The following is a 57,671-nucleotide window of genomic DNA, read 5'->3' on the forward strand; positions in this document are numbered from 1 at the left end:
GGTGGATTGTCGCCGGTTGCAACACCGTATTTATCCACTGTCAGCGCGCTCAAATCAGGAAAAGCCGAGCGCGCCAGCTTGATATTCTCGCTTGTAGTCACAGACTGACAGCCGGAGCCTTGCGCCAGAATGATCAAGCCTGTTTTCTCTGTTGTCAGCGGCTTTTCCAGATACCAGTTGATCACACTGCCATCAGCCCGCTTAAGCATGTTTTGCTCCTCTGCAGATGCAGAAAATGACACAACAGAAAGCAGCAGGCCTATTACGGCTGCAGTGGAATACCGGAACATTCATTTATCCTTTATTGGCGGATGTAATTATTGCCACCCGCCAAATCATTTCATTATTATCAGCGTCACGTTTGAGGGTCATCTATGGCTTATCTGTGAGCGGTAAGCACAAATGCCCGCGCAATGTATCCGTCTGATAGTCTGAACGGAACAAGCCGCGCTTTTGCAGAACCGGCACCACCTGTTCAACGAAATCCTCAATCGAAGACGGCAAGGACGGCGGCATCAGATTGAAACCGTCTGCCCCCTCATTACGCCACCATAATTCCATCTGATCCGCAATTGCCTCAGGTGTGCCCACAATTGTGCAATGTCCGCCACCTGCTGCCAAACGTCCGAGCAGCTGCCGTAATGTCGGCTGTTCCGTTTCAATAATCCGAAGAATGGTCGCATAGCGCCCCTTCGGCCCTGTGAAATCTTCAAGTGGCGGCAAGGTTGGCACTGGCGCATCAAGCTCCCAGCCGGAACAATCCTGCCCGATAAACATGCCAAGTTGGCGAAGGGAATCCGCTGTCGGCAGCAATTCGTCGAGTTCCCGCTGCTTGGCTTTCGCTTCTGCTTGTGTGGAAGCCACATAGGTGACCAGACCCGGCATCACCGGTATGCCAGCACTCCGTCCCGCCAGTTTTGCACGGCGCTGAATATCGCGATAGTAATCTTGTGCAGCGGGCAGATCATAAGCCACCGCATAAATTGCCTCGGCTTTTTCTGCGGCCAAGGCTCTGCCCTGATCGGATGCGCCTGCCTGAAACAATACCGGTTGCCCCTGCGGCGGGCGCGGGATCGTCAATGGCCCTTGTGTGGTAAAATGCTCACCTTTGTGGTGGATCGCTCGCAAGCCGTCTTTGCGGGCATAATCACTGGAACGGTCACAGGTAATCGTATCCGCATCCCATGAATCCCACAATTTCTGTACCGCTTCGATAAATTCTGCCGCGCGGCCGTACCGCCACTCATGTGGTGGCATGCTCTCATAGCCATGATTGCGTGCTTCACTATCAAACATTGAGGTCACAACATTCCAGCCGATGCGCCCCTTCGACAAATGATCGAGTGAAGCCAGTGTCCGCGCCGCATGAAACGGCGTTGTGAATGTGCTGGATACCGTGCTGATCAGCCCGATTTTCTCGGTTACGCCTGCCAGTGCGGCCAGCAAGGTCAGCGGGTCGAAATAACTGCGCGGGCCATCCGCAATATTATCAATCGCATGCCAGTCGGCGAAGAAAATCGCATCAAATTTGCCGCGCTCGGCAATCTGCGCCAGATTTGTGTAATAGCTGATATCACTGAGCTGCTCGACTGCCGATTGCGGATGCCGCCATGCTGCTCGGTGATGCCCGCAACCGAAGATAAACAGATTAAGGTGCATTTCCCGCATCAGTTTTTCACCAATCCGCCGTCAACAACCAGATTTTGACCGGTTACAGAACGCGCCCATGGTGAAGCGAAAAACAGCGCGGTATCTGCGAATTCCGCAGGTGTCGTCACACGGCGCAACGGTGTGGCAGAGGCGATATAATCGAACACAGCTTCCGGCGTTGCAGCAGAGGCATCGGTGGTACGCAGCAGTCCGCCGGAGAGCATATTCACTGTAATGTTCTTTTCACCCAGATCCTGCGCCAAAGTACGGGTCAGCGACAGCAGCGCCGCTTTAGCCGCAGTATAGTCATGGTACGGAACCACCGGATTTTGAAACAGATTGGTGCCGATATTGATGATACGGCCAAAACCGGCTTGTTCCATACCGGCAAGTGCAGCCTGCGTGGTGTTGAGTGCGCCGCGCACAATGCCTTCCATCTGCTGATTGATCTGCTCCCAGCTAATAACGTCCGCATGGGCACGGGCATCGCCGTTAAAGCTGAATGCCGGCAAAGCATTATTGACCACAGTTGTGACCGGCGTACCAAAATGCTGTTGCGCCTCGGCAAAAAGTGCCTGCACAGCCTGCGCATCCGTCACATCGGCCTGCACAGCCAGTGCCTTTTCCGGTGCCAGTGCTGCCAGTTCTGCGGCAGCATCTGCACTTGTGTGATAATTGATTACAACACGTGCACCTTCGCCCAGAAAGGCTTTCACAAGGTCGCGTCCAAGGCCACGCGCACCACCGGTAACGAGGACAAGCTGCTTATGAAGCGGAAGAAGGACTGGTTCAGACATGATAATTCCCTTGCCTTAAGAAATGGCCGGCCAAGGGAATAAGGGCTTGCACCGCAGTGAATACGGCTGGGCACACAGACATCCCTTCGCCAGTATGAGCTGGATCAGGTTCAACGGGTTTAAAATCTCAGCCCTGTTAAACAGGACACCCCGTGTCATTCTTCCAAGCTCTAGCAAGTTTATTTGCAAGGGACAAGCCTTGGCGGTTGTCCTGCCCGCCCAAGCTGGTCTAAGAAACCCTATGTCTGAAAATCATAAAGAACCTTCATCCGACCGTTTCTGGCTGAGTATCTTCGTAACAACGCTCTATGCGGTGGTGCTATACATTCTCATCTGGCTGATACGAGAGGGTAGCGGGATGGCCTTTATCACCGGCCTGATCCTAATGCCGATGGCAATCACCAGCCTGCTGATTATTCAGATAGACCCGCGTGGCACTGGCAGCATCCGCAAGCATATGAAAACCGCCATGCTTTGCATGCTCGGCTTTATCCTCATCTCAATGATTATCTTTGGTGAGGCTGGTATTTGTGTGGCCATGGCTGCCCCCTTTTTCTTTGCAGGCACGGCGCTTGGTGTTTATACTACCATGCGGTTTTTACGTCAGTATCATTCCAAACGCAGTGTCACTTTCGTGATTGCACTGCCTTTCCTTGCGCTGCCACTGGAAAATCAGATTGAGTATCAGGATCACTTCAGTTCCGTCACCACAGTGATTGAAATTAACGCGCCTGCCCATGTGATCTGGAACAATACACTGGCAATTCCTGATATTCGCCCTGACGAATTAGGCATGACTTTCAGCCACAGTATTGTCGGCGTGCCGAAACCCGAAGATGCCCGTATCACCGGTTCCGGTGTTGGTGCCGTGCGCCATCTGAAATGGGGCAAAGGTGTCAATTTTGAAGAAGTCATCACCGGCTGGCAGGAAAACCGTTATCTGCGCTGGGATTTCCGTTTCAGCGACACATCAATTCCCAAAGCGGTGGAAGCGCATATCAGCGTTAACAGCGACTATCTGGGACTGGATTATGGTGAATATTCGCTGGAACCGATTGATGAAAACCGCGCGCGGCTGACGCTTAAAACGCAATATCGCATCGCAACGCCGATTAATATTTATTGCGACTGGTGGGGTCAGATTTTCCTCAATGATTTCCATTCCATCGTGCTGAATGTCATTAAAGAGCGTTCTGAAAAAGCTACTCAAGTGTGAGAGTTGTGGCAGGGCTTAACCCTGCCACAATTATTTTAAATCATCGCTTCAATCAGGAACGGGCCTTTGCGCTTGCTTGCTGCGGCAAACAAATCAGCAAATTGTTCTGCTGTTGTCGCACGGGCACCTTCAACACCGACACCTTTGGCAAGGCTCACCCAGTCAATCGTCGGTTCGACCAGATCGAACATGCGCTGTGCATTGCGTCCCGGAGCACCGGCACCGACATTCTGCAGTTCACCATGCAGGATTGCATAGCGCTGATTAGCGAAGATGATGGTGATAATATTCAGGTTCTCACGGGCATGAGTCCACAGCGCCTGCATCGTATACATGCCGCTGCCATCAGCCTGCAAAGCCACCACCTGACGATCAGGACAGGCCACAGCCGCACCGGTTGCCAGCGGCAAACCAATACCGATTGCACCACCTGTCAGCTGCAGAAAATCATGCGGTGCTGACTGATGTGTCAGACCGAACATTTCACGACCCGACGTAATGGATTCATCAACAATAATCGCATTTTCCGGCAGCAGCGATGCAACAATGGCGCTGATTTTGTCATCATCCAGCACACCGGTCGGCATGACTTTCTCACCACGCTGATTGAGCAGTGGTGTGACAGATGCCGGAATATTCATTTCATCGGCCAGTGCCTGCAAAGCATAAAGCTGGTCATCTGCTTCACCGGCATAATCAACAACTGCACAACCCTCCGGCAGGAAAGTGCTCGGTTTGCCCGGATAGGCGAAGAAAGCGACCGGAATTTTTGCTCCAAGCAGCACAACCTGTTCAATATCCGCCAGATCAGCCAGTGCATCATCCACACGATAAAGCACACGATTAACAGCAACACGACCTGCACCGCGCTCAATACGGCCATTGGATTGCTGCGCCAACAAACGCGCACCGGATGTTTGTGCAATACGGCTGGCGATTTCCATCGCACTGGCACGCAATGCAAAATTGCCGAGCAGAATGAGCGTGCGTTTACCGTTGCGCAGCGCTTTAGCTGCTTCGCGCACTGCATCAGCATCAACCTTGCGACGTTGCGGGCGGGTCAGAGGCTGCACAATCTGCTGTGGCGCTTCTGTCCATGCGGTGTTGGCTGGCAGGATCAGCGTTGCCACCTGCCCCGGTGCATTGCACGCTGCGGCAAAAGCTTCAGCCGTATCTGCTGAAATGTCATCGGCGGATTTAGACGTCTTCACCCAGCCGGAAACCGGACGTGCCAGCGATTCAATATCACTGGTCAGCGGCGCATCATATTTCAGATGATATGTTGCATGATCGCCGACAATATTGACGATCGGTGTTTTTGCTCGCTTAGCATTGTGTAAATTCGCAACGCCGTTACCAAGGCCGGAGCCCAGATGCAGCAAAGTTGCTGCCGGCTTATCCGCCATACGGCCATAGCCGTCGGCTGCACCTGTTACCACGCCTTCAAACAGACCCAATACGCAGCGCATTTGCGGTTTGCGATCAAGCGCTGCCACAAAATGCATTTCTGATGTGCCCGGATTGGCAAAACAGACATCGATCCCATGCGCCAGCAGGGTGTCGCAAAGGCTATCAGCACCGTTCATTTCTCACTCCCATTATGCTTCGTCCACAATGTCAGAACAGCACATTTCCTCCGCGCACCGTTCATGTGAACATGTAACAGCTATATCCGGCTTTAAGGTGGCACCGCAAGCTTTGCGAAAAAACTATTCCTGCTGAACAACAAAGTTTGAGTATAATTTTATGCACACAGAGAATGACAAAGCATACTGAATAAAATCAATTGATTAGCAATGAATATGCCGGATTTCAAAAAATCAAAAAACAGTCATTCGATTTTTTAGTTGCACAGACAGCCAAGTTCATAAAAGATCACGCCTGAATTGCGATCAGCATTTTCATGTAATGTAATGAATCTAATACTTTAGAGGCATTACATTTTTTCACGAGGACGAGCAATCTTCGCAATGATTGTTGATAACTGCTTTGAGATTATCAGTGCAGAAACAGAACCGGTGCAGATAGCTTAACCAGCTGATTTTGCGGGAGAACCGGCCTGAAATGAATATGGAGGATTCTATGGGATATTTGGGTAAAAAGACACTTTTGTCGGCGTTTGCAGCCGTCACAATGACATTTGCTGCGGCAGAAGCCAAAGCACAGGATTTTATCAATATTCTGACCGGCGGCACGAGCGGTGTTTATTATCCGATGGGTGTAGCGCTTGAGAAAATTTATTCCGGCATTCCGAATGCCCGCCCGTCTGTACAGGCAACCAAAGCTTCGATTGAAAATATCAATCTGATCAATAGCGGGCGCGGTGAACTTGGCTTTACACTGGGTGACTCCCTGCGTGACGCATGGGAAGGCAATGAAGAGGCCGGTTTCAAAAAGAAACTGGAAAATATCAGCACCCTCGCTGCAATCTATCCGAATTATGTGCAGATCGTTGCTTCCAAAGAGTCCGGCATCAAAACACTGGCTGACCTGAAGGGCAAACGTCTCTCTGTTGGCGCGCCAAAATCCGGCACCGAGCTGAATGCGAAAACCATTCTTCATGCCGCCGGTCTGTCCTATGACGATCTGGGCAAGGTGGAATATCTGCCATTCGCAGAATCCGTTGAACTGATGAAAAACCGCCAACTGGATGCCACTTTGCAATCCTCCGGTCTTGGCGTCGCATCGCTGCGCGATCTGGCTAATGCGGTTGAAATCAATGTGGTAGAAGTCCCTGCCGATATTATCGAGAAGATCGGTGCGCCATATCTTGTCAACACAATTCCGGCCAATACCTATAGCGGTCAGGACAAAGACGTAACTACCGCATCGGTGATCAATTACCTGATCGTGCGCCCGGACATGGATGAAGAACTGGTCTATCAGATGACTAAAGGCCTGTTCGAAAATCTCGACCAGCTGGCTGCGGCACATTCCGCTGCAAAAATGATCAAGCTTGATAAAAACACCATTGTTTCCCCGACCCCGATCCATCCGGGTGCAATGCGTTACTACAAAGAAAAAGGCATTTAATAACAACGCCTTAATTGCGGGGACACCCGTCTGAAGCAAATTATGAGCGCCGCATTATCTGTTGCTAAAACGGGTAGTGCGGCTGCCTTCTGCGCTTATTGATATCATTTTACGCGGTTTTAAATTCATGTCTTCATCAGAAACCAATGCGGTTGAATCAGCCGAGCACATTCCGGGTTGGGGCGTCAGCTCCGGTGCCCGTGTGCTGTTTGCTATTGCCGTCGCTTTTTCCGTATTCCAGCTCTGGACAGCGGCCTATTCGCCGCTGCCAAGTCAGGTCGTACGCTCCGTTCATGTCGGCTTTTTGCTGCTGTTATTATTCGGACTTTATGCCAATGCGGCACCACAGGGTTCTTTTAAAAAACTGTTGATGTGGTCAACAGCCATATTGGCCTTTGCTGTAAGCTTCTATCACTGGGTATTCTATAATGATCTGATCATCCGCGCCGGTGAACCGGAGATGCAGGATATCGTTATCGGCATATTGGCAGTTGGTCTGGTATTCTGGGCAGGGCAGCGCATGATGGGCTGGACGCTGCCGTTAATCTGCGCGATTTTCTTATTATACGGGCTGTTCGGCCAATATCTGCCTTCACCGCTCAATCATCGCGGTTATGATTTCGAACAGGTTGTCGAAGTCCTGTTTTTGGGAACAGAAGGTATTTACGGCACGCCGATTTACGTCTCATCCAGCTATATTTTTCTGTTCATCCTGTTCGGTGCGTTTCTTGAACGCGCAGGCATGATCCAGTTGTTCAATGATGTCGCCATGGGCACAGTCGGCTCATCGCGCGGCGGCCCTGCTAAAGTCTCGGTGATCTCCTCCGCTCTGATGGGCACCATCAACGGTTCCGGTGTGGCCAATGTGGTCACTACCGGTGCCTTCACCATCCCACTGATGAAACGCTCCGGCTTCAAACCGGCCTTTGCTGGTGGCGTGGAAGCGGTTGCCTCAATGGGCGGACAGATTATGCCACCGGTGATGGGCGCTGTTGCCTTCATCATGGCGGAAACGCTCGGCCTGCCATATCTGGAAATCGTGAAAGCAGCGATTGTTCCGGCAATCCTCTACTTCGTCACCGTATTTATCATGGTGCATCTGGAGGCCGGTCGTCTTGGCCTGAAAGGCCTGTCAAAAGCTGAGTTGCCAAGTGCGCTCGGCGCCTTGCGTAAGCACTGGTATCTGATCCTGCCGCTTGTGGCACTCGTCTGGCTGCTGTTCTCCGGCTATACGCCACTGTTCGCCGGAACCGTGGGCATGGGGCTGACCGCGCTGATCATTCTCGGTGTTCCGGTCTCTGCCAATATGCCGATGGCCGTACGCGTGTTGTTTTGGGTCGCGCTGGGTCTGATGTCCGCTGCAGCTTTCGGCACCAGCTTCAATATTTTAGGCCTTGAAATCCGCGGCATTACTCTGATCCTGCTGCTGATTACGGCACTGGTTCTGGTCAATTTCGTGCTGCGTGGCGGTCGTGAGACCCTGCGTCTCTGCCTTGAAAGCCTTGCGGAAGGTGCCAAGAATGCGCTGCCCGTTGGCGTGGCTTGTGCGCTTGTTGGCGTCATCATCGGCGTGCTGGCGCTTACCGGTGCCGGATCAAGCTTTGCGCGTGTGATTGTTAGCGTGGGTGAAAATTCGCTGTTCCTGTCGCTCGTGCTGACAATGATTACCTGTCTGATCCTCGGCATGGGTATCCCGACAATCCCGAACTATATTATCACCTCGTCGATCGCAGGTCCTGCATTGCTGATGCTGGATGTGCCCCTGCTGGTGTCGCATATGTTCGTGTTCTATTTCGGAATTATGGCCGACCTGACACCACCTGTAGCTCTGGCTGCATTTGCTGCTGCCCCGATTGCCAAAGAGTCCGGTATGAAAATCGGCATGCAGGCCGTGCGTATTGCCGTAGCCGGTTTTGCGGTGCCGTTCATGGCGGTTTATGCACCGGTCATCATGTTGCAGGATGGCGGCCCGTTGGCGGAAAGCATGGGCTTCTGGCCTGCTGTCGCCTACATGATCGGCAAGGCTCTGCTCAGCATTGTCATGTGGGGTGCCGCAGCAATCGGCTTCCTGCGCGGACATCTCAAGATCTGGGAACGTATCTGGGCATTTGCAGCAGCCGCAATGATGCTGGCAACTTATCCGCTGAGTGATGAGATCGGCTTTGCAGCCTGTATAGCGTTCCTGCTGTGGCACTGGTGGAATACCAGAGAACCGCAACTGAAAGCCGCCTGATGGCATTGTGTGCGCTATCCACAGCCGGTGTGCTGCGGATAGCAACCACCTCTTTCATGCTGCAATGGACGCATAGCGTCGAGAAAATACCGTGGCAGGAAGACTGGCAGATTACACCGGCAGGTTTTGTGCTGACCGAGGCCCGCATACAGGGTTCCGGTGCTGGTATGGAACCGCCGGAAGATGCAATTTTGCGGGATGGCTGGTATCATTATGTGCCGAAAATTCCGCCGCGCGAAGAGATTGTGCTGGCGGCATCCGGCAAGACTGTCAGCGGCTGGAAACTCTGCGCCAATGATACATGCCATGAACTTGGCATAACCGCTGAACAGCCGATCAAAATCAGTCAGTGCAAATAAAAAACGCCCGATATCATGTCTGATATCGGGCGTTTTTTAAATTATGCGCGATCAGTTCAGACCGAGTTTACCACGCAGTGTGGAAAGATCTTCCGCCAGTGTATTCACAGCAATGGAAAGCACTTTGCGGTCAGCTTCAGTCAGCTTGTCATAGCTCTGATAGCCATCGCCTTCCTTGTATTTATCAAGGGTCTGCGAAACAGTATTGAAGTTCTCATCCACTTTCTTGGTGAATTCCGCTTCCTTTGCTTCGATCAGCGGGCGTACCAGATCAAAAATCTTGCGGGAACCGTCAAAGTTACCTTTGAAATCCCAAAGGTCTGTGTGGCTGTAACGATCTTCTTCACCGGAGATTTTGGTCGCTGCCACTTCTTCCATCAGCACCGCTGCGCCGCCAACAACTTTTTCCGGCGGGAAAGTCAGATCAGCAATACGCTTGTTCAACTCGCTCACATCGGCCATCAGCTTGTCAGCAACCGGTGTCAGCTCTTCTGTCGAGTTCTTTTCCCACAGACCGTATTCAATACGGTGGAAACCGGTGAAACCCGGATCCTGCTCGGCCTTTTCCCAGTCGTCAGCGCGGCTGTCGATTGCAACGTCCAGATCGCTGAACAGCTCCGCAATCGGCTCAATGGCTTCATAGCTCAGGCGGGTGGAACCAAAAAGCGACTTCGCTTTTTCTACGTCACCGGCTTTAACAGCATCGGTAAAGACCTTGGTGTCTTCTTCCAGCTTCTGTGCTTTTTCACTGACATAGATTTTATATTCTGCCAGCGGTTCAACGAGGTCATAGGTGGTATCTTGCGCAAAAGCCTGAAAAGACAGGCAAGAGGCAAGCACCGAGGCGGCAAGTAAAGATCCAAACTTCATTACAGACGTCCTTCTGATACGCTTCATGTTTTTAGTATTGCAACCGTTTTTGCAAACGGCTGTGGGTTAAACTTTGTTATCCGGATGCTTGCGGATTGCCTCTACCAGAGTGCTGCCGAGATAATCTTTTTCGCTCACGGCACCCGGCAAAATATAGAAATATCCGCCACCGACCGGCTTGATGTATTCTTCCAGCGGTTCACCATCAAGCTTGCGCTGCACAGCGATAAAGCCCTGTTCCAGATCGGCCTGATAGCAGATGAAAAGCAGCCCCTGATCAAGCTGGCCGGACTTGGTGACGCCATTCGAATAATTGAACGGACGGCGCAGAATGAGATTCTTCTGCGTGGCATGGCTACGGTCATTGGCCAGACGGATATGGGCATCCATCGGCGTGACCTTGCCCTTTGGATCTTTGCTGTAATCTGGAACCTGACTTTCTTTGGTGCCGTCGAGCGGCGCACCGGAATTTTTTTTACGGCCGAAAATCAGTTCCTGCTCCTGCAGTGGTGTGCGATCCCAGCGCTCAACAAAATTACGGATGATGCGTACTGCCTGATAGGAACCATTCACCGCCCATTCCGGTTCCTGATGCGCCTCTCCCACCCAGACCAGCTGGTTCATCAGGTTCTTGTCACCGGCATCAGGATTGGCAGAACCATCACGGAATCCTAAGAAGTTCCGCGCACTTTCCACCTCACCATCCGGTGACGGCGGGATCACCGGTACATTGCCTTCCTGTTTCCAGCGCAGGAACATCAGGTCAGACATGGTTTTGAGAATATCGCGCAAGGCGTGAATATTGGTGTCTGGCGTATTAGCACAAAATTGCAGCGACAGATCACCGTGGCACAGATCAGCGACCAGTGCATCATTCGGAAACTTGGTCATACGTTGCAACAGTTTCGGCTTATGCGGCTGCAACCACGGATGATGCTCGAACAGGCTGTCACCAAGCCCTACTGTCATCGTCAGATTATCCGGCCGGATTTCAGGGCCGATAATACCGGAATCCGCAGGCGGCAGTTTCGGGTCAAGTTCCGGCGGTGTGCCGCCCTGCGTAAGAAAGGCGATACGCAGCGTGAGCGTGCGGAACAGGCGCTCCAGATCATCTGGCGTTTTCACCAGCACATCAAACGATGCGATCAGACCATGTGCCGGACGCGCATTGGTAATGCCTGACTGATGAATGCCATAAAAAGGCTGGCGCTGATGGAAACCGTTACTGCCCACCGGTGCATCAGTCACATGATGCTCAACCGTTTGCGGCGCTGCCGGTGTCTTGGCAAATGCACCGGTGACATTCCCTGCAACGCTGCCGCCCAGAGCCAGCCCCAGACCTTTCAGCACATTACGACGATTTGCGGAGGGGCACTTATCCGTTTCCTTGGTCATCATTCACTCCAGTCCGATTGCAGCGGCAAGTTTGCTGATGGCAGTGCTCAAGGCTTTCGCCTTCTCTGCCAGCGCTTTACGGGCGCCGTCATCAATATCTGTATAGGAACGTGTAGTTTCACCTGCAGAGAGGCTAGCGAGATCACTGCGCAGTTCGTGCAAAGCAGCCATCACAGCCTTTGTTTCATCAGCCGCCGGTTTTTCACTCAGCGGTTGTAACAGGTTCAGCGTCTTTTCCACGCCATCAAGTTTGGCGCTGATATCTGTCAGGTCGAGATGGGAATAAGCGTTATCACCGCTTAAAATCTGCCCCTCAGCCTGCTGATTGAGGAAAGAGCTGGTGTTACGCAACAGCATATCCGGCGTCAGTTTCGCAGCCTTCAGACGGTCTTTCAGCGTGCTCAGGTCAATGGTGAGCTGGCTTGCGAAAGGCGCCAGTCCGTCCGTACTATTCGCACCCCAGAGGCCGGATTCAATGCGATGGAAACCGGTAAATGCCGGATCATCTTCACGCTTTTCAAGATAGGTGGCAACAGGATCAATCTTTGCTGCCAGATCGGCAAAACGTCCGCCAATGACTTCGATACGTTTATAAGGTGCACGTGCCTGCAGATAGGCGGTGCGTGCTGCTTCCAGATCACCGGCCTCGATTGCGGCTTGCAGTGTTTCTGCCCCTTTCAGCATGGCATTGCTCTGCATGGCGAGAAACACTTTATACTCCGACAACATACCGATGAAAGCACGGGTATCAGGCTTTGCCGCAGCAGAGGCTTCGGAATGTTCAGATGGTGTTACAGTCAGCTTGCCGCGCGGGTTGGAGAGCAATCCGCAGGTAATTTCATATTCCCCCGGAAACAATTGCGCACGAAGAATGGATTTCATACCGGGAATAATGTTTTCCCGCTCTTCCACCACCATCACGCCGTCAAGAATTTCCCACTCAACAGGGCGGTCAGAACGGTTATGAATTTCAAAGCTATGAAAGCCGGAAGGCAGTGTCAGATTCATCGGATCGCAGGCTTTGGCACCAACCTCAATCGGGATCAGTTTCTCATCACCGGCAGATTTCTTGGTAATGGTGGCATAATAGAACAAACCACCGGCAGCGACGGCCAGAACAGCCGAGCCCGCAACCGCAAGTTTCATTAGGCCAGAGGACTGTGAGGATTGATTTTTACTCATAATAGCCTCTTACGCACTGACTGGTTTTTGAACAGGCAATGGCCGCAGATAAATCGCCAAGGCTGCAAACAAGACGATGAAATAGATCGCAACTTCACCAACCGCTGGTGTATCGTGATAACCTAGCAGGCCTGACATCACGGTGCCCAACGGTGAGGACAATGGCAGTACATGGCTCAGATCCCATGCCGGTGCCTGCAGATAATTCCAGATGCCCGCCTCATGCAAACTGCGCAAGGCGCCGGAAAGCAGACCGGCTGCAACGAAAATAATCAGGATACCCGTGCAGCGGAAAAACAGACGCAGATTGAGACGTAAGCCTCCGTGATAAATCAGGAAACCGAGGACAACGGATACGGCAATTCCTAAAAAAGCTCCGAGCGGCGCTGCATAGCCTTCACTCTGCTGGAAAATCGCCAGCAGGAAGAATACGGATTCCAGCCCTTCACGCGCTACCGAGAAGAACACCATACCGATCAGCGCCCATGTCGCCGATTTGGCAGCCAGCGCATGCTCAACAGAATGCTGCAATTCATCTTTGAGAGAGCGGGCGGCTTTTTTCATCCATAACACCATGGACATCAGCACAATCACCGCAACAAAGCCGACGACGGCCTCAAACAATTCCTGCATTTTTTGCGGGAATTCTGCACTGATGATCTGCAATGCAGCTCCAGCCAGAAAGGACAAAGCGATTGCCAGAAAAATACCAACCCAGACGGCAGGCATATAGGAAGATCGTCCGGTCTTGTTCAGATAAGAAGCAATAATACTTGTGAGAAGAGCAGCTTCCAGCCCCTCACGCAACATAATCAAAAACGGTGCCAACATCGGCGTGCTCTCAGTGTCGTTTAAACGCGTACAGACGCAGGCGCCTGTGCAACAATAAAGATGCCTGGGCCGGAACAATCACCAATTCAGCAAAAGCAGAGGTCTAAGCAAAGCATAGGAAATATGTCAATTACAGTCACCTTTTACACGAAACCGTTATTTCCGACAATGCAAAAACGCAGACGACAACTGCTTTTTCTTAAGTTTAGAAGTACAGAACAAAATTAATGTCCTCTTGTAAAAGCAAGAGAAAATCCGGCCACCTCTTTTGAAATGCGACCAGTCAGAGGCGCCGGACGGTGCAGGCAATGCCGCTTATAATGTTAAAAACAAAAAAGCCCGTACTGGTGATTCCAACACGGGCTTTAAAAAGTTATCTCTTAGGATCAGAAGTCGAAGAGTTCACCCAGCAATGACTTCTTTTTCCGATATGGCTTACCATGGCCGTAATCATCATAATCACTGCGGTCGCGATCATGATCACGGTCACGGGAACGTTCGTCGGAACGCTGTTCGTCCCTGCTCGCCGTACGCACCGGCTCGGCAGGCACGGAACGCTCAATAATCTTGTCCAGTTCGCCGCGATCCAGCCAGACACCCCGGCATTTCGGGCAATAGTCGATTTCAATTCCCTGCCGGTCAGACATGACAAGCTCGGTATTATCGATAGGGCAAAGCATTAATGAGAGCCTCCTGATTGATCAAGATTGGCACTTGGGTTTCAGAATACGGCTTTTCAAGAGACGTCATCAATATTTCATCAGGAAAACAGTAAATTATGACTCCGCATCATTGTTCTCTTTGCCATAATAGTTTTTGCCCAGTTCGATCGGCTCGCGGCCACGCTCACGGCGGGACATATTGGTATCGCGCAGGGAATAAACACAGCCGCAATATTCCTGCTGATAAAATTCTTCCCGCTTGCTGATTTCAATCATACGGGCAGAGCCACCGGCTTTGCGCCAGTTATATTCCCAGAACGTGATGCCCTCATAGCGATTAGCCGCCCGCACACCACAGCCATTAATCTGTTGCAGGTCTTTCCAGCGGGAAATGCTCAGTGATGAGGTAATCACCGGAAAACCGTTTTCATAAGCATAAAGCGCAGTACGCTCAAAACGCATATCAAAACACATGGTGCAGCGGATACCGCGCTCCGGTTCCCATTCCATGCCGCGCGCACGGGCAAACCAGTTTTCCTTGTCATAATCGACATCGATAAACGGCACATTATGCTTTTCTGCGAAACGGATATTCTCGTCTTTACGCAGCAAATATTCCCGTTCCGGATGAATATTCGGATTGTAGAAGAAGATCGTATAATCCACACCAGACGCAGTCATGGCTTCCATGACTTCACCGGAGCATGGTGCACAACAAGAGTGCAACAATACTTTTTTATGGCCATCGGGTGTTGTGAGCTCTGGGCGAATATAATCAGTCATTGGCAATCTATAGCCAAAGCTATAGCATCTTCCAACTGCTTAATAGTTTAACGATAGAAAACCACAACTTACACTATTAAACGCCGAGATACTGATCCTGTAATTCCGCAGTCAGTGTATCGGGTTTACCTTGCCATACTGTGCGCCCGCGTTCCAAAATCACACAACGATCCGCAACCGGTAGCAGTTCCGACAGGGTTTTATCGACAACCAGAATGGATTGCCCGCGGCGCTTCAGCTCCCGCACAGCTTTCCAGATTTCCTGCCGGATCACCGGTGCCAGACCTTCAGTAGCCTCATCCAGCACAATCAGTTCCGGATTGGTCATCAATGCCCGTCCGACTGCAAGCATTTGTTGCTCGCCACCTGACAGAGTATTCGCCTGTTGTTGACTACGCTCTTTCAGTCGCGGGAATAATTCATTCACCGCTTCAAGCGTCCACTCGCCTTTGCGGGCTGAAGTCAGCAGATTTTCCACGACAGTCAGATTAGGGAAACAACGCCGCCCTTCCGGTACAAGCCCGAGGCCAAGCCGTGCAATACGGTAAGGCGGCATTGCGGAAATATCGCGCCCCATAAAGCTGATTTTACCACGCCGCAGCGGTGTTAATCCGAACACAGAGCGGATGGATGTGGTTTTTCCCATACCATTGCGCCCCATCAGAGCAACGACTTCGCCTTTGCTAACTTGCAGATCAATACCAAAAAGTGCCTGCGACGAGCCGTAAAATGTTTCAACCTGATTGAGTTCCAGCAACATCAGACAGCCTCCCCGAGATAGGCTTCACGCACCAGCGGATTACTGCGGATTTCCGCAACTGTTCCGCTGGCAACTACACGGCCATAAACCAGCACAGAAATACGGTCGGCCAGCGCAAAAACGGCATCCATATCGTGTTCAACCAGCAAAACCGGCACTTCTTCACGCAGAGCATCCAAAAAGCCGGTCAGTTGCTTGGAGCCTTCAGGCCCCATACCTGCCATAGGTTCATCCAGCAGCAGTGCTTTGGAACGCAGCGCCAATGCAATCGCAATTTCAAGCTGACGGCGTTCACCATGCGACAGCTCAGCACTGGTAATATGCATCCGCTCTGCTAGGCGCATACGCTCAAGAATAGCCGAGGCCTCATCTCTCAAGCCTGCATCTTTCATTACCGGTTTCCAGAAACGAAAACTCGAGCCCTGCCGTGCCTGCAAAGCCAGCATGACGTTGCGCAGCGCAGAGAATTCCGGCATCAGTGATGAGACCTGAAAAGTGCGCCCCAAGCCCAGTTGGGCACGTTGTGTTACGCGCAATTGTCCGACATCCTGCCCGTCAAAACGGATTGTGCCGCCGTCATGTTTAATGGTTCCGGCAATCTGCCCGATCAGTGTCGATTTTCCCGCACCATTCGGGCCGATCAATGCGTGAATTTCGCCTTTACGCAAACTCACACTGACATCATCCGTCGCCTTTAACCCGCCGAAACATTTGCAGAGATTTTGAATATCCAGAATTGGTTCAGCCATGACGGAGTTTCCCTGCAAAGAGGCCGATAATACCACCGCGTGCAAACATCACCACACCCAGTAAAATCAGACCAAAGAAGAGCTGCCAATGCTCGACCATACCACCCAGTGCAAATTCAAACAGCACATAGAGCACAGCGCCGATGAACGGCCCGAACAAACGACCGGTGCCACCGAGAATAATCAGCACGATCAGCTCGCCGGACATGTGCCATGAGAACATCGACGGGCTGACAAAACGATTGAGATCAACAAATAATGCGCCAGCGAGTGCTGTGATCATTGCGGAGAGCACAAAGGCTACAAGACGAATACGCAGTGGCGCGATGCCAACCGATGACAGACGCAGTTCATTCTGTCGTGCGCCTTCCAGAGCCGCACCAAAACGGGAATTACGGAACCGTGAAAACAGAAACAACACGACCATCAATACGGCATAGGCGATCAGGAAGAAGCTCAGCGGTTTCAGCGTGTTTACACCGGGGAAACTATTACGCATCGCCAGAGGCAGGCCATCTTCACCACCGTATGCCGGCCATGAAATCGCGAAATAATAAATCATCTGCGCAAAGGCCAGCGTTATCATAATGAAATAAACGCCCGACGTCCGCAGACTAATGATGCCGATCGGCAGGGCAATCAGTCCGGCAACCAGCATGGCTACCGGCCAGATCACCAGCATCTGATCGCTGCCGGAAAACCAGTTGAAAATTGCCGTTCCGTCCGATGCATGGCTTGCAAGAATACCGGCAACATAGCCGCCAATTCCAAAGAAAGCCGCATGGCCGAAAGAAACCATACCACCTAAGCCCAGAACCAGATTAAGTCCGGTGGCAGCAAGCGCCAGAATGGCAATGCGGGTGACGAGAGAAATATAAAATGTCTCTCCCATCTGATTGGCAATCAGAGCAACAACAGGCAGTGCCAAAGCAAAAAACAGGCTGATAGCTATCTCGCGTTTCATTGGCCTTGTCCCCCGCCTGCAATTTTCGCACTACTCAAAGAATATTTTGTGAAATCAGCCATTTGCAGCAAATAATCCCTGTGGGCGCATGGTGAGGATAATCGCCATAACAATGTAAATCAGCATGGATGCCAATGCGGTGCCAACCGTTGCCGCCTGAGATGTTTCCATAAACAATGCGAACAGTTTGGGCAGCAGAAAGCGTCCCATCGTATCGACCACCCCGACCAGAATGGCACCATATAACGCGCCTTTGACCGAGCCGATGCCGCCGATAACAATAACCACAAAGGCAAGGATCAGCACCGGCTCGCCCATACCGACCTGCACCGACTGCAAAGCGCCCACCAAGGCACCGGCAAGGCCGGCCAGCGCTGCACCGAGTGCAAAGACAATCGTATTCAGCTTGGCAATATCAACACCCAATGCACCGATCATTTCACGATCAGCCTCACCGGCACGAATGCGCATACCAAGGCGTGTCTTAGCAATCAGGAAATAAAGACCGACAGCGACGATAATACCCGCGGCAATAATCGCCAGCCTGTAGAGCTGGTATTGTGAGCCGCCGGGCAAAGTGACTGAGCCCTGCAACAATGGCGGAATATCCAGATACAGCGGGAAAGAGCCAAAAATCCAACGTGTAGCGTCAGAGAAAATCAAAATCAGCGCGAAGGTCGCCAGAACCTGATCCAGATGGCTACGGTTATAAAGCCTGCGGATCAGCACCATTTCCATAATGGCACCGGCACAGGCCGCCGCGATCAGACTGGCGATCAATCCGAGCCAGAAAGAACCGGTTGCGGTTGCCACAACAGCACAGGCAAATGCCCCCACCATAAACAGCGAGCCATGAGCGAGATTGATAACTCCCATGACCCCGAAAATCAGGGTCAGGCCGGCCGCCATAAGAAACAGCATAATGCCGAATTGCAGCCCGTTGAGTAACTGCTCAATAAAAAGTGCAGAAGACAAAACCGCGTCCGATCTGTTGAGTGCTTTTTATAAAATCTGCACAAAAGCTACCTGTAAGCTGTTCTATACAGCTTCACTTGTTGTGCAGGGAATGCGGTGATCGTGATGGTTGTTGCAGCGGTTTTATCCGCTGCAACAACCTGCAATGCTTAAAGTTTGCAATCTTTAGCGTAAGTATCCTGATGGTCAGTGAAGCTTGTTGCCACGATCTTATTGGTCAGAACACCGTCTTCTTTAATCACTTCGCGCATATAAATATCCTGAATAGGATGATTATTATTACCGAATTTGAATTTACCACGCACCGACTGGAAGTCGGCAGCTTTCATTGCCGCGCGGAATGTATCCTTGTCATTGATGCTGGCTTTTGCAGCAGCGGACAGGATCAGATTAGCCGCATCATAGCCCTGTGTTGCATAAAGCGACGGCAGACGGCCATATTCTTTTTTGAAGGCTTCGACATAGGCTTTATTCGCCTCATTATCGAGGTCTTTTGACCAATGCGACGAGTTTTTTACACCCAGTGCCGCATCGCCGATGGCGCCCAGCACATCCTGATCAAAGGAGAAGCCTGGTCCTGTAACCGGAATGGTCACACCCGACTGGGAATATTGCTTCATGAAGGCAACTCCCATGCCACCTGGCAGGAAGAAGTAGACGGAATCTGCACCGGAGGCGCGGATCTGAGCGATTTCAGCGGCATAGTCTGTCTGGCCTACTTTGGTATAGACTTCACCGGCAAGCTCACCTTTATAAAAGCGCTTATAGCCGGTCAAAGCATCGGTGCCTGCCGGATAATTCGGCGCAAGAATAAAGCTCTTTTTGTACCCTGCCGTATTGGCATAATTGCCTACAGCCTCATGCAGATTATCATTCTGATAGGCCGCATTAAAATAATTGGCATTGCATTTTGCACCGGCCAAAGCCGAAGGCCCCGCATTGGTGGAAACGTAGATTTTATCCTGCGCCACAACGCTCGGCACCACTGCCATAGCCAGATTGGACCAGACGATACCGGTCAAAATATCAACCTTGTCGCTCTGCACCATTTTGTCTGCGATCTGCACCGCCAGTTCAGGCTTTTGTGCATCATCTTCAACAATTACAGTGACATCTTTATTGCCGGATTGTTTGATCGCCAGCAGAAAGCCGTCACGGCTGTCAATGCCAAGCCCTGCACCGCCGCCGGACAGTGTGGTGATCATACCGATTTTAAGCGGCTCGGCCTGCGCGGCCTGCGAAAGTGCCAGTCCGAGCCCGAAACAGGCGGTCGACAGGCTAAGTGTCAGTTTTTTCATCAGTGTTCCCTCGTGATTATTGTTATTGGGTAGTTCAATAATAAATTACCAAGACTTACAAGCTTGCTTTTCAGACTCCGAACACAAAAATGCGAAATACTCTAAAGACATAATAATTTACGCGTCAGCGGATGATCCGCCTGTTCAAGTCCGTCCAGAATATTCATATGATGACGATCAGGCTCCTCAACCTGATCGATGCGGACATCAAAGCCGCTCCACAAATTCGCCAGCGCCCGGCTTTGACGAACGAATTCCGGTAGCTCCTCTGCTCCGACCCATGTGGTGATATCTGTACCTGCCAAAGGTTCTTGCAAAACCGGACTTTCAAGACGTGCCTGTTCCAGATCAAGCCTGAAATCTTTATTCATTTCAAGATTGAGCAATGGCCGTAAATCCGTCACTGCCGAGATCGGCACAATTTTGCGCAAGCGCTGTTGCAAGCTGCGGTTCAGTGGTGTTGTCGTCGTTGCCATCCGTGCCACCAGATGCCCGCCCGCAGAATGCCCTGCCAGATGCAATGGCCCTTCAACCATCGAAGCGGCCTGTATTATCGCCATTGCAATTTCAGAAGTAATTTGCGGAATGCTGGCCTGCGGACACAGCGTATAGGACGGAATAGCCACCGCAAAACCGTGCGCAACAGCACCTTGAGCCAAATGTGTGAAATAGGATTTATCGAAACGTAGCCAGTAACCGCCATGGACAAACATTATTAAGCCACGTGGCTGGTCTTGCGGTAAAACCAGATCCAGAAGATTGCGTTCTGCGGAACCATAACGCACATCCGCAGTAAAACGGTTCTGCGCTTGCAGCTCCTCACGAAACCGGCTGGATTTTTGATGCCAAAGTGGGGGATAAGACGCGGAATCCACAACATGCTTCACATTGGAATAGGCCTGCTCCCAATTACGGGTGCCAGATTTGACCATTCCGTTTTGTAAAACCGGTGCTGCCACTCCGTTGCGCATTCCCGTTCCTCCCGCCTGTGTTTCCGAACAGCTCTCTATTAACGGAAACACCTAAATATCTCCACAAAACAAAAAATAATTCAAGCATGAAATTTCATACTTAAACCATTTCTGTAAAATTGTTCTGCTGAAACTGAGAAGACCCGTGCAAACGGCTATTCTTTGAAGCCGCTTAAACACCTTATAAATGCATCAAGAAATCGGCTGCACGCCTGTTCATTGTCGAAACAAACAGGCGTGCAGCATCATTTTAGTCCTGCAAGCGATCACTTACCTTGCACAGGAAACACAATTCACTATGAGCCGGAGAGGTCAGGCTGGCGAAAATAATGGCGCCGTCATAAGGCATCACAATATCACGACCATCCGCTCGCTTCCCGATGACTTCCCCCTCGCTCACCGCTTCACCGGTGACAAAACGCTTGAGCAACTGATCATCATCATGATCCGCCAGAATAGCCTCGGAGATTTCCAATACGCGTAGCGATTTCGGCTTTTGCGGCGCATCTTTGATCATGCCAAGCGCGACCATGCCATTGATTACGCAATCATAACCAATTTGCGGGCCATTCGGGTCGAGATGCTGGCCGCACTCAACAGTCACACCGTAGCCACCGGCAAAGCGCATATATTCTGTCGTGCCAACACCATGCAACGATGACAGGCCTTCTGTTACACCGGCTTCACGCTTTTGCTTAATCGCCTTCTCATGAGCAGGCAGCCAGCCATGCACCAGCAGCGGCAGGTTCATAGCTTTTGCCAGCTTGCTCTCGGCAGCTTCATGGACAAAAGGCTCCAGCACACCCTGATTATCACGCGGGCCAAACAGCGCAAACGCCTCACCTTCCGAGCCGAAGGAATGCAGATCAATCAGCACATCATGAGCGCGCAACAGCGGGCAGATAACATTGGCAACACGGTCTTCATTATCCTGCGGGATTGCACTTTCCGACAAGTTGCGGTTGAAATTGCGGTCACCGATACGGGTATTATTGCGGAAGGCCAGACCATTGACCACCGGCACAAAAGTCACCTGACCACATTCCAGCTCTCGCTGTCCGCTACGGAATTCGCTGATCAGACGGCTGATTGCATAAGGGCCGGACGGCTCATTGCCATGAACAGAGCCGGTTACAATCAGGCGCAGCCCCGGTTTCAAACCATGAAATGTCACAGTTTCGATTGATTTCGGCGGATTGTTCACCAAAGGCGTCAGTGGTTTCACCACATCATTGATCGAAGAAATATCAATCACCATGCCCGGACGGACACGACGAGCCAGTTCCATCAAATGCTCATGGGCGACCACCACACAACCGGAGGTGCCGCTGTAATCAGGCCGTGCCGTATGCATGAAAATTGCCGAGCCACCACGCGCTTCCGGCAGTGCATCATTCCAGCCAACCGGAATAATCAGGTCAAACAGACGCTCGCCACGACGGGACGGTTGTGTGTCATCGGTTTCAAAAACCAGCTGATTGTAGAAAGGGCTATCAGCATCTTCAACCCAGCGGTAGTTTTCCGGCTTCGGCAGAAACGGAAAATCAAAGCTGCGCGGTTCATCGCCGAAGACTTCCGGATCGTAAAAACCATAGCGCAGCGGATGGCGTCCGCGTGGCGTCTTTCCGTCACCTTCACGTTTCAGCTGCGGGTCAATCAGACCATTACGGCCGATAGCGCATTTGACTGTCCAGTCATCAATGGTCAGCAGACCAATATGCGGATTTTGCGGGTCCTGACCGGTGCGGACAACGATTGTCGGTTGTTCGAGTGTTCCGACCATAAACGGATTTTGGCTCATAATATTCAACCTGTTTTGCAGCAATGACCGGAGCCTTTACCGCGCTCCGGACAGAATAAAAATTTACAATGCAGAGGCGCGATCAGACCGCCCGCTCAAGAGTATTTTTACGCATGTCTTTATCCCAAAACCGGTACCCACTTTTGGGAGCCATGCTCTAGTAGATGACATCTGGCACGGTGTGACGGATTACCGGTCGCTTTTGTAAAGTCCGGCACATCGCCCTGTCGGCACGCATCAAACACCGACGGGCAACGCGGATTAAACGCACAGCCCGATGGCGGCTTAAGCGGCGACGGAGCCTCGCCTTGCATACGGCGCGGATGGCGCTCCGCAGCCAGCGGATCGGGAATGGAAGCAATCAATGCCTGCGTATAGGGATGCAAAGGCTTAGTGAAAATATCACTCCACACGCCCTCTTCCACGATACGCCCCAGATACATCACAGCAATCCGGTCACTCATGTGCTCAACAACACCCAGATCATGGGAAATCATCAACAGAGCAATGCCCAGCTCGTCTTTAAGCTCCAGCAACAGATTGATAATCTGTGCACGGATCGATACGTCAAGCGCTGAGACAGGCTCGTCGCAGACCAGCAATTTAGGCTCGACGATCAGAGCGCGTGCGATGCAAATACGCTGGCGCTGCCCGCCGGAGAATTCATGCGGCCTGCGATCTGCCGCTTCCGGCTTCATGCCAACCTTAGTCAGCATATCAACCACACGTGCTTCGATCTCCGCCTTGTCTTTCATGCCGTGCAATCGCAAAGGCGCAGCCAGTGCATCACGCACCGAACGACGTGGATTTAGCGAAGCAAACGGATCCTGAAACACCATTTGCACATTGCGTGCCTGACTGAGCGGATCGTTTTTAACGGCTGTGGGTACATCCTGCCCTGCAACATGAACCGAACCGGATGTATAAGGCACCAGCCCCATAATCGCGCTGGCCAATGTTGATTTTCCGCAACCGCTTTCACCAACCAGACCAAGGCATTCACCGGCACGGATTGACAGATCAACACCATTCACAGCCTTCAGGGTCTTTTTCCGGAAACCCTCACGCACCGTATAGTGAATATTCAGGTCACGCACAGCCAGCACATCTTCAGTATCAGCCGCTGGTGCGGGAGAAAGAAAAACCTGTTCAGTCATGATGATAACACCTGATTGTACTTATCCCTTCCAGCGCGGTCACTGGTGGCATAAGCGTTCTGCATTGCTCAGAAGCACGGGGGCAGCGTGACGCGAAACCACAAGCTTCATCGCGCTCCAGCAAGCCCGGCACCACGCCTTTGATCTCGGTCAGTTTTTTACGGCCTTCCTGTAACCGTCGTCCCAGAAGCGGCAGAGAAGCTACCAGCCCGCGCGTATAAGGATGGCGCGGATCGGTAAAAATCTGAGAGGCCGGACGCTGCTCAACAATATGCCCTGCATACATCACCGCTACTCGATCACACATGCGCGCCACCAGCCCCAGATCGTGACTTATCATCAGCACCGCTGTGCCGCGCGCTTTACAAAGCTCCAAAATCAGCTCGACAATCTCTGCCTGAATGGTCACATCCAGCGCTGTTGTCGGCTCATCGGCAATCAGCAAAGCCGGATCGCAGGCCAGTGCAATGGCAATCATCACACGCTGGCGCATACCACCGGAAAGCTGATGCGGATAATCTTTAATCCGCCGCTCAGGGCTTGGCACCTGCACCTGTTCCAGCGCTTCAATGGCTTTCAGCCGCGCCTGACGTACCGACATGCCTTTATGCAGCACAAACATCTCACCAATCTGATCACCGATAGTCATCAGCGGATTGAGCGAGGTCATCGGCTCCTGAAAGATCATCGCCACGCGGTCGCCGCGCAGCCGTCGCATATCCCTGTTGGAAAGCCGGTTAATATCCTGCCCCTCCAACAGCACCTGCCCCTGCGTGACATGCAAAGGTGGCCGCAACAATCCGGCAATGGTCAGCGCACTCAGGCTCTTACCACAACCAGACTCCCCCACCAGACCGAAGACTTCACCGGCCTGAATAGAGAAATTCATCTGAGAAACAGCAGGATAATCCTGTTCCTTATGCCGTAAAGCGATGGAGAGATTATCCAGTTGTAAAATTGGTTGATCAGACATCAGCGTTTTGACCTCCCATGCGGGTCGAGCAGATCACGTAGACCATCGCCCAGCATGTTAAAACCAAGCACTGTGATAAACAGCGCCAGCCCCGGGAAAATCGCCACCCAAGGGGCAACCATCAGCTGCTCACGGGCACGCGCCAGCATACCGCCCCAGCTTGGTGCCGGTGGCACAACGCCAAGGCCAAGGAAGGAAAGCGAAGCTTCCGCCATAATCGCTGAACCGATACCCATTGTTGCCACAACAATCAGCGGCCCGCCGATATTCGGCAGAATTTCACGCAGCATGATGTAGAACCGGCCAAAACCGAGGGTGCGGGCAGCCTGCACATAGTTCTGAGATTTTTGGGTCAGAACCTGCGCACGAGAGATACGGCAGCTATAGGCCCAGTCAGTCAGACCAAGTGCAATCAGCAGGCTCAGCAAGCCGGGTCCGAGAACCGCCATCAACGCCAAAGCAAAAACGATGGTCGGGATTGCAAGCATCAGATTGGTCAGACCTTGCACAAATTCATCCCACCAGCCGCCGATATAACCGGCAGACAGGCCGAGGAGAACGCCGATACAGGTATTCATAGCCTGAATGGCGAGGCCGATCAGCAGCGAAATCCGCGCACCATAAACAATACGCGAGAAAATATCGCGACCCTGCTCATCCGTACCAAACCAGAATTGCGCACTCGGCGGCTCTTCCGCATACATCAGGTTGGAGTGCCCGACAGGGTCATAAGGTGCGATCCACGGCGCAAATATTGCAACCAGTGCGACACACACAAAAATGGTAAGTCCTATGATAAGATTGGAGCGTAACATCAAGACTGCCTGCCCTGTTCATAAAAATCGTGAAATTTCAGATGATGCTGTGTCATGGCACTTAACCGTAACGGATGCGCGGATCGATCATCAGATAGGCGATATCGACAAGCGTATTGATGACGAGGAAGAACAGCACAATCACGAGAATACAGCCCTGCACAGTCGGGATATCGCGCATCGAGACAGACTGGATCAGTAGTGAGCCGATACCGGGCCATGCAAACAGGTTCTCAATCACCACAGAACCGCCCAGCATTGAGCCGAATTGCAAGCCGATCGTTGTCAGCACCAGCACAAAAGCATTACGCGCCATGTGTTTGGTCGCGATACGGAATTCCGAATTGCCTTTGGAGCGCGCCGTGCGGACAAAATCCGCATTCATCGTTTCCAGCACCGCCGCACGGGTGGTACGCGCCAGCAGCGCCATTGGCCCGATGCCCAGCGTGATGGCAGGCAGAATGAGATTTTTGATACTACCATTGCCGTAGCCGAAGGTCGGCAGCAGCCCCAGTTGCAGAGACACAAAATACATCGCGATCAGGCCGAACCAGAAGCTCGGCAGTGACAGGCCTGACACGGCCGTAATCATCGCTGTGGTATCCAGCCATGTGCCTTGCCGCACCGCCGCCAGAAAGCCGAGCGGCAGACCGATCAGCACCGCAAAAAAGATTGCCCCGACAGCAAGCCGGAACGACGCCACAATGCGGGTCGACAACATATCTGTCACCGGACGCTGCGTGGCAAAGGACGTGCCCAGATCGCCGGTCACCAGACCGCCGATATAACGGCCGAAACGCTCATGCAGCGGATCATTGAGACCGAGTTCTTTTTCAATCCGCTCAATTACCGCAGGATCAATGTCACGCTTATCACCGGAGACCGCAGACACGAAAGTGCCGGGCATGACACTGAAGAGAAAGAAAATCAGCGTGATTGCCGCAAAAACTGTCACGAAGGACTGCAGCAGACGCCTGCCAATCACCATCAGCATAGGAATATCCATAAATTATGCAGGAAAAACGGGCGGTTGATGGCCGCCATGCTCCGCTCCCGCGACAAACCCTGTCACAGGGGCTGCCACTGGTCTGTGTTCAGCCAACATAGACCAGCAACATTGTCTGCTTCTGCAACCCGCATCAAAGCGGATTGCAGATCAGTATGAGACTTACTTACGTCCCGGCGCATTCTCGTCGAGCCAGAGTGAATCCACCTCGATAATCGCGGCTTCTGTCACATTGGCGTCCACACCGTGAATCCAAGGCTGGGTTGCGAGAACGGCCTTGTTGTAGTTGTTGAACCAGACAGGCGCTTTTTCGAAAATATAGCCGTCGGCTTTTTTCAGAAGTTCAATGCGCTTGGCCGGGTCGGTTTCTGCTGCCGCTTCATCAAGCATCGCATCATAAGCCGGATCTTTGAAAGCACTGCGGTTACAAGCCGGACGGCTTACACGGCTGTCAAAACAACGCAATGTTGTCAGCGGATCAGGACCAGTACCGGCAGAACGGAACCATGCAGCAGCAAGCCCCTGATTCATCTCATCAACCAGCGTGTTGGAATCCACTACTTTTGCTTTTGCACTGATACCGATTTCTTTGAGGAACGGCATCATCGCTTCCAGTGTACCAAGGCTGCTATTGCCTTCGGTCACGGTTGCGGTGAATTCAAAGCCATCAGGATAGCCCGCAGCGGTCAGCAGCTCTTTTGCTTTTGCCGGATCATAAGCATAAGGCGCACGATCCTTGTCGAAAGCCGGTGAGGTCGCAGGCAACCAGCCGGTGGCCTTATAGGCTTTGTCTTTCAAAAGCTTGCGAATGATAATATCGCGGTCAATCGCATAGTTGATAGCCTGACGCACGCGCTCATCATCAAAAGGTTTTTTCTCGGTGTTAAAACCCATATGACGGGTAAACACTTCCGAGATTTCGATCAGACCTTTGGAGAGTTCCGGATCAGCCTTGTACATTGTATAGGCATTTTCCGACAGCACAGTTGCATCCAGTTCACCAGCGCGGAAGGCCATATCCAGCGCGCTGTTATCACCGGAAATGGTGAAATCCACAGCATCCGCATAAGGCTTGTCAGCCTTGTAATATTTATCGAATTTCTTACCGGAGATTTTTGAACCTTCAACATGGTTTTCAAAAACAAACGGCCCGAGACCAACCGGCTTGGACAGGAAATTGCCGCCTTCAACTTCTTCTTTCGGCAAGATAGCGGTGATAGCCTCAAAAAACTGTGTCGAAGGATCAGTCAGCTCTTTGAAAGTCAGAGAGAAAGTATTGTCATCAATCTTCTTGATGCCGCTGATCTCTTTGGCTTCTCCCTTAGAATATTCCTGTGCGCCGACAAGTGTGCCGACCTGTACCGCCCCCGGATAACCTTTGGACGGATCCATAATGCGGGTATAGGACCAGATCACATCATCAACGGTCAGTTTGCGGCCGTTATGGAAATAAATATTGTCAAACAGCTTATAGGTATAAGTTTTGCCGTCTTCGCTGGTGGTCACGGACTCTGCCAGATCAAGCGCCGGTGCATTCTTGGCGGAATCCCATGAATAGAGCGAGCGGTGAAACGCCTTGGAAACAGCCATATCCTGCGAATTATATGTCACATGCGGATCGAGGCTTTTCAGTGCGGCGCCATAAGGCGCGGCCAGATGCAATGTGCCGCCGGATTGTGGCGTCTCAGCCCATGCCAGAACGGCAGGCGCAGCTACGGACAATGTTGCAGCAAGAAATGCTGACTTGATAACAGACCGGTAATTCATCTCTTCCCCTTTGTACTGTGCTGTACTCGCATTATCAGTCTTGTTTCAGTTCTCCGTTGAAACAAAACGATCTTTATCGTGTATATACGTGTTGCCTAAAACGGCAATGATACAATCATTTTAAGGTGTTATGCTCTGTAAAGGCATAATCACAAAACAAACGCGCAAAAGCCGGCAAGAAGCTTTTATCCGCCGCCGGCCATTCTCCCTCGCTCATCACACACAGAATAAAACTCTTGCCATCCGGCCGCTCGGCATAGACCAGATCATGCCGCGTCCATGAAGTATGACCGGCTTTTGACCAGACTTTATACTCTGCCGGTATACCGTCAGTCAGAAATCCTGTGACCTGATCGCCGTCCGGATCGAGATTACTCTGCCCGCGCTGGAACTCCCGTTCCATCAGTTTCATCATCCAGTCCGCCTGCGGGCGCGCACCACGTGCAATGTCATGCATCAATGTGGCAGCCGATAATGCAGTAAGCAGATTACCATTGTTACCAGTACGGATTTGCTTGGCACGGCCATAAGGACTGTCCTGATAAGTGCCATGCAGAACGCGAATTCCGGCAAATTCCGAACGGTTCTGGCTGTCATACCATTGCTGTACCTGTTCGCGGGCAGCACACCACTGCGCCAGCGCCTCGCCCTCTAAAGGCGCACCGTCGTCAGCACCGGTCAGTCTGCCAACCAGATAGACGGTTGCTTCATTGGAAGAGATTGCCATCATCTCACGGGCAGCGCGCTCATCCTCATCATGATAAGCAAGCCTGCCCTCTTCGCGAAATGCAGCCAAAGCATTCAGAAAAAACAGCTTCACCACGCTGGCGGGATAAAGCGGCTTGTCCGCCTGATGGGAAAACCACGGCAAATCAACCAGCGCACCGGGATCGCTCAGACGCAGAGGCGCATCATAAAGACAGGCTGCAACGCAAACTTCGTCCGGCGTCAATCCGCCATTCTTCATCTGCAACGCCTGCTCAAGGGCACGCGCTGCCGGATGGGATTTATGAGCTTCAACACCCATTTTTGTCATTCCCCTTATGGCTCCCTTTGAGAGCCTCTTCTTTTGTCATGAGTTAGCCATGAAACTTTGTGCTTTGATATAGAAATATCATTGGAACTTAATTCATTTTTGATATTAACTGGTAACATAACACCTCAAATAGATGAGGCATTTATGGTGTCTGGCAAAAATCATATCAATCTGCGTCAGGTGGAAATCTTCAGAGCAACGATGAAATTCGGCACGGTGACAGCCGCCGCCGCGGCTCTCGGCTCGTCGCAACCGACGATCACACGTGAATTGTCCCGCCTTGAGGAACATATCGGCTTTCCGCTTTTTGAACGGCGCCTGCAACGCGTGGTTCCCACAGCAAGGGCACTCAAATTATTTGAGGAGGTACAGGCGTCCTTTATCGGTCTCGACCGTATTAACGGCTTTATCGACCGCCTGCGTGATGCCTCTGAAGAAGTGCTGACCGTCGCCTCCCTGCCCGCTTTTGCGCAGACAATCCTGCCTGATGCGATTGCGCGCCTGAGCAAAATCCATCCGGATTTGACCTTGCAGATCAGTACAGTTGATCCGCGCAATCAGTCCAGTATTTCAGGTTTTAACTTCGATATTGGTCTTATTGAGGATTTTTATACCCAGAGAGACGCCGAAGCGCGGGTTTTGTGGGTCTTTAAGCTCGTCGCAGTCTTACCGCCGGAGCATCCGCTTATAGCGCGGGATTATCTGGAACCGCAGGATTTTGAAGGTCAGAACTTTATCAGCCTTGGGTCACAAGACCCTTACCGGCTGAGTGTGGAGCGTATTTTTGACATGACGGGGACGCAGCGTCGATTGTTCCTGTCCTCACAATCTGCCAATAGTGTTTGTGAGATGGTGCTGAGAGGATTGGGAGTTTCGATCGTCAATCCCTTGACGGCACTGAGTTATGAAAAGCAGGGATTGGTTCTGAAACCATTTATTCCGGCACAGGATTTTGTGCTCTCGGCTTTGCGTCCTCTCAACCGGCCTGTTGTTGCCAGTTCTGAGGCCTTGCTGTCCCATTTGACAGCAATCTGCGAAGAAACCCATCGAAAATTACAAAATAAATTCTCTCAATATGCATAAATATTCGGGCGGATAATTTCCGCCCGAATAAGCTTTTAAATTAATTTACCATTTGACGCGGAAGCCGACATTTCCCAGCAATTCATAATTTTTACCAAAATTATTCAGTGATGTATTTGCCGTTGCCTCACCATAGACCGAGTATCTGTCCCCTGCCCATGAATAGGTACCGCCGAGACCTAATCCGCCCCAAGTGCGTTCATGTTGTACTGCAAAATTTGTATCCGCAATTAAGAGAGAGGTTTCCTTCTTAAAATCCCGATACAGATTGGCAATACCATAAACATTCGTGCGAACCAGTTGTCCGTCATTACCCTGCCAGCTATTGCGGTAATCAAGAGATACACCACCTCGCCCGATCAGGCTTTGACTATCATTCATGCTGATCTGTGTATTCCACATATCACGGAAAGACTGCATTCCCACCGAAGACCACATTAATTGCGCCTGCGGTGTAACTGACCAGTATTCATTCAAATCGAACCGACGCCCGGCCTCAGCACTCACAGCAAAACCCAAAGCTTTCTGGTTATTTGCCAGCCCCCGTCGGGCAGTCGTCGAATTATAGTCATTGGTAAACCAGTTCATCTGAACCTGACCGTCGGCATAGAAACCATTGTCACTATACCATGTCAGAGCTCCGCCCAGCCCCCAAGCCTCCGTGATGACCTTACCACTCCCGTGAACCGAGGTAATCGTAGAGGTCGCCCGACCATAATGCCCGCTGATACCGCCGACGAGTTTACCGGTTTCACCTTCATAGAACATGCCATCAAGACCACTTTGCAGCACAATTGCATTCACTTTCTGCCGTGCTCGCGTTGTAGTCATATCAGTGTCGACCCTGCTATGTGAGCCGGAGACACGTGCCCAAACACCGTTATTATCAATCATTGCTCCAGAACCGGGATAGGGTGCGGTGTCCAACGGTGACGGCCCGTCACCCTGCTCTATTGTTCGGTTAGAGGCACCGTTCCAATAACGGTTCCCGACACGCTGTTGCAAGGTTGGTAAACGGTTGAGTTGTTGCATACTCTGAACTGCACCCTCATACAAAGGGGCACCAGGATTAAAGAGCGGCGTCGGGTTTGGATTTGGCCCGGGTCCAGGGCCAGGGCCCGGATCAGGATCAGGCCCCGGACCGTCTTTTAAAGCTGAACGTAAGTACCAGTCACCATCGGCATTGCCGGGAGCATTCTTATTTAAAGTATAGGCATAGGCACCGGCGACAACCGCAGATCTGCCATCTGTTGCGGTGAAATCTCCTTGAAGCACAAAATTACCATTAGACAGCCCGCCAACCTCTATGAGTTTGATACCGTTAACTGTCGCTGCTCCCAAGCCACCCCGATTGGTCACTTTAACATTGCCGGTCCCGGACGTATCACCGGTGATATTAAGACGGGTCGTTGCTGAATTATCGCCTCCCAAGGCAGTGCTAAACTCTATCAGGCCGCCATTGCCAATGTAGTTACCGTTAACAGTGAGTGTACCTTCATTATTACTACCCGGAGTAATGATTGCATTGGTTTCGTGATTGAGTGCGCCGACCGCACCGATCCCCTGCAATCTGCCATTCATAGCATGCATGGCTCCGGTGATCGTTCCTTCCAGTTCCAGTGTGCCTTCAGCAAGCGTCCAGTTTCCGGCATGTCCGGTAGTGCCGGTCACGCGCCAGAGACCAGCACCGGTTTTTGTATAATCAGCAAAGCCCCGGAATAAACTGGAGGTATTCGCCGCGCCGATATCTGAAAGATTGAAATTACCGTTACTGGCACCACCCAGCACCAAATGATTATTGGAACCGTTGGCAATTACCGCATGAGAAATGTTATTTACAGAGTTTTTGAAAGTATAATTACTGCGGAGTTCCATCGTATTATTATTACCATTGAATTCAACCGCCTTTTCAGATTGTGTACCTTCAGTAATAATGGTTCCGTCATTAATAATTTTGTTTGAATTTCCGTCCAACCGAATTGTTGCAGCGGAGGAAAGCTGTCCGTCCGCTCTTGCAGTTCTTCGAATAAGGGCTCCCTGACCGATATTGGAAATTGTAATTCCGTCACCCTTAGCAATAATAGCAGAATTATTATCTAAATTTATATTGTTATTTCCACCGTCTGTAATACTAGCCCTGTTATTAAATGTTGTACCATCAGCCAGAAAAACAGCACTGGCACCTTGCCCTCCGTTGACAGATGGAGGATTGTTCGGATCTGATACTATACCAACTTTCCCGCCTATGCCTCCCATAATTTCTATATCATTATTGACAGTTCCCTTTAAGACAATCAGCCCGACACCGCCGCCGCCTGCAGCAAAATCACGCTTAGAGTTCATTCCATCAGTCGTCAGTCCCGCGCCGAAACCTCCGCTAATAAACCCGAAACCATTTCCTGTCCTTAAGTTCAATACGTCTCCTTCAAAGATCACCCCCACGCCGCCGCCGCCGCCGCCAGCCAAGGACACACCAGCAATATCTGAAGGCGCTGCCCCCTGCCCGCCACGAAATGGCCCGTCTATGACCCAATCATAGGTTGAAGTTTTAATATGAACCCCCAGACTGCCGCCACCACCGCCGGCATTAATAGTATTATCTGTAGGTCTTCTCCCGTCGCTTGCACCAAGAAAACCAGTAAACAAGGGTATCACTTGCGTTGGATTTGTAACCAACAGCGCGCCTCCCCCTCCTTTACCACCATTTGGCTGGGTACTTCCGTTGGGATCACTTGCACCGTCTGTTCCTGCACCGGCTCCGCCTGGTGCAGGCCTTATCACAACAGGCTGACTGGTAACACCGCCACCCTGACCACCCCATATTTCAAAGTCACCACCCGCACCACCAAGGCCGTTACCACCACCTTGCCCGCCACCCATTAAATTTTGTGCATTTGCGGAAGAAGCAACAACTGAGCAAAGCAATAAATTTGTAAAAAATCTATAATATCTCATGAAACACCCAAAAAATAATTTATATTAAATTTAAAGACTTTTACGCCCCTATAAATGTGGTTTTTGAAAATATAATATCATTATTTATTTGATATAAAGCCGTTATTTATTACACTTACTTTCGTAGTTCGTTATAAAATCTATAATTATTTAAAGATTTGTCATTCACGACAAGCAAAAACGCTCCATATCTCAAAAATATTCAGCCATGGAGCTGTTGCGCACCTTCCAACTGAAAAATCAATCATATGAGCAGTGCGATATGGCAAAGCATCAGGCAAAAATTCAGTGCAGAATTGTCGATCATCACAAATAATTTATTAGAATAAATCTAAATAAATCAAAAAATTGATTACGATCAATGTCATATTTTTATAATCGGTCAGTATTTATTTTCTAAATTGATAAAAATCTAATTTATGATGACTCGTAAAAAAATATGTGAAAAATCAAATTAAAATTGGTTTTTTACAAAAAACAGGAATGCAAATGTCGCTAAATCTTGATTTGCTGCATTGGATACTTGCAGCAATTCCTATCATCGCCCTCATAATACTTATGGTAGGAATGAACTGGACTGCGCAGCAGGCAGGTACAACCGGTATTTTTATCGCTGCAGGGATTGCAGTCTTTGCCTTTGAAGCTTCAACACGTGCTCTTGCCGTAGCTTCTGCCCGCGGCATCTGGGACGCAATGCCAATCCTTTATGTGATCTGGCCTGCATTACTGCTCTATCAGATCATGAATCAGTCCGGCGGCTATGATGCCTTGCGGCGCGGTATTTCCCGCATGTCACGCAATGAGCTGTTTATCATTGTCGCACTCGGCTGGGTTTTCACCTCCTTCCTGCAAGGGATTGATGGTTTCGGCACACCTATTGCAGTTGTTGCGCCCCTACTCGTCGCCTTTGGTATGCGTCCGGTTTATGCGGTTGCTATTCCGATCATCGCACATATCTGGGCAAAGTTTTACGGCACCTTGGGTGTGGGCTGGCTTGCAACCTTGCAGGTTGTCGAAATGGATGCCGGTACAACGCTCTCCATGGGGCTGCAAGCGGCAATCCTGATCGCCATCCAGTCGGTTCTCGGCGGTTTTATGGTGGTGTGGATGTATGGTCGTGGCGCGGCTGTACGTGCCGGCTGGCCACTCGTTCTGGTCATCGCTGCCATTCACAGTATCGGCCAGTTTCTGGTGGTCTTTATTGACCCGATCCTTGCTGCCTTCTTGCCTGCCGCTCTGGCTATGGTTGCGCTTTATCCGCTCTCCCAGTGGTCACGCTACAAAGAGGCTGACACAACCATTATTGACCGTCCCGCCATGCGCGAAGAAGCACATATGGAAGAAAACAGTGCCGAACCGCCGATGGATATCGTCGCTGCCTTCTCACCATATGCCCTGCTGACCATTCTGGCACTTGCCACATCGCTGATCGATCGTTTGCATGCATGGCTCTATATCCCGAGTTTCGGCTTGCCTTTCCCTGCAATTACCACGGGCATGGGCGTTGAAACGGCAGCATCTGACAGCTATTCGCCGCTGCATATGTTTGCCCATCCGGGTGCCACGATCACCGTGACAGCACTGGTAACCTGGTTCTGCTTCCGCAAGTTTGACTATTTCAATCAATGGGCAAAGGCCACCGGCAAGGAAATGCCGGGCGTTGTTAAAGGGCTTTTTGCCAGCGCTGTTCCGGCTTCCGTTCCGATCATTGCCTTCCTCGTCATGGCTTCGATCATGAAACTATCGGGTCAGAACACCATGCTTGCCCTTGGTATTGCAGCGATTGCTCCGGCCTATGTCTTTGCTTTTCTTGCCAATGGTATCGGCATTCTGGGTGCCTTCATTACCTCCAGCTCCACATCTTCACAGGTGCTGTTCTCGGAATTGCAGGTCAATCTGGCTGAAGCCAAAGGTCTGCCACCATCAACCATTCTGGCTGCGCAAAGTGCCGGTGGTGCGATCGGTAATGCTATTGCGCCTGCCAATGTGGTTATGGGGGCAAGTACAACCGGTATCAATGGTCAGGAAGGCGCAATCCTGCGTAAGACCATTCCATGGACAATCGCAGCCTTTGTACTGACCGGCATCGCAACTGTCATCATGTCGATGATCTTCGCATAAGGGCAGAATGAAATGATCAAAAGAATACTTCAAAACCGCCTCTCGTATTTAAGCGTGTCATTTGTGCTGTTTCTGGTTGCGCTGCCTTTGGTCAGCCTCGGCACCACGAATGACTGGCGCCTGATGTCAACGATCGGCATGGTGGCACTGAGTGTTGCCGCCATCATCCCCCCGCTACAGCGCGTGCTGTTTCCTCCCAAGTCTAAGTAAGTGACTGATCAGTCATCTGCTTTTAAAAATAGTATAAAGGGTTTGATATGATTAACGCTGATGGACCAAGAACCGGCAGACCAGCGGTTTTCGCCAAACGCGGTATGGTTAGCTCCCCGCACTATCTGGCCTCCGCTTCCGGCGATAACATCTTGCGTCGCGGTGGTAGCGCCGTTGATGCGGCCATTGCCATCAATGCTACACTCTGTGTGGTTTACCCGCATATGGCCGGTCTTGGTGGTGACGCATTCCTGCTGATTGCAGGTGGCAAAGCCACTGAAATCGAAGCCATTGAAGCAACAGGTCCTGCTGCCAAGCTTGCAACCCGTGAGTTTTACAAAAAACACGGCCACACTGATCAGATCCCGATGCGCGGTGCATTGGCAGCGCTTACCGCTCCTGGGGTTGTGGACGGCTGGCGCTTAGCGCATGAGCGCTACGGCAAGTTGCCTTGGGCAGATCTTTTTGCCGATGCAATCCATTATGCCCGCGAAGGTATGGCAGTGAGCCGCTCCCTTGCAGATTGGCTGGTAACGGATGAAAGCATCCTCAATGCCGATGCCAATATGGCACGCATTTATCTGCCAAACGGCAAGCCACAGCGCGACGGTGAGTTTATGGCTCAGCCGGAACTGGCAAAAACCTTTGAATATCTGGCAGAACATGGTCCGCGCAAAGGCTTCTATGAAGGCCCCGTTGCACTGGAAATGGCTAAGTCGCTCGAAGCACAGGGGTCACCGCTGCGCTACGAAGATTTTGCCAATTATCATGCCAATTGGGCAAAGCCGATCACTTCGACCTATCGCGGTTATGATGTTTATCAGCTGCCACCGGCAACACAGGGTTTTGCAGCACTGCAAATTCTGAACTTGCTGGAACAATATGATGTCAAATCATGGGGCTACAACACAGCCGCCTATTACCACCACATGGTAGAAGCCGTTAAAGTTGCCTTTGCTGACCGTGACGAGTGGCTGAGTGACCCGAAACACGTCAAAATTCCACTCGATACATTCCTGTCCAAGGACTATGCGGCAAAACGCAAACAGCTTATCCATGATGACACTGTGCGCGGCTTTACCGACATCGAACCGGGTGTGAAATTCGACGGCGAGTTCGAACATCGTGCACCGGATGGCGATACGGTTTATTTCTGTACTGCTGACGCAGACGGCATGATGGTCTCCAACATTCAGTCGATTTATCACGACTTCGGCGCTGCTGTAATTGCCGGTAATACCGGTATTATTATGCAGAACCGCGGCTCGTTCTTCTCGCTGGATGCCAATCATCCAAACACGCTGGAACCGGGTAAACACACCTTCCACACCATCATTCCGGCCATGCTGATGAAGGATGGCAAACCGGTAATGGCCTATGGCACGATGGGCGGTGAAGGCCAGCCACAGACACAGGCTGCCATGCTCACCCGTATGCTCGACTTCGGCTTCAACGTGCAGCAGGCAATTGAAGCACCGCGCTGGCTGATGGGTCGCACATGGGGCACGATATCACGTGATCTGGTGCTGGAGTCACGCACGCCGGAGGAAGTTATCCGTGAACTGCGCCTGCGCGGTCATCCGGTTAAGATGGCCAGCGGTTGGGAAGGTACGCTTGGTCATGCGCAAGCGATCCGCAAACATCCCGACGGCTATGAAGGCGGTGCTGACCCGCGTGGTGACGGGACTGCAATCGGCTTCTAAAGCCAGCTAATGATAAATAACGGCGGTGAAAGACGATGTTCGATACGGGCAGTCTTTTTCACCGCCGTTTTGCATTAAAAATCAGCCTTTGCTTTGCCTGCACAGAAAATGCTTTTCTTCCATCAAAAAATGTATTTTTAAGCGGTTGTTAATAAATTATAAACCATAAAATTTTATTGATTATAAAGGTAAAATTTCACTGCGTATCTGCGCATTTTCAAACCGTATCATTATTGTGCGAACGATCAGAAGTCGTATCAAGAAACATAAGGGGGTGCAAAATTGCTGGTTTCGCGTCCCGTTTCCCTCCTGATTACGGCCTTTATTCTCACAGCCTGCGCCACACAGGATCCAACTGCCATTGCCTATGGCAAACGTGATATCGGTATTGATGAGGCATTTGTATTGCCTTCAAACCGCTCTATTGTCGGCATTACACAGGAGCGCGCCAGCAATGCCATTGTCCAGACAATTGCGCTGAGCACTAACTCTGTCCGCCCCGGCGGTAATTATTTCCGTGTTACATTTTTCGGCCCGGTAAATTCAGCGGGTGCCAGTGAAAATACGCTGTCGTATCAGTCACTGACCGAAGGGCGTATTTCGCGGGAATTGCGTACAGAAATGGCAGGCATCACGATGGTGCGCTCGCCTTATTATGTGCAGAATAATTATGGTCCTTTCAGCTATGCTACCGGCACTACTTCCGGCGGCGAAAGCTGCATTTATGCATGGCAGCAAATCCGCTCGCCGGCACATGCGCAAAACTTCTTCCAGAACCGTGGCCGTATTGATCTGCGTTTGCGGCTGTGTGAAACCGGTGCAAGCCAGGAAAAACTCCTGGCATCGATGTATGAATTCACCATCAATGCGACCATAGCAACCAGCGGCTGGAACCCTTATGGCGAACCGGCAGGCCCGTCGGCTGATATCGGTCGCATGGGCAGTCCGCTCATGGCACCATCCGTCAAAAGCAATCTCAGCGGTGCGTTTCCTGCCAGCGATCTGCATACAGACCGGCTTAACAACGCCGTATCAAAAGCAGAAACCGCAGCACCCGCCCGTCGGATGCCAGCCAGACAGCCTGCATATGTGAGCCAGCCAAAAGCGGAGCCGGATTATTATCCGCCCGTACAGCAAACCTATACCACCGGCAGTTATCCGCAAGCACCGGTCGTTGTGCCTGCGCCGCAACTCAGCAATACAGCGCCGGTGCAACAACGCACTATGCCTGCGCCCCCTGCTTATGCAGTGCCGCCAGCGCAACCGGTGCAGATACAAGTGCCGTCTCCTGTCGCAACACAGACCCCGCAGGCAGCACCTGCAGCTATCGTTGTTCCGTCGCCCTGTAAGCAACCACCCAATTCTTCCGGCGCAAACGCAACCAATATGACGGGTTGTCTCTGATGATTATGAAAAGCAGCAAATCACACATCACCACAGGAGGTTCCGATGAGTAAGATCGGTATTTTTCTGTGCTGGCTGTTATCCGCTGCTTGCGTCTTGTTGCTGACTTTTATGCCGATCAATCTGCCGACACAGTTGGCACTCGGCATCAGCCTGTTGATCGTGCTCGCTGTTTTCAAGCATTTCCGCATCCGCGGAAGCTGGCGTCTGGTAGTGCTGGCTATCGGTACATCGATTGTCTTGCGTTATGTCTATTGGCGTACCACGCAGACCATTCCGCCGGCCAGCCAGCTGCAGAACTTCATTCCGGGGATTATTCTTTATCTAGCGGAAATGTACAGCGTTATGATGCTGGCACTTTCCATGTTCGTCGTCTCTTTTCCACGTGTTTCTCCCGCTGCGGTGCAGCTGCGGGAAGACGAGATGCCTGCTGTTGATGTCTTCATCCCGACCTATAATGAAGATGCCAAACTGCTCGCAAATACGCTCGGTGCGGCAGTCAATATGGACTATCCCGCTGACCGGCTGACCATCTGGTTGTTGGATGACGGCGGTACAGATCAAAAATGTAATTCGGCCAATTTACTGGAAAGCAGACGGGCAACCGAGCGCCGTGCAGAATTACAGGCGCTTTGCGCCGATTTTGGCGTTAAATACCTGACCCGTGCCCGCAACGAACATGCAAAAGCCGGTAATCTCAACAATGGCCTTGCCCATTCCACCGGCAAGCTCGTTGCTGTTTTTGATGCTGACCATGCCCCTGCCCGTAATTTTCTGACCGAAACCGTTGGCTATTTCCGTGATAATGCCAAATTATTTCTGGTTCAGACGCCGCATTTTTTCATCAATCCTGATCCGGTAGAGCGCAATTTGCGCACCTTCAATCAAATGCCGAGCGAGAACGAAATGTTCTACGGCATGATCCAGCGCGGGCTGGATAAATGGAATGCTGCATTCTTCTGCGGCTCAGCCGCATTGCTCAGCCGCGATGCTCTGGCCACGACCGATGGTTTCAGCGGTGTCAGTATTACTGAAGACTGCGAAACCGCTGTTAACCTGCACGCGCAGGGCTGGGATAGTATCTATATCGACAGACCGCTGATTGCAGGTCTGCAACCGGCAACCTTTGCCAGTTTTATTGGACAGCGCAGCCGCTGGGCGCAGGGCATGATGCAAATTTTGCGTTTCCGCTTTCCGCCGCTGATGGCCGGCCTGAGCCTGCCGCAACGCCTTTGCTACATGTCATCAACATTGTTCTGGCTGTTTCCGTTTGCACGTATGACCTTTCTGGTCGCGCCATTGTTCTATCTGTTTTTCGATCTGCAGATTTTTGTGGCATCAGGCGGTGAGTTTCTCGCCTATACGCTGATCTATCTCTGCGTGAATCTGATGTTACAGAACTATCTCTACGGCTCCTACCGCTGGCCGTGGATTTCTGAGCTCTATGAATATGTGCAATCCGTGCATTTGTTGCCTGCAATTATCTCAGTCATTCTCAATCCGCGCAAACCGACCTTTAACGTGACAGCCAAGGATGAGTCCATTCTGGTTGCCCGCCTCTCGGAAATTGCACGGCCGTTCTTCATCATCTTTATTGTTCTGGTATTAGCGCTGTTGCTGGCCGCTTACCGTATCTATACCGAACCCTACAAAGCCGATGTTTTGCTGGTTGTCGGCGGCTGGACATTGCTCAACCTGATTATGGCCGGTTGTGCTCTGGGCGTTGTCTCGGAGCGTGGTGAAAAATCGTCTTCTGTGCGTGTAAAAGTAACACGCCGTTGCGAAGTACTGGTCGACGGCCAGTGGCATACGGGTACCATTGATGACGTCTCAGCCAATGGTATGCATCTGATGATCTATGCGGGCGACATCACCTCACTCACTATTGGCAGTGAAGTTTCGGCGCGTTTCATCACCCATGCGGGTGAACAAAGCAGCGATTTACCGGTTGAAATCCGCAATGTCAGCCGTGAAGGTGATCTTATTTCTGTTGGCTGTTTATATAAGCCGCAACAGGCTGCTCATCACCGTCTGGTTGCCGATCTGATTTTTGCCAATTCCGGACGCTGGGCTGAAATCCAGCAGGAACGCCGCACCAATCCCGGCGTATTGCGCGCTACACTGTGGTTCTTCAGCCTGTCACTGTACCAGACAGGCAGAGGTCTGGCCTATTTCCTCGGCTTGAAACAATATTCGGCAAAGCGGAAAGAGAAAGCCGAAAAACCGGCACAGCCCGTTACAGGAGACAAGGCATGAGCAAGATGCTGCCTTCTCCTTACCCGTTGATACGCTATGGTCTGATGACAACAGCCCTGTGCGTTTTGCCTGTGATTGCAAACGCACAAAGTGCATTGCCAACGCCTTTTGACATGTCGCCGGAAGGGGCCGAAGTCCCGCAGCCAAGTGCACCGGCGCCTGCATTGATTGCGCCGTCACCCGCAGCCCCTGCAGCTGCTACCGCCTCTCAGCCATGGCGACGTTATCTGATCCCTGCGGATATGTTGTCGTTGACCGGTGAATATTATCAGCGCAGCTGGAATATTGCACTCACCGAGGAAGAGGCCAAAGCACCCGCACGGCTTAATCTTGGTTATCAAAGCGCTATTCTTGTTGCGCCGGAAAGCTCTGACTTTATCGTCAGCATCAATAATGTGGAGTTGCTGCGCCAGCCGATCCGCTCAACTGACCAGATGGCTGAAGTCATAGTTGATGTACCGGCAGGTTTATTACGCACCGGTGCCAATACCCTGTCCGTCAGAGCACAACAGCGCCACCGCACGGATTGCACGATTGAATCCACCTATGAACTATGGACAAATATTGATCCGGCCAAAACCTATCTCGCTTTTGACCTGAACAGCACTCAGCAAAAAGCAGGGCGCTTTGCGGGCAGTGAAGATATTATTGCCATCGGCGTTAATGCCAAAGGTAATACGCAGTTTCATATTGTAGCACCAGCGCTTGGCCGCGCCGATCACGGTACCAGCCTGCTTGATCTCTCTCAAAGTTTGGCCATTCTCGGCGGCATGCCAAATCAGAGTTTTTCCGTTGAGAAATCACTCGATCCCGCGCTTATTCACAAGGATAGTGCCCGTTCCGGAGAACTGACCATTCTTGTCGGCACACAAGCCGAACTGACTGATGTTCTGGATACGTTGCAAATTGGCAATGATGAGCGCAATACGTCTGCCAGCTCTATGCATTTTGTTACACATCCGGCAACCGGTGAACAATTTCTGCTGATTTCCGGTGAAAACTGGCGCGAGATCGACCGGAATATCGACCGTTTGGTTGCGATGACCGAACGACCGGCCAATACTCTGCGCGACGCCTTTCAAACCCAGAACTGGAACCTGCCTAACGCACCGGTGTTGCGCAGCGGCGGCACATTGTCGTTTGCCGAAATGGGCATAGCCACACAACAATTCAGCGGCCGTCGTTTGCGTAACCAGTTCAACTTCGCAATTCCGGCAGATTTTTATGCGAATGCCTATGGCACAGCCACAATCCTGCTCGATGCGGCTTATTCAGCAGAGGTTTTACCTGGCAGTCATGTTGATATTTATATCAACGGGGATATCGCAACGACTATTCCGATCACCAATACCGGTGGCGGCGTGATGAAACAATTGCCGATCCGTATCGAGATGCGCCATTTCCGGCCGGGTCTGAACACGGTGACGATTGAAGCCGCGTTAGAAACACAGGCCGACAAAAGCTGTTCAGCCGGTACGGCATCTTCTGCCAATCCGCGTTTTGCTCTGTTTGACAGTTCAAAATTCACGATGCCGGATTTCGGTCGTATCGGTCAGGTTCCCAACCTCGCTGCCATGACAGGCATGGCCTATCCCTATACATACAGCTCTGACGGACTGGCATTGTCAGCCAATCTGAATGACTACAATGTGCTTTCGGCCTCAGCCACAATTATGGGTAGTCTTGCTGTGGCAGCCGGACGCCCGCTGAAAATCAACTATGCCCAAAGTGATGATGATCTGAAAAATGGGAATGCGCTGTTTGTCGGCGCTATCACTAATCTGCCGGATGCTGTTTTAACACAGACAGGCATCAATCTTGATGCCAGAAAGATCTGGAGCGACGATGATATTGCCGGGCAACAGGATAATGCCCGCAGCACAACCAACTTCACGCTTGATCAATGGCAAGAACAATTACAAACAGGTTGGTATGGCTGGTTGCAAAATACCTACAATGGTGTGCTGCAAGCATTCAATGCATCGGACAGTTTCCGGTTATTTCCTGGCAATGATGCAAAATACATCCCGCCAAAAGAGGTCTCAGTCCTTGCAGCACAGGGTGCTTCCCCGTCCGGGGACGGAGCGTGGACTGTCATAACAGCTCCGGATACGGTATTGCTGCGTCAGGGCGCAGAGCAATTGGCATATCGTGCCAACTGGACAAAAATGAACGGACGCATCGCAGCCTATAATCACGACAAGAAAACCGTCGAGACACTGCCGGTTCAGAGAACCGAATTTTTGAAAACCCAGCCTCTGACATTTTTCAATCTGCGTCTGATTGCAACCAACTGGCTTTCCAGCAACGCCCTGTCTTATGTGGTGGTTTTGCTGCTGTCTCTTGTTGCGCTTGGTCTCTCAACATCTATGATGCTCTCACGTTTCGGGAGACGGGACGATGACTAGCAACCGGATCAGATCATTTTGCACATCATTTGCACTGGCTTTTATGCTGGTGCTTCCGGTATTTTTAACGCCGTTGCCCCATGCTTTTGCGCAAGATACCACCAAAACAGACCTGCCAATGATCAGTGAAAAAGACTGGCTTGCCTATAGTGAGAAATTCCTCACCAAAGATGGCCGCATTCTTGACGATGCCAATGGGAATATCAGTCATAGCGAAGGTCAGGGCTATGGTTTGTTGCTCGCGCTGATGGCTGGCCGTCCGGCAGATTTTGAGCTGATCTGGAGCTTCACGCGCACCGAAATGCTGATCCGTAACGATGGTTTGTCTGCATGGAAGTGGGATCCGGCAAGCCGTCCGCATATTACCGACACCAATAATGCCTCCGACGGTGATATTCTGATAGCCTATGCTTTAGCTCTGGCTGCGCAGAAATGGAACAATGCGGATTACCGCAAAACCGCCATCACAATTGCTGCCAGTCTGCTGAAAAAACAGATCACGACACAGCATGATGAGGTCATTCTGTTGCCTGCCATTCGCGGTTTCAGTGCCAAAGACCGTGATGACGGGCCGGTGATTAACCTGTCCTACTGGGTTTTTGAGGCTTTTCCCGTGCTCAATGAGCTGGCACCTTCTCCGTCATGGGATGCGCTGGCAAAGAGCGGTTTACAGCTTTTGCAACAAAGCCGGTTTGGCACGCATCAATTACCGTCTGACTGGATCAGCCTGAAAAACAAGCCGCAACCGGCCACAGGATTTGAACCGGAATTCAGCTATAATAATCTGCGGATTGTGCTCTATCTTGCCCGCGCCGGTTTGGGAAAACAGGACATAACCCAACAATTAGCTAAAGCGATGACCGGACAAGACCGTGCGGTTAATCTGATGAATATCAAGACAGATAAGCCCGTTGCCTCATTGAGCGAGGCCGGATACCGGATTATTCCGCAACTTGCCGCTTGTATTGGCAATGGCACAAAACTGTCCGATGATGTAACCCGTTTCGAACCAAGCCAATATTACCCGTCCACCCTGCATTTGCTGGCACTGTCCTACACCGCACGCAACCATCCGGAGTGCCTATGAAAAAGCTTTTCATTGCAATTCTGCTGGCATCAACCGCCGCTGCGGGCGTATATATTTACTCCGTTCAGACAAGTTCTGCGCCGGATATCCGGAAAATGGCCACTGCTGCGGAAAAACCTGCAACCAGCCGATTTGTTCAGGCAGACCAGCGTCGGAATACTGAGGGCGATGCAGCTGAAGTCGATGAAAGCGCATTACGCTATTTTGCACTCAAAGGCGACAAACAGCGTTTGCAGGCTGAGATCGCACGTCTGAAAGCGCTTTATCCGGACTGGACACCGCCGGAAGATCCGCTGGCACCGGTACAGATCCGCGATACCAAACTGGAACAGCTCTGGAAATTATTTGCAGACGGCCAATATGCCGAGCTACGCAAAGCTATTGCCACCCGCAAAATTCAGGAGCCGGAATGGGTTGTACCAGCTGATCTGCTGGCAAAACTCAATCTGGCTGAGGCCCGTCAGCGGTTGATCAATGCCTCGGATAATAAACAATATGACATGGTTGTCAGTCTGGCTGCTCAATCCCCGCAGCTTCTGACCTGTGATGAAGTGGATGTGTTGTGGCGTTTATCTGAGGCCTTTGCCAAGCAGGATAAAGCTGACCGCGCACGCGATGGCTATCTCTATGTGCTGAAAAACTGCACCAAACCCGAAGACCGGCTGGTCACGGTGCAAAAAGCGCTCGACACTCTGCCCTATGAACAGGCGCAGCAGGTACTCGCAGCACAAAAAACCAGTGCCGATGGTCAGAGTGAATTTGCTGCGCTCAGTGAAGATATTGCACGCCGCTTTGTCGCTGCCGCCGCGCAAAATCCTGAACTGAAAATCGACAAGAACTATCTCTCGTCTTTAAGCGCGATTGCCGGAAAAGATGGCAATGCCGTGGATGCGGAAATGCTGGGCTGGTATTATCTGCGCCGGAACGACATGGCTGCGGCAGAAAAATGGTTCCTGCTGGCGAAAGAGAAAGACGACAGCGTAACGGTTTCGCAAGGGCTGGCGCTGATCCTCAATAGCCGCGGGGAATTTGCACAAGCTGAAAATGCCATGTATCCGTGGCGTGACCAGTCGCCGGAAGCTTCCGCCGTTTATTTTGCCGCAACAGCCAATCTGCTGGCGAGTGATCCGCCTGCCCGCATGCCTGCCGCACTCTCTCAAGACGTTATGACCCGTATCGCCAATGCAGTGATTGCGGCGAAGAACGTCAGTACAGCCGAGCAGCTTGGCTGGTATGCCCGTGCTATTGGCCAGCAACCGACTGCAATTCAGTGGTTTCAGACTGCATTATCTTGGGATAATTCCAACGAACCATCCGCCTACGGGCTGGGTGTGAGCCTGTTCACTATTGGCGATAAAGCAGGTCTGGCACAGGTAAAACAAGCCTGGGGCACACATTCGCAGCGCATCGCAGATATTGGCACTCCACGGGATAAATACAGCCGCACAGTGGTTTCTCAAGCTGTTGCACCGGTTGCCGGTACAGTACAACCGGCAACAACCTATTATGAGGACAGGCAGCCACGACAGAAACCCGCACCACGCGCCCGCGTGGCTCAGCCTGCCAATACCAGTTCCAATGCACGCAACTGCCGCCAGACCGTAGATGGCCCGATGCCGACCGGCGGCAATGCCGTGTCTCATGGCTGGTGCCTGATGGAAATGAACCGTCCGCTTGAGGCTGTTAAAAGCTTTGAATCCGCACTGAATACCGGCACAGCACAGGAGCGTTCTGAGGCTGCTTACGGACAGAGTCTTGCTTATTTGCGGGTCGGACTGGTTGATAAAGCTGCTGTATCAGCCATCAAAGCTCCGATGAGTGATGCCCGCCAGAAGGAATTGCGCGTCAATATCCTCTCAGATCGTGCAGTTGCTGCCTATAAAGCAGGACAGTTCCGTGACGCACTTTTCATCCTGCAACAGCGCTCGCAACTGGCGCCACCGCGCAAGGACCTGATGGCTTTGCAGGCCGCATCCTATCTGAAATTACGTCGCTATGATGATGCCCGCGTGCTTTATGAAGCTTTGGCTGCGACCGGTGACCGTGAAGGTATACGCGGGATGGCCGCAATCCGAGACATACAGGGTATCAATTAATTTCAAGCGCATACAAGATACCCCATATGGCAAAACATATGGGGTAATTTATTAATCATTATTCGTTAACCATAAAGCTTAACAGACGGGATAGTTATCTGTTCGGCTTATTATGATTATTAAACGCAACCGTGAACACTATAGCAGATGTACTGCGCTTTATATCAGCGCCGCCTGCATGTTGTTGGGTATAAATCTTACTCCGACACTGAGCGCCGAGCCTTTTCAGATTTTAGATTCCGATCTCACACCGGCACAACAACCGGCCAATGCATCTGCGCAACCTTTTCAAATGTTAGCCAATGATACCCAAGCTGGCAAAACGACGACTTATCAAGGCACAGAATCTGCAGGTGATGCTGAAATCACCAATAATGCAGGTGATGCGGTTTACTTTAATGATCGGAGTACAGCCGCAGCAGCCGCGCTCATTAATAATACCGGTGGTACGACCCGTTTTAACGATCAGTCGACAGCCGCCAGCGCCTTTATTACCAATAATGCAGATGCGCAGTTATCTTTTCATCAGGACAGCACCGCGGCTGATGCCCGTATAACCAATAATGGCGGCGGCTCTTTAAGTTTTAATGATCATGCCAGTGCGGGCAGTGCTGTCATTACCAATAATGGCACAGCCAGTTTTAATGACAATGCCAGTGCTGATAATGCTCTGATTACCAACAATGCCACGGGCACTCTGAACTTTAATGATCAGTCCGATGCCGGACGGCGGAATATTTATAATAACGGGCAAGTCCGCTTTGCGGACCAAAGCTCGGCAAAAAACAGCCTGATTGATAATAATCAAACCGGAAGTATTGAATTTTCTGACAATAGCAGTGCGGCCTCAGGCAATATCAACAATAGCGGCCAGCTAACTTTCGCGGATGAAAGCAGCGCTGCGCAGGCGGCTATCGTCAATAATCAAACCGGCACTATCCGCTTTGACGGTAATGCCGGCGCGGCGGATGCAACGATCACCAATAATGGCTCCACCCGTTTTGCCGGTAACAGTGCCGCACAGGATGCAAGGCTGATCAATAATGCCGATGCGAACCTGCACTTTCAGGATCAGGCGAATGCCGGTAGCAGCATGATCGTCAATGCCGGTGACCTGACATTCAGCGACCGTAGCAGTGCAGAAAATGCAACCATTCTCACCAGTGAAGGCGGTGCAACCCATTTTCAGGATCACGCAGATGGCGGGACATCACAAATACAGATCAACCAAAATGCCCGCCTTGATGTCAGCCGGATGGCGAACAACCAGCTGTCAATCGGTGTGCTTAGCAGCGCCGGTTCTGTCAATCTTGGCCGGACAGTGCTGACAGCGCAGGATAAGATTGTTCTCAATGAAAGCTCCCAGCTTAATCTGGTGCTTGGCTACGGCCAGTTGATTGCACAGGATGTAGAGTTACAAGGCGGAGCGCTGGAAATTGAACGCGCTGCCGACCTGCTTTATGCTCTTGGAGAAACGTACCGGATTATAGACGCTCCCAACCTTTCCGGCTCCAGCTTCTCGCCTGATATCAAACACGACTTTGCTTTTGCCACACCGCAACTCAGCACTGACGGCACGGGGGTCGTCTTGGAGCGCAATACTGTGCAATTTGCCAGTGCCGCGCAGACAAACAATCAGACTGCCATTGCAAATGCACTGGAGTCTCTGGCACCCGATAGCTTACCATATCGCGTGATGATCAGCGGCTCGCAAAAAGATGCAAGCTATAGTTTTGACCAGCTTTCCGGCGAAATTCACGCGACCACGGCTGGTGCCGTTCACGATAATAGCAGTCTGCTACGTCTGGCATTGATGGAGCGTGCGCGGCAAGTATCTGGCGACGAGCAACCGCGGGCAACTGCCTGGCAAAGCTGGCTAACAATCAATGGTGCACTGACAAAACATGATGGTGACAGTAACGCTGCTTCTGCACGCCTCAACGGCTATTCCGCAACCGGCGGCGTTGATTATACGCTGGAAAATGACTTTACAATTGGTCTTGCCGGTTCCTACGAACAAAACAAACTGAAAATCTCTGATCGTTCCAGTACCGCTGATATTTCCACTCTCGGTGCAGGGCTTTATGGTGCATGGGTCTATGAAGGCCTGCGACTGCGCAGCGGTGCCGCCTATCAGCATCATTCAATTGACACAGATCGCAATCTCGCTTTGCCGATGCTGAATGGTCAGCTGGAAAGCAGCTATAATGGCTGGACCGGACAGATCTTTGCTGAGGCAGGCTATCGCTTTGATATGGCTGGGATCAATCTTGAGCCCTATGGCCGGATAAGTTATGTGCACAGCCGCTTTGATCGTTTTCAGGAATATGGCCTGAGTGACACAGCACTCAGCGGCAGAGCAACTGCGCTCGATAACACGATCGGCACGCTTGGCATCATTATGAGTAAGCGCTTTCTGCTTGATAATGACTTACAGGTTAATGCCCGTTTTGAAGCCGCATGGAACAGAAATTTTGGCGATCGCAATGCGGTAAGGCAGCTCGCCTTTTCTTCCGGCCTGCCGTTCGACATTGCAGGCGCATCTACAGATCGCAATTCTCTGTTGCTGGACGCACGCTTGTCCTTCTGGCGCTCTGAACGCTTAGGGCTTGATATCATTTATAGTGGCTTGCTTGGCAGCAACAGCCAAAGCCACCGTTTTGGCAGCACTGCAACACTACGGTTTTAAAGCATATAAAAATCCATGGCTCCTTTTTACGGGAGCCATGGATTCCAATGATTTAAACATTCAAAATGCAATATTTAAACAAAGGTAAACACTCTGCTTGTCTTAATATTATTATACGAGACAGAGAGAGTACCGGTCTCACGTGTAGAATAAAATAAGTTGTTCCAAATACCCATTCTAACAATAAACTCACCATTTGCATTAGTTCGCATTACAACTTCATTAATTGAGTTCGTCTGTGGAGAACCTACCTGCTGCAGACGCTCAGTTGCATTGTTAGCTATACCACTCCGATAACCAGAGCCGTAAAAGCTACAATTTATGTTTGCATTCGGAACAGGCTGGCCACCATATGTCAGCCTTACAGAGGCAACGTTACCTCCGCCAGCAAGGTTGCTAGTCTTCGTATGCGTTAGAGTATTATCTGCAATTGCTGTAATTGTGAGTAGGTATGACGGTGGCCGTGCTACTGGTTTAGCCTTGAACCGGACATCAACACTTTTCGTTACTGACCGGTCAGAAACAAGGGTAACGGTATATGTCACAGATATGTTAGCATTTGCGGTACTTAGAATACCTATATTAAATGTTCCATCCGATCTTGTAGGTAATGTACTTATTGTTGTGCCGTTGGTGAATTTGGCATTACCATTCAGTTTGAGTTCGAGCTGTGCACCACTGACTGGTTTATTATTATGATCTGTCAGTGTCGCTAAAACCTCATTGACACCTGTACCATCTGAATATTGACCATTTTTGTTAATGGTCAAAACAAGCTGCGGCGGTTTGGCCTTGAAGCGGACATCAACGCTTTTTGTTATAGATCTATCAGAAACCAGAGTAACTATATATTTCACAGATATGTTGGCATTTGCGCTACTTATAATACCGACATTAAACTCTCCATTCGCGTTTGTTGATTTTATACTTAATGCAGTGCCATTCGTGAATAGGGCATTACCATTCAGTTTGAGTTCGAGGTTTGCACCACTGACCGGCGTATTATTCTGGTCTATCAGTCTTGCAAGCACTTTGTTTTGGCCAACACCATCTGAAAATTGATCATTCAAACCGATAGTTAAATCAAGCTTCATTAGCCTAGCTTTAAACTTAACAACAACGCTTTGTGTCACCGATGGATCAGAGACCAGAGTAACTGTATATGTCACAGATATATCGGCATTTTCGGTCGCTTTAATACCAACATCAAATTGTCCATTTTCATCCGTTGGTCTTATACTTAACGCTGTATTGTTCGTGAAAAGGGCTTTCCCGCTCAGTTTAAGTTCAAGGTCTGCACCAATGACCGGCTTACCATTATTGTCTGTCAGCGTCGCTAAAACCCTGTTTTCAGCGATGCCATCTGCAAATTGCTCATCTCTACGAATTTTTAAGTCAAGGTTATACGGCTTGCCGATAAACTCATATTCAACAGGTGCCGGTGCCATTTTCGGATTAAGATAAGGCGTCGCTTTAATCATTCCCTTACCGGGGGTAAGATTAATCAACTGGACTGTCGAAGACAGGGATTTATTCGTATTTTTTCTGATGGTTGTTAGTTTATTTTCCTGGAAAACAGCCGTGCCACCCTCAATTTTATAATCAACAACAAGAGGTTTTGTACCCTCATCCATATTGTTAAAAGTAACCTGAGCAATATCCACGTCGACACCGTCGGCAACGGCACCATTTTTTCTCATGGTCAGGGTCATACCAGCTTCGACTTTGAGCAACTGAAAAAGCTGAGCCTGATCCTCCAGGCTCAAATCACTCATAACCGGATCAATTGCATTATCATTATCTATATTGGGATCAGTCATAACAAAACTATCCTAAATTGTTTTTAAATATTATTTTGTGAAAATTCTTTACAATAATACTTTAACGCATATGTATAAATTTTCTTTCATTGAATGAATAAAATAACAATTTCGAACATTAAAATATAAACTAATAGCGCTATACGCCAGAACAGAAATCATCGTATGTCGGCAAGACAAATCAACCGAATTCAAACACTGACAAATTTTAAGCTATTCAAATAAAGCGCCCAAACTACAGGCTTACTTTTGAGATAGCGGTTGGTCAGGGCAATCCGCCCAACAATACGCAGATTGCCCTGACAACTATATGATCACGTCCATCTTGACCCGTTCAGATTTCGGATCATATGGGCTGCGCAGGTGTAGTTTCGCACGATAGCGCTTTCCGGCGACATCAATGTCAAAATCACCCTGCTCCAGCCAGTCTTTATTGATGCCAGCCTCATCGCTGACCAGCCCGAGTGTTACAGCACAACCCAGTGTATGCCCGTGTGCGGCTGAGCGGATTTCCCCGACAGGCACACCATTTCTCAGGATAAGCTCACCACCCCACAGAACAGCACTTCCGTCTTCAAGTGTGAGTTGCACAATACGTCGCCGGATGTTGTTTTCAGCTTTGAATTTGGTCAGCGCATCCTTGCCGGTAAAACCGCCTGACTTATCCATTGCCACGGTAAAACCAAGTCCGGCTTCATAGGGATTAATATCCGGCGTCAGTTCGCGGCTCCATGCGCGATAGCCTTTTTCAAGCCGCAATGCTTCAAGCGCGTAATATCCGGCATCAGACAAGCCGAATTCCTGACCGGCCTCGTGCAGCGCCTCATAAACACCGACGGCAAACTCAACCGGAACAATCAGCTCCCAGCCAAGCTCCCCCACATAGGTCATGCGGTTTGCATAGGCTGTCGCATAACCCAGCGCAATCTCACGCACTTGTCCGAACGGAAATGCCTTATTCGTAAAATCTGCATCGCTCAGTTTTTGCAACACATCACGGGATTTTGGCCCCATTAATGCCAGCACTGCATAAGCAGAAGAAACATCAGTGACCATAACATGATCATCACTCTTGATATGTCGGTTAATCCAATCCACATCATGGACTGCCTGTGCTGATCCGGTAATGATCAGAAACTTTTCTGCGCCGAGGCGTAGTACCGTCAGATCCGTCTCATAGCCACCACGCTCATTCAGCATGCCGGTATAGACCGATGTTCCGACCGGCACATCAATATTGGCAACACAAAGATAATTCAGGACACGGCAGGCATCGCGCCCCTGCACCAGCAATTTCGCGAAAGAACTCTGGTCAAATACAGCAACACGTTCACGCACTGCCTGCATTTCGCGCCCGACATTATCATGCCAGTTTTGCCGTCCGAAACTATAGATCGTTTCCGGTTTTTGCCCTTTCTCTGCAAACCAGTTCGCCCGCTCCCACCCCATTTTAGAGCCAAAGCAAGCGCCCTTTGCCTGCAGAAGATGATAAAGCGGTGATCTCCGGAACGGCCGTGCCGTATCCAGCTCCCTGTTCGGCCACGGCATAGCATAATGCAGGCCAAGCGTTTCTTTGACTCGATCATGCAGCCAGTGCTGGTTATTGTTAAATCCGGCAAAGCGGCGGATATCGACCGGCCAGAGATCCATTGTCGGCGCGCCATTGATGATCCATTCAGCCAGCGCGCGCCCTGCTCCGCCTGCGCTGGCAATACCCATAGAATTGAAACCGGCACCGACAAAGAAATTTTTGAGCTCCGGCGCTTCCCCTAGGATAAAATTGTTATCGGGGGTGAAGCTTTCTGGTCCGTTATAAAACTTCTTCACTTCAGCATTAGCCAGTTGCGGCACGCGCAACAGCGCATTTTCCATCAGCGGCTCAAACTGATCCCAGTCATCTTCAAGCAAAGCAAATTCAAACTTATCCGGTATACCCTTCATACCCCACGGTTTGGCCTGTGGCTCAAAACCGCCCATGACCAGACCACCGACTTCTTCCTTGAAATAAATATATCCGTCGGGATCACGCATCACCGGCAGATCCGGATGCACGCCTTCAATTTTTCCGGTGACGATATACATATGCTCGGCAGAATGCAGCGGCACCGTAACACCGCACATTTGTCCGACTTTGCGCGCCCATTGCCCTGCACAATTGACGACAACCTCTGCCGCAATATTTCCGCGCTCAGTTTCAACACCACAGGCAACGCCATTCTTGACAGTAATACCGGTTACCTGAACGCGTTCCAATATTTTGGCACCACGCATCCGCGCGCCCCGTGCCAGCGATTGCGTCAAATCACTCGGATTGGCCTTGCCGTCATCCGGCAACCAGACAGCACCTTGCAGGTCATCGGTTGCCATAACCGGCCAGAGGTCGCCTGCTTCACGAGCTGAAATAACCTCAACATTCACGCCTTGCGCCCGTGCAGAAGCGGCTGTGCGTTGCAGCACTGTCATTCTGTCTTTGGTACGCGCAACAGACAGAGAGCCGCATTTTTTCCAGCCGGTCGCCAGACCGGTCTCCGTTTCAAGCTCATTATAAAGCTGTGTGGAATAGCGGATCAGACCTGTCATATTGGCGTGACTGCGTAATTGCCCCACCAATCCTGCCGCATGCCATGTTGTACCGCAACTCAGGCTGCCTTGCTCAAGCAATACAACATCTGTCCAGCCTGCTTTTGTCAGATGATAAGCAACCGAGCAGCCGATAATGCCGCCGCCAACAATCACAACCCGCGCCTGAGACGGGAAATTATCCGATATTTCTTTATTGCCTGCAGAATCCTGTGTCATGATCTCACTCCCTCCGGTTGAGATCACTATAAAAGCAATGCAACAAAAAACAACATTAAATGCAACATAAAATCACATTTAGGCCACTTGTACTATAAGTCCTTTATCCGATAGTGCTGATACAAATAGTGCCTCAGGCTGGCGATCCGTCAGAATGCCTGCAGCCTGTTCAAAATGCGCAACCCGCAACGGGGTCATACGGCCGAATTTTTCTGCACTGGCAAGAAACCAGGCCTCACCGGTATTCACCGCCATTCTTGAACGTAACTCCGCACCATTACGCGTAAAATCAGTGATCTCGCCATTGATGGTTACACCACCAGTGCCGAGAAAAGCCATATCAAAGCGGAAATTCTCTGCTGCCTGCAACACATCAATGCCGCTGCTGGACTCTTCAATGGCATTAATCTCTCCGCCAAGGATATGCACACGCACACCCTGCATATGGCAAAGTTGCAGCGCAATACGCAGGCTTGTCGTGCAAATTGTCAGGTTTTCCGGTATTTTCTCTTGCTGGCTCAGTGCCTGTGCCAGCGCCAAAGTCGTAGTTCCTGAGTCCAGAAACACCACCATATCCGAACGGATCAACCCTGCAGCGGCTGTTCCGATTGCCGCTTTTCCTGCGGCATTCTCCTCACTGCGCAACCCGAAAGCAGGTTCATTCAACTGGGGCTTTGTTGCCCCGCCATGAACAAGCGTTAGTAACCCGCGCTGTGCCAAATGTTTCAGATCGCGACGGATCGTTTCCCGAGATACATCGAAAAATGTCGCGACTTCACTGATGCCTGCAACACCATCTTCATTCAGCCTCCGTAATATTTCATCATGCCGTTGCGAAGCGAGAATGCGATGCTCTGCCGAACCATGCTGTTCAACATGCGATGATTTTTGTACCACAGCCAACTCCCGATACAGAAATGTTGCATTTTGTGGCTTTTAACAAAAAACAGCTCTGCAATGCAACATATTCTGTAACCGCCAGTCGTTTAAGGCGCATCATTCTACATGCGCCATGTTTGTGTTTTACGCAGCAGCATTTGTGACAGGCCATAATGCACCAGCCGCGCTGCAACATTGGTATAGAAAATCATCATCCCCATTGCGGCGGCAGGCGCCACATCCCCTGCATCATCCATATTCAGTACAGCTACGGAAGCCAGCGTTGTATGAGCAGAATAGAGGAAGACCACTGCCGAGACTGTCGTCATCGCATTGACGAAAAGGTAGATTGAAATATCCAGAATGGCCGGCAGGCACACCGGAACCGTCACCCGTGCGAATAACTTATAGAATGGTTGCTTGAGCGACGCCGAAACCGATTCAAATTCCGGATCCATCTGCTTCAGTGCGGTTAGTGCCGTCAGATGAGACACCGTATAAAAGTGTGTCACGGTACAGATAACAAGAATAATCATTGTCCCGTAAATGCCACTCAGCGGATTAGCCGGATTATTGAAAAAGAAGATATAAGCAAGCCCCAGCACCATACCCGGCACAGCCATAGGCAGCATGGCCAGAAACTGGAACAGGGCACGGCCTTTGGCAAAGCCCTCGGTTTTTTCAACCGCATAGGCGCCTACAAACACAACGACAGTGCCGATAATTGCGGTTAAAAATGCCAGCTGGATAGAATTGTAATAGGAACTCCAGCCACCGCCATCCATACGCCCGAAGTCAAAATTGCGCAGGCTCAGGCTCATATCATAAGGCCAGAATTTTACGATCGCAGCCAGCTGGCAGACCAGCAGAAGTCCGGTGATAAACAGCCCGATCAGAGTGCAGTAAAGCAAACACAGATTATCAAAAAGCGGTTTCTTTTTTGGTGAAAACGGCACAGCACGTGCAGATAATAGGGCAACCTGTTTACGCTGAATGAAACGGTCAACAGCAAAGGCAATCACCGCAGGAAACAGCAACATCACCGATACAACAGCGCCGATTTCAAAGTTCTGCTGGCCAATCACCTGCTTATAAATATCCACCGCCAGCACATTATACTGGCCGCCGATCACTTTCGGCAAACCGAAATCTGTGATGACCAGATTGAACACCACAAAAGCTGCGGAAATCAGACCATAGCGTGCGCCCGGTACTGTTACTGTCCAGAATGTACGCCACTTACTTGCCCGCAATGAATCCGCAGCTTCATAATGGCGGGCATCTGAAACAGCCAATGCGGTTGAAATAATCATCAGCGCATGCGGAAACGTAAAGAAAACCGAGCCAAGTACGATGCCCAATGGCCCGTAAATCGGCAGGCCGAACAGTAGTTCCTTCAAAATCCCCTGATTACCAAACAGATAAATCAGCGCAATACCCGGCAACAGCGACGGCACCAGAATAGGCATTACCGCTACCAGCTTGAAAAAACCTTTAAAGCGCATCTTGGAGCGATTGAGCGCATAGGCAAAACCAAAGGCCAGCGATACAGTTAAAACCATACTGATAAGCGCAATCACCAGCGAATTTTTGATCGACTGAAACAATGCCGGTGACGAGAAATATGCCCGGTAATTGTCCAGACCTGTAGTTTGCTGCGGCATCAGCATGACGCGGCGGAAATTATTGGAATCCACCTCCTGCCATTCCTGCCCGCGATAAGGTGCAGAGCCGATCAAAAACCGGCTGTCATCGGTCAAACCACGGATACGATAATGTTCCGCCCCGCGAAAACTGAAATCCGGAAACAATGCCACCGGTGACAAACGACCACTATTGGATGTCGACAGTTCTTCAGATGAAATCGTTTTCAGATCAGCATTCAGCTGACTTAATGACTGAGCCGGAGCCCAGTTACCTTTGCCGTCACCAACCTGAACTTCATAATTTTCCAGCTGAAACTGGTAGCTGGCAAAGGATTTAGACAGCATCACGTAAAGCGGTGCAGCCAATGTCACCAGCAGATAGGCACCGATAATCAGCATCATGCCGCGTTTGATCCAGTCATCAGAGCTGACCTTCTGACGGATCGCTTTTCCTGCGGGCATTACGGGGGCATTATAATCACTGACAGCACTCATCGCTTGCCCTTTCCGTCAAAAATCAGCAAACGGCTTTTCGGCAGTTCAACAAGAATGGTCATTCCTTCTGTCAGGCCAAGACGGCGCTCCGCATTGATGGAAAAATCAGCAATCAGCTGCTGGTTTTGCAAATAGGTACTGCGCATATGCGTACGCCAGAACGAGCCGAGAAACTCCATACTCTCGATCTGGACTTCAATCAGATTTTCTCCGTTACCGGCTGAGGAACTGACATCCAGTGCGCGGCCATGGGGGATCACATCATTCGGCCGGATAACCACAACTGCTTCACTACCCGCCGGCAAATTATGCTCATGGCATTGCAAAACCAGATCTCCGGAGACGGCTGTGCCGTCTGCACCAATCGTGACCGGATATTTATTGGTCTCCCCGATGAAATCGGCAACAAACAGGCTACTCGGCTGGCGATAGACCTCAAGCGGCGTCCCGACCTGCTCGATTGTCCCTTTGTTCATCACCACGATACGGTCAGCCATCGCCAGCGCTTCTTCCTGATCATGTGTGACCATGATTGTTGTCACGCCGAGTTTGCGCTGTAATTCTTTAATCTCATGGCGCAGGTGCACGCGCACTTTGGCATCAAGAGCAGAAAGCGGCTCATCAAGCAGCAAAAGTCCGGGTGAAATCGCAATCGCTCTTGCCAGTGCAATACGCTGCTGCTGACCACCCGACAGTTGCGCCGGATACTTCTTCGCCTGATCCGCCAACCCGACCAG

General features: G+C 51.0%; 43 protein-coding genes and 1 riboswitch (2 of these 44 cut by a window edge). Of the genes, 14 read left to right on the forward strand and 29 right to left on the reverse strand.

Translation table 11 applies throughout. The features are described 5' to 3' along the window. The 3 genes from DFR47_RS10835 to DFR47_RS10845 all read right to left on the reverse strand — a co-directional run. Positions 1-209 carry the 5' end (the start) of an alpha/beta hydrolase family protein gene (locus tag DFR47_RS10835; RefSeq protein ID WP_245416533.1) on the reverse strand. 679 nt of this gene lie to the left of the window's left edge, so only the first 209 of its 888 coding nucleotides appear in the window; the start codon lies at positions 207-209; its stop codon lies beyond the left edge, outside the window. 163 nt (positions 210-372) lie between these two features. Next, entirely contained in the window at positions 373-1,668 is a 1,296-nt protein-coding gene (locus DFR47_RS10840; protein ID WP_113944414.1) for an LLM class flavin-dependent oxidoreductase, read from the reverse strand. Then, positions 1,668-2,447, reverse strand: a complete 780-nt coding sequence (locus DFR47_RS10845) for a 3-oxoacyl-ACP reductase (protein WP_113944415.1) — start codon at positions 2,445-2,447, stop codon at positions 1,668-1,670. The genes DFR47_RS10840 and DFR47_RS10845 overlap by 1 nt, the downstream gene beginning before the upstream one ends. Before the next feature lie 64 nt (positions 2,448-2,511). Further along, positions 2,512-2,610: riboswitch (TPP riboswitch) on the reverse strand. 78 nt (positions 2,611-2,688) lie between these two features. Between DFR47_RS10845 and DFR47_RS10850 the strand changes: the two genes are divergently transcribed. Next, positions 2,689-3,663 carry an SRPBCC family protein gene (locus tag DFR47_RS10850; RefSeq protein WP_113944416.1) on the forward strand — a complete coding sequence of 325 codons (975 nt, stop codon included), beginning with the start codon at positions 2,689-2,691 and terminating at the stop codon, positions 3,661-3,663. 35 nt (positions 3,664-3,698) lie between these two features. On the opposite strand, the gene DFR47_RS10855 is transcribed toward DFR47_RS10850, so the two are convergent. Then, positions 3,699-5,249, reverse strand: coding sequence for an acetolactate synthase large subunit (locus tag DFR47_RS10855; protein ID WP_113944417.1), 1,551 nt, complete (start codon positions 5,247-5,249; stop codon positions 3,699-3,701). A gap of 496 nt (positions 5,250-5,745) precedes the next feature. On the opposite strand from DFR47_RS10855, the gene DFR47_RS10860 reads away from it, so the two are divergent. The 3 genes from DFR47_RS10860 (at position 5,746) to DFR47_RS10870 (ending at position 9,288) form a co-directional block, all read left to right on the forward strand. Continuing rightward, positions 5,746-6,696 carry a TAXI family TRAP transporter solute-binding subunit gene (locus DFR47_RS10860; RefSeq protein ID WP_113944524.1) on the forward strand — a complete coding sequence of 317 codons (951 nt, stop codon included), beginning with the start codon at positions 5,746-5,748 and terminating at the stop codon, positions 6,694-6,696. Positions 6,697-6,823: 127 nt separating this feature from the next. After that, positions 6,824-8,929, forward strand: a complete 2,106-nt coding sequence (locus tag DFR47_RS10865) for a TRAP transporter permease (RefSeq protein ID WP_113944525.1) — start codon at positions 6,824-6,826, stop codon at positions 8,927-8,929. Beyond that, positions 8,893-9,288: a DUF1850 domain-containing protein gene (locus DFR47_RS10870; RefSeq protein ID WP_342633967.1), complete on the forward strand. Its 396-nt coding sequence runs from the start codon at positions 8,893-8,895 to the stop codon at positions 9,286-9,288. Before DFR47_RS10865 ends, DFR47_RS10870 begins: the two co-directional genes overlap by 37 nt. Positions 9,289-9,339: 51 nt before the next feature. Here DFR47_RS10870 and efeO (DFR47_RS10875) read toward each other — a convergent pair whose 3' ends face one another. From efeO (DFR47_RS10875) to DFR47_RS10965, 19 genes are all read right to left on the reverse strand, one after another. Then, entirely contained in the window at positions 9,340-10,158 is an 819-nt protein-coding gene (gene efeO, locus DFR47_RS10875; RefSeq protein WP_113944419.1) for an iron uptake system protein EfeO, read from the reverse strand. A 66-nt stretch (positions 10,159-10,224) separates the two neighbouring features. Continuing rightward, positions 10,225-11,553, reverse strand: coding sequence for an iron uptake transporter deferrochelatase/peroxidase subunit (gene efeB, locus DFR47_RS10880; RefSeq protein WP_374788374.1), 1,329 nt, complete (start codon positions 11,551-11,553; stop codon positions 10,225-10,227). Positions 11,554-11,556: 3 nt separating this feature from the next. Continuing rightward, positions 11,557-12,735: an iron uptake system protein EfeO gene (gene efeO / locus DFR47_RS10885; RefSeq protein ID WP_113944421.1), complete on the reverse strand. Its 1,179-nt coding sequence runs from the start codon at positions 12,733-12,735 to the stop codon at positions 11,557-11,559. Between the two features lie 9 nt (positions 12,736-12,744). Next, positions 12,745-13,566, reverse strand: coding sequence for an iron uptake transporter permease EfeU (efeU, locus tag DFR47_RS10890; protein ID WP_113944422.1), 822 nt, complete (start codon positions 13,564-13,566; stop codon positions 12,745-12,747). A 386-nt stretch (positions 13,567-13,952) separates the two neighbouring features. Then, positions 13,953-14,246: a TFIIB-type zinc ribbon-containing protein gene (locus DFR47_RS10895; protein ID WP_113944423.1), complete on the reverse strand. Its 294-nt coding sequence runs from the start codon at positions 14,244-14,246 to the stop codon at positions 13,953-13,955. A gap of 96 nt (positions 14,247-14,342) precedes the next feature. Beyond that, positions 14,343-15,011, reverse strand: coding sequence for an epoxyqueuosine reductase QueH (locus DFR47_RS10900; RefSeq protein WP_113944526.1), 669 nt, complete (start codon positions 15,009-15,011; stop codon positions 14,343-14,345). Positions 15,012-15,087: 76 nt separating this feature from the next. Continuing rightward, the gene (locus DFR47_RS10905) at positions 15,088-15,771 is read right to left on the reverse strand and encodes an ABC transporter ATP-binding protein (protein WP_374788375.1); all 684 of its coding nucleotides are present in this window, start codon (positions 15,769-15,771) and stop codon (positions 15,088-15,090) included. Further along, positions 15,771-16,520 carry an ABC transporter ATP-binding protein gene (locus DFR47_RS10910; protein WP_113944424.1) on the reverse strand — a complete coding sequence of 250 codons (750 nt, stop codon included), beginning with the start codon at positions 16,518-16,520 and terminating at the stop codon, positions 15,771-15,773. The genes DFR47_RS10905 and DFR47_RS10910 overlap by 1 nt, the downstream gene beginning before the upstream one ends. Continuing rightward, positions 16,513-17,484, reverse strand: coding sequence for a branched-chain amino acid ABC transporter permease (locus tag DFR47_RS10915; protein ID WP_113944425.1), 972 nt, complete (start codon positions 17,482-17,484; stop codon positions 16,513-16,515). Before DFR47_RS10915 ends, DFR47_RS10910 begins: the two co-directional genes overlap by 8 nt. Positions 17,485-17,538: 54 nt before the next feature. Further along, on the reverse strand, positions 17,539-18,459 hold the full coding sequence (locus tag DFR47_RS10920) for a branched-chain amino acid ABC transporter permease (protein WP_113944426.1): 921 nt from the start codon (positions 18,457-18,459) through the stop codon (positions 17,539-17,541). A 149-nt stretch (positions 18,460-18,608) separates the two neighbouring features. After that, complete coding sequence (locus DFR47_RS10925; protein WP_113944427.1) at positions 18,609-19,757, reverse strand: ABC transporter substrate-binding protein; 1,149 nt, start codon at positions 19,755-19,757, stop codon at positions 18,609-18,611. A 101-nt stretch (positions 19,758-19,858) separates the two neighbouring features. Beyond that, the gene (locus DFR47_RS10930) at positions 19,859-20,728 is read right to left on the reverse strand and encodes an alpha/beta hydrolase (protein WP_245416534.1); all 870 of its coding nucleotides are present in this window, start codon (positions 20,726-20,728) and stop codon (positions 19,859-19,861) included. Between the two features lie 250 nt (positions 20,729-20,978). Then, the gene (locus DFR47_RS10935; protein ID WP_113944428.1) at positions 20,979-22,529 is read right to left on the reverse strand and encodes a L,D-transpeptidase family protein; all 1,551 of its coding nucleotides are present in this window, start codon (positions 22,527-22,529) and stop codon (positions 20,979-20,981) included. A gap of 119 nt (positions 22,530-22,648) precedes the next feature. Beyond that, positions 22,649-23,686: an ABC transporter ATP-binding protein gene (locus DFR47_RS10940; RefSeq protein WP_113944429.1), complete on the reverse strand. Its 1,038-nt coding sequence runs from the start codon at positions 23,684-23,686 to the stop codon at positions 22,649-22,651. Beyond that, positions 23,679-24,659 carry an ABC transporter ATP-binding protein gene (locus DFR47_RS10945; protein WP_113944430.1) on the reverse strand — a complete coding sequence of 327 codons (981 nt, stop codon included), beginning with the start codon at positions 24,657-24,659 and terminating at the stop codon, positions 23,679-23,681. Before DFR47_RS10945 ends, DFR47_RS10940 begins: the two co-directional genes overlap by 8 nt. Continuing rightward, a complete protein-coding gene (locus DFR47_RS10950; protein ID WP_162993771.1) occupies positions 24,659-25,477 on the reverse strand; it encodes an ABC transporter permease in 819 nt (272 codons plus the stop codon). Before DFR47_RS10950 ends, DFR47_RS10945 begins: the two co-directional genes overlap by 1 nt. A gap of 58 nt (positions 25,478-25,535) precedes the next feature. After that, positions 25,536-26,468 (reverse strand): ABC transporter permease, encoded by a 933-nt coding sequence (locus DFR47_RS10955; protein ID WP_113944529.1) that lies wholly within the window; start codon positions 26,466-26,468, stop codon positions 25,536-25,538. A 174-nt stretch (positions 26,469-26,642) separates the two neighbouring features. After that, positions 26,643-28,247: an ABC transporter substrate-binding protein gene (locus DFR47_RS10960; protein ID WP_113944432.1), complete on the reverse strand. Its 1,605-nt coding sequence runs from the start codon at positions 28,245-28,247 to the stop codon at positions 26,643-26,645. Positions 28,248-28,362: 115 nt separating this feature from the next. Then, positions 28,363-29,283 carry a serine hydrolase gene (locus DFR47_RS10965; RefSeq protein ID WP_113944433.1) on the reverse strand — a complete coding sequence of 307 codons (921 nt, stop codon included), beginning with the start codon at positions 29,281-29,283 and terminating at the stop codon, positions 28,363-28,365. Between the two features lie 144 nt (positions 29,284-29,427). On the opposite strand from DFR47_RS10965, the gene DFR47_RS10970 reads away from it, so the two are divergent. Next, positions 29,428-30,366: a LysR family transcriptional regulator gene (locus tag DFR47_RS10970; RefSeq protein WP_113944434.1), complete on the forward strand. Its 939-nt coding sequence runs from the start codon at positions 29,428-29,430 to the stop codon at positions 30,364-30,366. A gap of 45 nt (positions 30,367-30,411) precedes the next feature. Here DFR47_RS10970 and DFR47_RS10975 read toward each other — a convergent pair whose 3' ends face one another. After that, positions 30,412-33,321 carry an autotransporter family protein gene (locus tag DFR47_RS10975; RefSeq protein ID WP_147245535.1) on the reverse strand — a complete coding sequence of 970 codons (2,910 nt, stop codon included), beginning with the start codon at positions 33,319-33,321 and terminating at the stop codon, positions 30,412-30,414. 489 nt (positions 33,322-33,810) lie between these two features. Between DFR47_RS10975 and DFR47_RS10980 the strand changes: the two genes are divergently transcribed. The 9 genes from DFR47_RS10980 (at position 33,811) to DFR47_RS11020 (ending at position 49,295) form a co-directional block, all read left to right on the forward strand. Continuing rightward, the gene (locus DFR47_RS10980; RefSeq protein WP_113944436.1) at positions 33,811-35,442 is read left to right on the forward strand and encodes an L-lactate permease; all 1,632 of its coding nucleotides are present in this window, start codon (positions 33,811-33,813) and stop codon (positions 35,440-35,442) included. A gap of 12 nt (positions 35,443-35,454) precedes the next feature. After that, positions 35,455-35,652 carry a hypothetical protein gene (locus tag DFR47_RS10985; RefSeq protein WP_113944437.1) on the forward strand — a complete coding sequence of 66 codons (198 nt, stop codon included), beginning with the start codon at positions 35,455-35,457 and terminating at the stop codon, positions 35,650-35,652. Positions 35,653-35,699: 47 nt separating this feature from the next. Further along, positions 35,700-37,355, forward strand: coding sequence for a gamma-glutamyltransferase (ggt, locus tag DFR47_RS10990; RefSeq protein ID WP_113944438.1), 1,656 nt, complete (start codon positions 35,700-35,702; stop codon positions 37,353-37,355). Between the two features lie 282 nt (positions 37,356-37,637). Then, positions 37,638-38,759: a cellulose biosynthesis protein BcsN gene (bcsN, locus tag DFR47_RS10995; RefSeq protein WP_113944439.1), complete on the forward strand. Its 1,122-nt coding sequence runs from the start codon at positions 37,638-37,640 to the stop codon at positions 38,757-38,759. A gap of 45 nt (positions 38,760-38,804) precedes the next feature. Continuing rightward, a complete protein-coding gene (gene bcsA, locus DFR47_RS11000; RefSeq protein ID WP_113944440.1) occupies positions 38,805-41,015 on the forward strand; it encodes a UDP-forming cellulose synthase catalytic subunit in 2,211 nt (736 codons plus the stop codon). Continuing rightward, positions 41,012-43,423: a cellulose biosynthesis cyclic di-GMP-binding regulatory protein BcsB gene (locus DFR47_RS11005; RefSeq protein ID WP_113944441.1), complete on the forward strand. Its 2,412-nt coding sequence runs from the start codon at positions 41,012-41,014 to the stop codon at positions 43,421-43,423. The genes bcsA and DFR47_RS11005 overlap by 4 nt, the downstream gene beginning before the upstream one ends. Positions 43,424-43,466: 43 nt before the next feature. Then, positions 43,467-44,510, forward strand: coding sequence for a family 8 glycosyl hydrolase (locus DFR47_RS11010; protein WP_374788383.1), 1,044 nt, complete (start codon positions 43,467-43,469; stop codon positions 44,508-44,510). Further along, the gene (locus DFR47_RS11015) at positions 44,507-46,606 is read left to right on the forward strand and encodes a tetratricopeptide repeat protein (RefSeq protein ID WP_113944443.1); all 2,100 of its coding nucleotides are present in this window, start codon (positions 44,507-44,509) and stop codon (positions 46,604-46,606) included. The genes DFR47_RS11010 and DFR47_RS11015 overlap by 4 nt, the downstream gene beginning before the upstream one ends. A gap of 292 nt (positions 46,607-46,898) precedes the next feature. After that, positions 46,899-49,295 carry an autotransporter outer membrane beta-barrel domain-containing protein gene (locus DFR47_RS11020; protein WP_170137482.1) on the forward strand — a complete coding sequence of 799 codons (2,397 nt, stop codon included), beginning with the start codon at positions 46,899-46,901 and terminating at the stop codon, positions 49,293-49,295. Positions 49,296-49,369: 74 nt separating this feature from the next. On the opposite strand, the gene DFR47_RS11025 is transcribed toward DFR47_RS11020, so the two are convergent. The 5 genes from DFR47_RS11025 to DFR47_RS11045 form a co-directional block, all read right to left on the reverse strand. Beyond that, positions 49,370-51,115: an Ig-like domain-containing protein gene (locus DFR47_RS11025; protein ID WP_113944445.1), complete on the reverse strand. Its 1,746-nt coding sequence runs from the start codon at positions 51,113-51,115 to the stop codon at positions 49,370-49,372. A gap of 306 nt (positions 51,116-51,421) precedes the next feature. Further along, complete coding sequence (locus DFR47_RS11030; protein ID WP_374788376.1) at positions 51,422-53,914, reverse strand: GcvT family protein; 2,493 nt, start codon at positions 53,912-53,914, stop codon at positions 51,422-51,424. A gap of 78 nt (positions 53,915-53,992) precedes the next feature. Then, complete coding sequence (locus tag DFR47_RS11035) at positions 53,993-54,811, reverse strand: DeoR/GlpR family DNA-binding transcription regulator (RefSeq protein ID WP_113944446.1); 819 nt, start codon at positions 54,809-54,811, stop codon at positions 53,993-53,995. A gap of 104 nt (positions 54,812-54,915) precedes the next feature. Beyond that, positions 54,916-56,934, reverse strand: a complete 2,019-nt coding sequence (locus DFR47_RS11040) for a putative 2-aminoethylphosphonate ABC transporter permease subunit (protein WP_113944447.1) — start codon at positions 56,932-56,934, stop codon at positions 54,916-54,918. After that, on the reverse strand, positions 56,931-57,671 hold the 3' portion of the coding sequence (locus tag DFR47_RS11045; protein ID WP_113944531.1) for a putative 2-aminoethylphosphonate ABC transporter ATP-binding protein. It continues 423 nt past the right edge of the window; 741 of the gene's 1,164 nt are visible here — the last part of the coding sequence; its start codon lies beyond the right edge, outside the window — the gene reads right to left on this strand; its stop codon occupies positions 56,931-56,933. The genes DFR47_RS11040 and DFR47_RS11045 overlap by 4 nt, the downstream gene beginning before the upstream one ends.

The sequence above is a fragment of the Pseudochrobactrum asaccharolyticum genome (assembly GCF_003314995.1).
Classification (GTDB): Bacteria; Pseudomonadota; Alphaproteobacteria; order Rhizobiales; family Rhizobiaceae; genus Pseudochrobactrum; species Pseudochrobactrum asaccharolyticum.

Coding starts and splice junctions, on each gene's coding strand:
- DFR47_RS10840 (WP_113944414.1), bottom strand. CDS start 1,668: ATGCGGGAAATGCACCTTAATCTGTTTATCTTCGGTTGCGGGCATCAC.
- DFR47_RS10845 (WP_113944415.1), bottom strand. CDS start 2,447: ATGTCTGAACCAGTCCTTCTTCCGCTTCATAAGCAGCTTGTCCTCGTT.
- DFR47_RS10850 (WP_113944416.1), top strand. CDS start 2,689: ATGTCTGAAAATCATAAAGAACCTTCATCCGACCGTTTCTGGCTGAGT.
- DFR47_RS10855 (WP_113944417.1), bottom strand. CDS start 5,249: ATGAACGGTGCTGATAGCCTTTGCGACACCCTGCTGGCGCATGGGATC.
- DFR47_RS10860 (WP_113944524.1), top strand. CDS start 5,746: ATGGGATATTTGGGTAAAAAGACACTTTTGTCGGCGTTTGCAGCCGTC.
- DFR47_RS10865 (WP_113944525.1), top strand. CDS start 6,824: ATGTCTTCATCAGAAACCAATGCGGTTGAATCAGCCGAGCACATTCCG.
- efeO (WP_113944419.1), bottom strand. CDS start 10,158: ATGAAGTTTGGATCTTTACTTGCCGCCTCGGTGCTTGCCTCTTGCCTG.
- efeB (WP_374788374.1), bottom strand. CDS start 11,553: ATGACCAAGGAAACGGATAAGTGCCCCTCCGCAAATCGTCGTAATGTG.
- efeO (WP_113944421.1), bottom strand. CDS start 12,735: ATGAGTAAAAATCAATCCTCACAGTCCTCTGGCCTAATGAAACTTGCG.
- efeU (WP_113944422.1), bottom strand. CDS start 13,566: ATGTTGGCACCGTTTTTGATTATGTTGCGTGAGGGGCTGGAAGCTGCT.
- DFR47_RS10895 (WP_113944423.1), bottom strand. CDS start 14,246: ATGCTTTGCCCTATCGATAATACCGAGCTTGTCATGTCTGACCGGCAG.
- DFR47_RS10900 (WP_113944526.1), bottom strand. CDS start 15,011: ATGACTGATTATATTCGCCCAGAGCTCACAACACCCGATGGCCATAAA.
- DFR47_RS10905 (WP_374788375.1), bottom strand. CDS start 15,771: ATGTTGCTGGAACTCAATCAGGTTGAAACATTTTACGGCTCGTCGCAG.
- DFR47_RS10910 (WP_113944424.1), bottom strand. CDS start 16,520: ATGGCTGAACCAATTCTGGATATTCAAAATCTCTGCAAATGTTTCGGC.
- DFR47_RS10915 (WP_113944425.1), bottom strand. CDS start 17,484: ATGAAACGCGAGATAGCTATCAGCCTGTTTTTTGCTTTGGCACTGCCT.
- DFR47_RS10925 (WP_113944427.1), bottom strand. CDS start 19,757: ATGAAAAAACTGACACTTAGCCTGTCGACCGCCTGTTTCGGGCTCGGA.
- DFR47_RS10930 (WP_245416534.1), bottom strand. CDS start 20,728: ATGCGCAACGGAGTGGCAGCACCGGTTTTACAAAACGGAATGGTCAAA.
- DFR47_RS10935 (WP_113944428.1), bottom strand. CDS start 22,529: ATGAGCCAAAATCCGTTTATGGTCGGAACACTCGAACAACCGACAATC.
- DFR47_RS10940 (WP_113944429.1), bottom strand. CDS start 23,686: ATGACTGAACAGGTTTTTCTTTCTCCCGCACCAGCGGCTGATACTGAA.
- DFR47_RS10945 (WP_113944430.1), bottom strand. CDS start 24,659: ATGTCTGATCAACCAATTTTACAACTGGATAATCTCTCCATCGCTTTA.
- DFR47_RS10955 (WP_113944529.1), bottom strand. CDS start 26,468: ATGCTGATGGTGATTGGCAGGCGTCTGCTGCAGTCCTTCGTGACAGTT.
- DFR47_RS10960 (WP_113944432.1), bottom strand. CDS start 28,247: ATGAATTACCGGTCTGTTATCAAGTCAGCATTTCTTGCTGCAACATTG.
- DFR47_RS10965 (WP_113944433.1), bottom strand. CDS start 29,283: ATGACAAAAATGGGTGTTGAAGCTCATAAATCCCATCCGGCAGCGCGT.
- DFR47_RS10970 (WP_113944434.1), top strand. CDS start 29,428: ATGGTGTCTGGCAAAAATCATATCAATCTGCGTCAGGTGGAAATCTTC.
- DFR47_RS10975 (WP_147245535.1), bottom strand. CDS start 33,321: ATGAGATATTATAGATTTTTTACAAATTTATTGCTTTGCTCAGTTGTT.
- DFR47_RS10980 (WP_113944436.1), top strand. CDS start 33,811: ATGTCGCTAAATCTTGATTTGCTGCATTGGATACTTGCAGCAATTCCT.
- DFR47_RS10985 (WP_113944437.1), top strand. CDS start 35,455: ATGATCAAAAGAATACTTCAAAACCGCCTCTCGTATTTAAGCGTGTCA.
- ggt (WP_113944438.1), top strand. CDS start 35,700: ATGATTAACGCTGATGGACCAAGAACCGGCAGACCAGCGGTTTTCGCC.
- bcsA (WP_113944440.1), top strand. CDS start 38,805: ATGAGTAAGATCGGTATTTTTCTGTGCTGGCTGTTATCCGCTGCTTGC.
- DFR47_RS11005 (WP_113944441.1), top strand. CDS start 41,012: ATGAGCAAGATGCTGCCTTCTCCTTACCCGTTGATACGCTATGGTCTG.
- DFR47_RS11010 (WP_374788383.1), top strand. CDS start 43,467: ATGCTGGTGCTTCCGGTATTTTTAACGCCGTTGCCCCATGCTTTTGCG.
- DFR47_RS11015 (WP_113944443.1), top strand. CDS start 44,507: ATGAAAAAGCTTTTCATTGCAATTCTGCTGGCATCAACCGCCGCTGCG.
- DFR47_RS11020 (WP_170137482.1), top strand. CDS start 46,899: ATGTTAGCCAATGATACCCAAGCTGGCAAAACGACGACTTATCAAGGC.
- DFR47_RS11025 (WP_113944445.1), bottom strand. CDS start 51,115: ATGACTGATCCCAATATAGATAATGATAATGCAATTGATCCGGTTATG.
- DFR47_RS11030 (WP_374788376.1), bottom strand. CDS start 53,914: ATGACACAGGATTCTGCAGGCAATAAAGAAATATCGGATAATTTCCCG.
- DFR47_RS11040 (WP_113944447.1), bottom strand. CDS start 56,934: ATGAGTGCTGTCAGTGATTATAATGCCCCCGTAATGCCCGCAGGAAAA.